The following is a 57671-nucleotide window of genomic DNA, read 5'->3' as shown; positions in this document are numbered from 1 at the left end:
AACGCTGATGATCCTGGAGGATTACCTGGACAGCTTCCAGGGCATCGTCATCACCGTATCCCATGACCGGTATTTCCTGGACCGGGTGGTACGGCGGATCTTTGCTTTTGAGGGAGACGGCGTTCTCCGTCAGTATGAAGGCGGGTTTACGGATTATGCAGCCCGTAAGGCCGCGGAGGCTGAAGCGGAAGAGGAGAGCCGGGCGGACGTGAAGCCTGCGGCCCCCCCAAAGGAAAAGGGGCAGAGGATCCGCGGGCCGCAGAAGCTGAAATTTACCTATAAAGAGCAGAAAGATTACGAGACCATCGAGGCAGATATGGCGGCTCTGGAGGAGAGGATCGCAGGGCTCGAAGAAGAGATCCAGGCATCGGCCCGGGATTTTGTAAAGCTGAACCAGCTTATGGAGGAAAAGGAAAAGGCAGAGAAAGAGCTGGAAGAAAAGATGGACCGGTGGATGTATCTGGAAGAGCTGGCGGCGAAGATCGCAGAGCAGCAGGGGTAGGCTTACAGACGTAGAATAGAACGGAGGACGGGATATGACGGGACGAAAGAACAGACATGAGCTCCTCTATCCATTGGGAGTAACGCCGACAGAAGAAGGGGCAGAGATCCTCGTACAGGCTGAGGGGAAAAAGGTAAGTCTCCTTTTATTCCGGAGAGGAGAAAAAAAGGCGGCGGAAGTCATCGATTTCCAGGAAAGGGACCGGGTCGGAGACGTCTGGTCCATGACCTTAAAGGGATATGATTTTGAAAATATGGAATACGGCTTCCAGTGCGACGGCCAGTGGATGCCGGACCCCTGTGCCAGGATGGTCACAGGCCGGGAAAAATGGGGAGACCTCTCCCGGGCCGGGAAGCCGGTGCGGGCCAGGCTTCTGACCGGGGAATTTGACTGGGAGGATGATGTGAGGCCGGAGATCCCATATTCTGACAGCATCATCTACCGGCTCCATGTGCGGGGATTCACAAAGCATAGATCCTCCGGCGTGAAAGACCGGGGAACCTTCGGCGGGATCCGGGAAAAGATCCCGTATTTAAAGGAACTGGGCGTAACGGCAGTGGAGCTTCTTCCAGTGACGGAGTTTGACGAGGTCATGGTCACAGAGCCTGCGGCCGGGCTCCCGGGACAGAAGCCGGAGGCCACGGGGCGGATCAACTACTGGGGATACGGCCCATCGTTCCTTTATGCACTGAAGGCCTCCTATGGCTCCGGGGAGACCGAGCCGGAGAGAGAATTCAAGGAGCTTGTGAAGGCGCTCCACCGGGAAAATATGGAGTGCATCCTGGAGTTTTACTTTACAGGGAAGGAGTCTCCCGGCGACGTGCTCCACGTTCTCCGTTACTGGCTCCAGGAGTACCATGTGGATGGCTTCCGGCTGACGGGCTTTGCCCCCAGGGAGGCCATTGCCGGGGATCCGTTCTTACGGTGCACCAAGCTGTTTGCTGACAGCTGGGAGGAGGCCCTGGAAAGGCGGCCTAAAGCAGGCTATCCCATGCCGGGAGATGGGAAGGTGACGCTGCGGGACAAGCACCTGGCGGAATACAACGGCCGGTTTGAGGAGGACATGCGGCGGCTCCTGAAGGGCGACGAGGGGATGTTAAACAGCCTGGCATTCCACTCCAGAAGGAACCCGGCAGAATACGGCGTCATCAATTATATGGCCAATACCAACGGCATGACCATGATGGACATGGTCTCCTATGACCGGAAGCACAACGAGGACAACCATGAGGACAACCGGGACGGAACGGATCACAATTATTCCTGGAACTGCGGCGAGGAGGGCCCCACCAGGAAAAGAAGGATCCGGGATCTGAGAAGGCAGCAGCTCTGCAATGGGTTCCTCCTGCTGTTTTTAAGCCAGGGAACGCCGCTTCTGCTGGCGGGCGACGAATTTGGGAATTCCCAGGAGGGAAATAATAACGCGTACTGCCAGGATAACCGGATCTCCTGGCTGGACTGGAGGCTTCTGGAGACCAACCGGGACATCTTTGAATTTGTGAAGGGGCTCATTGCCTTCCGGAAAAAACATGGTGTATTCCATATGGAGAGGGAGCCCCGGATCATGGATTACAGATCCTGCGGACGCCCGGATGTTTCCTACCACGGCGAATACGTATGGCGGCCGGAGTTTGAGAATTTCCGCCGCCAGTTCGGGATCCTTTACTGGGGGGAATATGGAACGAAGGAGGACGGAAGCCAGGACGATACCATGTATGTACTTTATAACATGCACTGGGAGCCCCATGTATTCGGCCTTCCCCACCTTCCCAAGGGCCAGACCTGGCATGTGCTTTACGATACGTCAAAGGGCCCGGAAAAGGGCGTGTACGGAGAGACTGCGGCTTTAGAACTGAAGGATCAGTCCCAGATCGCCATGATGCCGCGGAGCATCGTGGTCTTATGCGGACAGCCAGGAAACGGAGCGCCGGAGGCGGAAGGCAGCAGGGAGCTGCCCGCACCGGCGGCCCCTTCCGGTCCGTCTGCCATTTAGCCTGAAAAAGCCCGGCGGTTCCGGGAGAGATCCGTTCCGGGAGCCAATGGAGCTGCCGGAAAGAAAAAACGGCCGGGGCACTGAAAAGACGGCGTTGAACAGTTCTCAGCCTGTTTTTCAGCATCCCCGGCCGGATATGGCCTATTCGGGATAGATGAGTCGGTCTTCCTGGATATCCTCCAGCACCTCGTCGCAGAACTTCCGGGCCAGATACCTGGCCATGGGAAGGTTCATATCCAGGTAGTTGCCGCAGTCCCTGGCGGCTGCGCCGGGGATCTCCCCTTCAAAGTCCCGGATATAGGAAAACATTTCCTGAAGGAGAGGAACGATATCTGCGGATTCATAGTCTCCGGCCAGCAGAAGGTAAAAGCCGGTGCGGCAGCCCATGGGGCCGAAATAAAGGACCCGGTCCTTGTAAACCTTGTGGTTCCTCAGAAACGTGGCGCCCAGGTGTTCAATGGTGTGGATCTCCGCAGTATTCATGACAGGCTCATGGTTGGGGCGGGTCATACGGATGTCGAAGGTGGTGATCCGGGCGTCTCCCGCGGTATCCCGTCTGGATACATAGACGCCGGGAAGGAGTTTCAGATGATTGACAGTGAAGCTTGCGATCTTGTCCATAGATGGTTCCTTTCCTTTCTGTAAACAGTTCTGCTTCCATTATAACGGCAAAAAGGGAAGGATACAAGCCCTGATCCACTGCAATGAAGAGTGGACAATGGACGGAAAGTGTATTATAATATAAAAGAATTGTTTGAAAATACAGGGGGCTGTTGCGAATGGGCGGGTTCTTATCTTTCCCTTTGCGGCGGCCCCTGGAGAATGAAAAGGAAATTTAAGGAGACGGAACAATGTTAGACGGAAAGAAAACTTTATTCAGCGGAATGCAGGCAACCGGTAACCTGACTCTCGGGAACTATCTGGGGGCTTTAAAGAACTGGGTGACGATTTCCGATGATTACCAGACCTTTTTCAGTGTCGTGGATATGCATTCCATCACTGTCCGTCAGGACCCGGCAGAGCTTAGAAAGCGCGCAAGAACACTTCTGACTCTTTATATTGCCGCCGGACTTGACCCGGAGAAAAACTGCATTTATTACCAGTCCCATGTATCGGGACATGCGGAGTTGGCCTGGATCTTAAACTGCTTTACCTATATGGGCGAGCTGAACCGGATGACCCAGTTTAAGGACAAGGCTGCCAAGCATGCCGACAATATCAACGCGGGCCTGTTCACGTACCCGGTGCTCATGGCCGCAGATATCCTGCTGTACCAGGCGGACGTGGTGCCGGTGGGTATCGACCAGATGCAGCACTTAGAGCTCACCAGGGATATTGCCATCCGCTTCAATAATATCTACGGAGATGTGTTCACGGTTCCGGAGGCCTATATCGGAAAGGCCGGAGCAAAGATCATGAGCTTACAGGATCCGGCGAAAAAGATGTCCAAGTCCGATGAAAACCCCAATGGCAGCATTTATCTCATGGACGATCCAGATACCATTATCCGCAAGTGCAAGAGAGCTGTGACGGATTCCGAGGGTATCATCCTGTACCGCGACGAGCAGCCGGGCGTTAAGAACCTGATCGACATCTACTGCGCATGTACCGGAAAGACACCGGCAGAGGTAGAGAAGGAATTCGATGGAAAGGGCTACGGCGATTTCAAAATGGCCGTGGGCGAGGCCGTGGGCGGTGTATTAAAGCCACTCCAGGACCGGTTTGCAGATCTCAGCAAGAACAAAGAATATCTGGATAAGGTGATCAAGGAGAATGCGGAGAAGGCATCGTATTTCTCCAATAAGACCCTTAGAAAGGTCCAGAAAAAAGTGGGCTTCCCGGAACGCATCCGCTAGGAAACCGGTGAGGAGGGCTTTATGAAGCTTTTGACCTATGCCATAAATAAAAAAGAGCTGACAGGGGTACTGAACCGGGAAGGGACCTTTGTGTATCCCCTTTCTGCGGCGGGAATGGAATACCGGACCATGAAGGAGGTCATACGGGAGATCGGGCCGTCGGAGCTGGAGCTCCTGGATCATATTTCCGGTCTTCCTCCCTATGAGGTATCCAACGCCGCGCCTCTGGAGGACATAAAGATCATGGCCCCGATCCCGGTGCCGGATCAGGACATCATCTGCCTGGGGATCAACTATCTGGCCCATGCCGAAGAGTCCGCCAGGTTTAAAAAGGAAGCGTTTTCCAAGCCGGACCAGGCGGTGTACTTTTCCAAGCGGGTCAACCGGGCTACGGATCCCGGTGATGGGATCCCATCCCACAAAGAGCTTACGAGCCAGCTGGACTATGAGGCAGAGCTGGCGGTGATCTTGAAAAAGGATGCGAAGGACGTGGCTTTGGAGGATGTGGAGGATTATATTTTCGGTTATACCATTATGAACGACGTCAGCGCCAGGGAGGTGCAGACGGCCCACAGACAGTGGTATTTCGGAAAGAGCCTGGACGGATTTACGCCCCTGGGGCCCTGGATCGTCACCGCCGACAGCGTGGAATTTCCGCCGAAGCTCAAGATCCAGTCCTGGGTCAACGGAGAACTGCGCCAGGATTCCAACACGGATCAGTTCATTCACGGGATCGCAGAAGTGGTCAGTGAGCTGAGCCGTGGCATGACCCTGAAGGCCGGTACCATCATCGCCACCGGAACGCCAGCAGGCGTGGGAATGGGCTTTGATCCGCCCAGATTCCTCAAACCGGGAGATGTGGTCGAGTGCATGATCGAGGGAATCGGAACATTGAAAAATCCGGTGGTGGAGTAGGGGGAAGAACATTTCCCTGCGCCCAGCGGCATGGCTGCCTTCGCGGATCTTCTGGACAGACAGGAGCTTTGGGATGCTGAAGGGACCGGGCCGCTCCGGAACAGAACAGAATCATATAGAAGCAGAGTTTGCCATGAAGGGAACGCACCCGCCGCAGGCGGGGCTTTCTTTTCATGGCTTTTTCAAAATAGTGGGACCAGCTGGTGAATTTAGGTTCGTACTGCCGGTTTCTGGGCTTTTGGAGCAGACTTCTGAGTCTGTGCCGCAGGTTTCTGGGCTTTTGGAGCAGATCTTTGCGCCTGCAACCGCAGGATTGGGCATAGAATGGCCTTTTTCTAGTGTATGCCCAAAAAATCGGATTTTTTTGGGATTTTCTTTAGAAAATCAAGCCTTATGCCCAACCCCTGGAAATCCGATGGTTAGAATGGGGTAAAGGAGAAGAATGTATATGGAAGATATACGGACTATGCTGGACCGGGTGGCATCCGGGGAGCTTTCTGTGGACCAGGCGGTCCTGGAGCTGAAAAAAGAGCCGTTTTCGGAGGCAGGCTTTGATGAGCTGGGGTTTGCCAAGTTAGATACCCACCGGCGGCTGCGTCAGGGGATCGCTGAGGTGATTTACGGAGCGGGAAAAACGGCGGAGCAGATCGCTGGGATCGTGGAGGCGATGAAAAAGCGCGGCCAGGAACTGGTCCTGATCACACGGATGGACCCGGAAAAGGCCCGTCATACGGAAGAGCTCCTAAAACAGAAGTTCGAGGATGGAGCCGGCTTCCGGTATTTTGACGGTACCGGGATCGGCATATGCGGGGATTTTCCGGAAAAGGACGGAGTCGGTACGATCGTGGTCGCCACTGGAGGGACCAGCGATATTCCGGTGGCTGAGGAGGCAGCCCTGACAGCCGAGGCCCTGGGAAACCAGGTAGAACGGCTTTACGATGTGGGGGTTGCAGGCCTGCACCGCCTGGTGGCGCATATGGATACCATCATGAGCGCCCGGGTGATCATTGCCATCGCTGGAATGGAGGGAGCCCTGGCCAGCGTCATTGGCGGCCTGGCGGACTGCCCGGTCATTGCAGTTCCCACCAGCATTGGCTACGGCGCCTCATTTCACGGCGTCTCAGCCCTGCTTTCCATGCTGAATTCCTGTGCCAGCGGGGTCAGTGTGGTAAATATAGACAATGGATTCGGGGCCGGATATCTGGCCAGCATGATCAATCATATGAAGGGATAGAGGAGGAAACGAAATGAGAACGATTTACCTGGACTGCGGCATGGGGGCCGCGGGAGATATGCTCATGGCGGCGCTTTTAGAGCTGTGTCCGGAAAAGCAGGAAGAATTTCTTGGAAAAATGAACGGACTGGGTCTGCCTGGCGTGAAGGTGGAAGCGGAACCGGCCGTAAAATGCGGGATCACGGGAACACATATGAATGTGACTGTTTTCGGGGAGGAAGAGGAGAGCGAAGACGTTCATGATCATGGACACGCCCACACCCATTCCCATGAAGCCTGCGAACCCATTGCCGCTGACGGGCTTCACAGCCATGCCCACAGCCACGATGGTCATGATCACCACCATGAGGACCACGATGCCCACAGCCATGCCCATCACCACGGTGACCACGTCCACAGCCACGACGGACATGATCACTCCCACCATCACCATCATCACTCCACCATGGCAGGCATCGCCTCCATCATTGACGGTCTGGATATTCCGGCCCCGGTGAAGGAAGACATGAAGGCAGTTTATGCCCTGATCGCCGAGGCCGAGTCCCATGCCCACGGAATGCCGGTGGACCAGATCCATTTCCATGAGGTAGGTACAATGGATGCGGTGGCAGATATTGCGGGCGTATGCCTTCTGTTCCATGAACTGGGAGCGGATCAGATCATCGCCTCTCCGGTCCATGTGGGAAGCGGATATGTTCACTGTGCCCATGGGATCCTTCCGGTCCCGGCTCCGGCCACGGCCCATATTTTACAGGGGATCCCCGTATACAGCACCCAGGTACAGGGAGAGCTCTGCACCCCCACCGGTGCGGCCCTCTTAAAGCATTTTGTCAAAGAATTCCGGGAAATGCCGGTGATGACCACGTCAAAGATCGGATACGGAATGGGTAAAAAGGATTTCGAGCGGGCCAACTGTGTCCGGGCCTTTCTGGGGGATACCGCTGAGACTGGAGACGAGATCGCAGAGCTGTCCTGCAACCTGGACGACATGACTGCTGAGGCCGTTGGCTTTGCGGAGGAGGCGCTGTTCGAAGCCGGAGCCCTGGAGGTCTATACGGTCCCTGTGGGGATGAAAAAGAGCCGTCCCGGTGTCCTTCTGACTTGTATGTGCAGACGAGAGGACGAAGAAAAGATGGTGGAGCTGCTGTTCCGGCACACCACGACGCTGGGCGTCCGGGAGCATATCAGCCGGAGGTTCACTCTGAAGCGCCGGGAGGAAACTGTGGAAACGGCTTATGGACCCGTGCGGAAAAAGATCTCCCAGGGCCATGGCGTTGCCAGAACCAAGCTGGAATATGAAGATCTGGCCGCCATTGCGAAAAAAACAGGCCGGCCTCTGGAGGAGATCCGGAAAGAGATAGAGAAATAGAGAAAAAAGGAAAAATAGAAAAATCCGCCGGAAGATGTGATCAGATACATCCTCCAGCGGATTTTTTTACCGCTTATTTCGGCCCGCCAGTCTGGAACTCCTTTAGTCCATCCGAATCAGAAGAGCCGGAGCTTCCGGAACCGCAGGATGGGGAATCACAGCTTGTTCCGCCAGGAACCGTGATACTGGAACTGCCCGACGATCCGCCGGGGCCGGAGCTGGCTCCCGGATTGGCGGAGGGGACATTGCTGCCGCCTGGGGACGGTATGCTGGAATTTCCGGCAGACATGCCGTTGCTGCCGCCCGGACCGGCCGTACTGCCAGAGTTTCCGGAACTTCCGCCTGGGCCGGAGGTACTTCCGGGATTCACGGTCGTGATCCCATTTCCGCCGGGAGCAGAATTCGTACCCGGAGCGCTGCCTCCGGGAGCCCCTGTACCCGTATTTCCGGCAGACATCCCTCCCGGAGAGGAGGTGCCGTTGGTCACCTGGTTTCCGGTAATTCCAGAATTTCCAGAATTTCCGGACGGCGGTGAATATACGCTGCCAGCTGAGCCTCCGTCAATGGCAGAGGCCTCATTGAGGCATACGCCTGAGTTGTCAAAGGTATAGTTGATATTATTGATCGCGTAGGAGCCATTGGAGATCATCTTTCCATCCGACGGATTCATGTAATAATACTTACCATTATCCTTGACCCATCCGGTGACCATATGGCCCGAGGGGTTGAAATAATACCAGGCTCCGTCGATCTGCTTCCATCCCACAGCCATTTTGCCGGATGTCTTATCCATATAATATTTGTGGGTGCCGTCACTCTGCCATCCGGTGACCATGCGTCCGTCTGTATGGAGATAATAGTACCGGCCGTCCAGCTGGAGCCATCCAGTCATCATCTGGCCATTCCCGTTAAAGTAGTACCAGTAATTGTCGATGACTGTCCAGCCCGAGGCCATATCACCGTCGGGATTGAAGAAATACGTCACATTGTCGATGGTCTGCCATCCGGTGACCATGGTGCCGTCTGCCTTCATATAATAATATTTTCCGTCCAGGTTCAGCCATCCGCGTACCAGCCGTCCGTCGCTGGCAAAGTAATAAAACGCACCGTCCATTTTCCGCCATCCGGTGACCATGGATCCGTCGCCCTTCAGATAATAGTAGTCGGTGCCGATCCGGAGCCATCCGGTGACCATAGCCCCGTCCAGAAGATAATACCATTTTCCATTATCCTGGAGCCATTCGCTGGCCATCCTTCCGTCTGTCTTCAGATAGTACCATTTCCCGTCGATGGTCTGCCATCCGGTCATCATCTGCCCAGTTTTAGGAAGCAGATAATAATAAGAATTATCCAGAAGCAGCCATCCCTTATACTGGGTGCCGTCAGAATTCATATAGTACCAGCTCTGTCCGTCGTTGATCCAGCCGGTCTGCTTTACATAATTCTTATAATAATACCATTTCCCGTCGATTAGCCGCCACCGGTCAGCAGGCAGCTTGGCTGACAGATCCTTAAAGACAAAGTTGATATCCACATTTCCGTTGACACCGTCGATCTGCCCCTCGTTGGTGGCCTGCCACATGGCCGCGCCTGCATAGGCCGGCTTGGCGTTATACCGGGCCACCCATACGTCGTAGGGAACCTTGGTCATATCGATCTTCTGGGAAAGCCAGTAATCATTGGTGTAGACCATGGGATAATATCCGGCGGCCTCCACCTTCTTGCAGAATGCATTGATCACATCCGCCAGCTGGGCAGGGGTCAGCGCGCTCATTTCCGTGGACTCCACATCGAGCACCACCGGATAAGAAATGGGATAGTCCTTGATCAGATTCAGTACAAAATCCGCCTCCGCCTCCGCTGCGGCCGTTGTGGTGGCATAAGAATAAATATAAGCGCCCACCTTCAGTCCTGCATTGAAGGCGTTTACTGCATTGACGCTGAAATATGGATCCACCTCGTTGTTATATTTGGTTCCCAGCATAACGAACTGCACATCGTCCGCCGCCACGGCGTTCCAGTTGATGGACTGCTTCCAGTGGGAAACATCAATGCCCCTGGCTGTGATCCCTGTGAGTGCAGAGCCGTCTGCCGCCACATAGGAGCCGTTGGCATTCCGTTCCCAGGCCGCCGCAAAAGACGGGACGGCGGGATATACGGCTGCAAACGCCATGGTCAGGCTTAACAGAGCTGCAGCCAGCCGCTTCCTTTGTATCATAGAAATCCCCCTCATGGTAAAATAGTTCCGAAAAACTTCTATGTTGATTATACCATATAATCCCAATGGAGTCTTGAATAATTTATTACAAAAGTGGGCCAAAATCCCGGAGTTCTGCCACATTTTCCGGAATTCCGGGACAAATTTAAAAATCAGACCCGATCAGGAGAAAGGCCGGATCGGTAACGATCTTTTTATAGTACTCCTTGGCGTACCGGTACATGATCAGCGTGTATTCTCCAAATTCTTCGCCGATACTGCTTTTGTATACGGCCCACAGGCACCATAAAAAGCCGCCCAGGGCAATATAGGAATAATAAACGAACCGGTCCTCGGCAGAGATATTTCCGCTGCAATATATGGCAAGGAGCTTTTCAGCCTCTTCCTCATTATAATAAGAATAAATCGCAGCCATGCTGACATCGATCATGGGGTCGCACATTCCGGCGTACTCCCAGTCGATGAGCCGGATCCCGCCATCCGGCAGGAAAAGGAAGTTATCACAGACGCTGTCAATGTGGCAGAGGGTCTTTTTGCGGTCCAGACGGCCCAGACGCTTTAAAAGCGTGTTCATGTGGCCGCGCACATGATCGTAATCCTCAAAAAGATTTTTTTCATATCCCTTACAGATGGACTCATAAAAGTCGATCCGCTCTCTCATATCGAAGGAATGATCCACCTGGATCCCGGAATTATGGAGGCGATGGACCAGCTCCATACACCGGGCCACGTCCTGCCAGCTCCTGGGATCTCCATTCCGCGCGCCTTCATAAAACTCAGAGATCTTATAACCCGTGTCGCCGCTCATGTAGATCACATGCTCAGAGATCCCCAGGGACTTGATGGCGTCATAAACGGCTTTTTCCTGGGCCCGGTTGATGAGAAGATCGGTTCCAGGCCCCGGGATCCGGCAGATATACGACCGCTCCCTGGCTTTAAAAAGGAATGATTTATTGGTCATGCCTGTCTTCAGGCATTTCAGATCGGTCACCTCGGATTCCGGGATATGGAGGACTTCTGCCACCAGCTCCATGGCCGCATTGTTGGAATTGTTCCGGTACTTTTCATCGAATACCCGCAGCTCCTCCAGGTTCTCGAACTCATACACCTGGTTTTCCGGCTGACGGTTGATGTACATTTTGGGAGCCGGGTACTTTGCCATGGACGGAACGTGTTCTCCTGCCGTTCTATTCAGCAGGTCTGCCAGAACCTGTTCCCAGTACATCTGCTCGGTTCCGGGGGTCTCATAATATTTTTCCAGCACGGGGAAAAACTCCTCGGAAAATTCCCGGGAAAAGTAAACCGGCCCGTACATGACCCAGGAATCAGAGCCGCCTACGGCCACTCCGGTGAGCAGCCCCTTTTTGCTGGCCTCCAGGCACCATTCAGAGGTGGCACCTTCCATATATACAGAAGAATACCATGCGCCGCACTCGTATGTATGGTACATGTTTTCGCGGATCCAGTTATCTGAGGATAAAAGATACGTGTTTTTTCCCTTGAAGCAGTCCCGGGCCCGGTAAACGGTGGTCAGTGTGTTCTTATTGTGGTATTCCGGGTTGTAAAGCAGCTTTACGCCGAATTTATCAATGAGGTACTCAAATTTCTCCTTCAGATACCCCACCACGATGGTGATATCCATGATCCCGGCCTCGTGGAGCTGGCTGATCTGACGCTCGATCATGCGTTCTCCGAACACCTCCAGAAGCCCTTTCGGCGTTTCAAAGGTTAATGGAACAAAACGGGAGCCAAAGCCCGCCGCCAGGATGACGGCGCTGTTGACCCGGTATTTCTGGAGCAGCTCCACACCCTTCTTTAATAAGGAATATTCTCCCGTCTGGGGATCCAGGGCGATCAGTCCATCGGCCAGGGCATCCCGGATCAGGTGGTTGCAAGTCCCCAGGGAAAGGTCCATGGCTGCCGCCAGTTCCCTCTGAGTGACCCTTTTCTTCTCATAAATATTTCTGCACAGCAGTCCAAAACGATCCATAATCGTATTCCTCCATAGAAATTGAACGAAAGCAGATGAAAATTACATGTTCAAAAAAAACAATAAAATTAAATATATGAACATTATACCATACCAAATTGAAATTGCAAGAGGGTAAAAATGAAGGATTGTACCAATATAAGTACAATATAGCCATAAAAATGAAGTTTCGTAAAGAATCCGTAAGAAAATAAACAGATAAAAGTTATGGAAATTCTTAAGAAACTATACTATAATGTGGATGTATCGGAGGTACGGAATACTTCCCAGAGGAGTCAAAAGCTTACATCCTTTGCAAAACTTGCGAAAAATGTAAAAAAACTATTGATAATTTCTCTTATAAGAAGTATAATGTTCCTCGTAATGCAATTAGGAATTTCAAAAAAGTTTCAAAAAGAAAAAAAGGAGAGTGCATTAATTATGAGAAAGCAGACTAAAATTGCTGCCGTAGTATCCGCAGCAGCTCTGTTAGCATTAGGCGCTTCCATCACATCCTTCGCAGCTGCAAAGGGCACCTGGATGATGGTAGATGGCGAGTGGTACTGCTACGACAAGAATGGCGATGTATATGAGAATACCTTCTGCTCCAGCAATGGTAAGGAGTACTATGTAGGCGACGACGGAATGCTCGTTCGTTCCAGCTGGGTAGAGTATGACGGAGATTACTACTTCGTAAACTCCAGCGGTGCAAAGATCGTAAACGACTGGAGATTAACAACCCCGTACGAGGACGAGGATGCAGATGAGGAGTGGTTCTACTTCCAGTCCACAGGTAAGAGAGCAGACAACAAGAAGATCCTTTACAAGGGAAGCACTTTCTTCTTCGATGCTGACGGTAAGATGCTGACTGGCTGGGTAACAGCTGACGGCAACGACGTTGTAAACGAAGAAAACGCAATCGATAAAAACTACACCTTCTACTGTGACGAGACTGGTGCCCGTGTAGAGTCTGGCTGGGTATACACCACAGAGCCTTCCACAGCAGATGACGATGCAGATGCAGACGAGTACTGGTACTACTTAAAATCCAGCGGTAAGGTTGCAAATGGCAAGCAGTCCAACGTTAAGGGCCAGGGCTTTGTATTTGGTAACAAGGATGACAACTTTGGTCAGATGCTTACAAACTGGGTAGGCGGAACCAAAGATGGTGATTCCTATAAATACGAAGAGATTGGCGGCGAGGACAGCGTTGCTCATTTAAGCGATTATGCTTCTAATGGTGTTGTATATTACTGCATGTATGACGAAGATAAGGCCGATGGTCATATCCAGAAGAATAAATGGAGAAAGACCTGGAGACCGGAAGACGCATATGAAGAAGACGAGGATGAGGATAAGTACTGGTACTGGCTTGAAAAAGACGGTAAGGCTTACATCCCGGATTCAGATGATATGAAGGCTACTGGTTATGCTTATGATCTTGGCGACGGTGCCCTCGAAGTTGATGGTAGCCAGTTTAGCTTTGCAAAAAAGAAAATCAACTCCAAAGATTACTTCTTTAATGCTGATGGCGAGATGTTATCTGACTTTGTAAATGTCGTTCATACAGAAGATGCCAATGTAATTGACTTAGGTATGTACTACTTCGGCGGTTCCAGCGATGGTTCTATGAAGACTGGTTCTCAGACTGTTAAGGATGATAACGGTGATTCCTTCAAGTTCTACTTTGGCACCAAAGACAATAACACTACTGGCGAAGCAAAGGGTAAAGGCGTTACCGGTAATAAGAACAACAAGCTGTACTATATGGGACATCTTGTAGCAGCTGAGGATTACAAATATCAGCCGGTATGGTACGATATGGACAATAATGGTGAAGACGATACATTATTCATCGTAAATCAGAATGGTTCCATCCAGCACTCTGCTCTTGAGTACAAAGAAGATGGAGATATCCTGATTGATGCTAAAACAAACAAAGTTGCATTCAAAACAAAGAACACCAAGGATAATGTTTGGGATAAGTACTCTGTACTTGATGAGGAAAATGCAGATAAGTTAATCATCAATGTTGAAGTTCTTGATGAGAAAGTTGTAATGCCGATTAACGAGGTATATGACCCGGCTACACCGGATGACGCTTCTCCGGCTAACGCTCAGTAATTTATCTGGTTCAAAAAAGAAATTCTAATTGCAACACACGGACGGGAAACAATTCCCGTCCGTTTTGCTATTTCAAAAATTCTGATGAATTCCGGATAATCTTCAAACAAACTTCCAATCTGTTAAATATAGGATATTTTTATTTTATGTATTATATATGCTTGCAGTATCAACAAAATGATAGTATAATGTCGAATTGTAATGTCGTATCGTGTTGATAGAAAGAGTACTATATAAAAGTGGGAACACCGGTGAAAATAGTTAGCGGTGTATTTTTCTTTGCTATTTTATTCTGCTGATGAGAGTAAATTTTATATTAGGATCAATGACCACATTACTATTAAAAAGGAAGTTTAAGCAAATGAAAAATTATAGACAATTAATTCATGAAGATATTAGAAACTTAGGAATTGCAGATAACTTTTTAGGGGAGGAATGCCTGTACCTGGCTTTGGATATCTTAAAGGATAATCCGATGCGTTTATGCTGTATATCAAAATCTATGTATTTCGACATGGCCGACGCCATGGATACAACAACCATATGTATTGAAAGGAATTTAAGGACCTTTATCGCTAAATTATGGAAAACGGATAACCATAGATATCTGGATAAAATCGCGGGCCGTCATTTAGTTTCAAAACCGACCAATAAAGCATTCCTTGATATGATGCGGTTATATTGGTGTGAGGGCGACGAGGACGAAGAATAAAACAGAATCTTATTAAGACTATAGAGGCGCTCTGAGAGGGGCGTCTCTGTTTTTATAGGAATTGTTTGCTGCGGGAGGCTGTTTCTGTCCCATTTACTTAGAATGTACGGTCTAGTTGAATAAAGGGCAACCAAGAAAATCATCCTGGATGTGTGATAGCAAAACGGACGGGAAATAACTCCCGTCCGTGTGTTGCAATTAGAAATTTTTCTGAATTTAGGAAACTTGCTTACTACTGAGGTTTGCTACCGCTAGCAACACTGCCAGAAGCAATTACGTCTGTGCTGATCGGCATTACGTCCTTCTCATCAATATCTTCAACATTGATAATTAAGCTTCCCTTTTCAACAGAGTATTTATCCCATACCTTACTGCTAGAGTTCTTTGTTTTAAACTCAACCTTATTTGTTTTAGCATCAATCAGGATATCCCCATCTTCTTTGTACTCAAGAGCAGAGTGCTGGATAGAACCGTTCTGATTTACAATAAATGTAGCTTCTTCGCCGTTTCCAGCAACATCCATAAATACCGGCTGATACTTATAGTCCTGAGCTGCTACAAGATGACCCATGTAGTACAGTTTGTTGTTCTTATTACCGGTAACACCTTTACCTTTTACTTCGCCAGTGGTACCATTATCCTTGGTTCCAAAGTAGAACTTGAAGGAGTCACCGTTGTCATCTTTAACAGTCTGGGAACCGGTCTTCATGGAGCCGTCATCAGAACCACCGAAATAATACATTCCCTCGCTGATTACAGACGGATCAAGGGACTTAACAACGCTTACAAAGTCAGAAACCATTGCACCTTCTTCGTTGAAGAAGTAGTCTTTGGAATTAATTTTCTTCTTGGCGAAATTAAACTGATCACCCTGGTCCATTGTTCCATCGCCTAACTCATATTCAATACCAGTAGCTTTGACATCGTTACCGTTCGGAATGTAGACTTTTCCATCTTTCTCAATCCAGTACCAGAACTTGTCAGCATCCTCATCCTCTTCGTATGCGTCTTTTGGAGCCCATGTCTTTCTCCATTTGTTTTTCTGGATGTGACCATCTGCTTTGTCTTCATCGTACATACAATAGTATACAACTGCATCGTTACCCTCTTCAGCATCTGCACTTGTATCCTTAACATAAGTACTTAATACTTCATCACTATCCTCACCGCCGATTTCCTTGTAAAGCATATCAGCGTCCTTGTCTACTTTGGTTCCGGCAACCCAGCCAGTCAGCATCTGACCACGGTTCTCATCCATGTTACCAAATACGAATCCCTGGCCCTTAACGTTGGACTGCTTACCAGTTGCGACTTTACCGCTGGACTTTAAGTAGTACCAGTACTCATCTGCATCTGCATCATCATCCGGTGTGGACGGAGCTGTGGTGTATACCCAGCCGGATTCTACACGGGCACCGGTCTCATCGCAGTAATAGGTCGGGCTTGTTGTGCTTGTGTTAATGCTGTTCTCTTCGTTTACAACCTGGTCGCCGTCAGCTGTTACCCAGCCAGTCAGCATCTTACCGTCAGCATCGAAGAAGAAGGTGCTTCCCTTGTAAAGGATCTTCTTGTTGTCTGCTCTCTTACCTGTGGACTGGAAGTAGAACCACTCCTCATCTGCATCCTCGTCCTCGTACGGGGTTGTTAATCTCCAGTCGTTTACGATCTTTGCACCGCTGGAGTTTACGAAGTAGTAATCTCCGTCATACTCTACCCAGCTGGAACGAACGAGCATTCCGTCGTCGCCTACATAGTACTCCTTACCATTGCTGGAGCAGAAGGTGTTCTCATATACATCGCCATTCTTGTCGTAGCAGTACCACTCACCATCAACCATCATCCAGGTGCCCTTTGCAGCTGCGAAGGATGTGATGGAAGCGCCTAATGCTAACAGAGCTGCTGCGGATACTACGGCAGCAATTTTAGTCTGCTTTCTCATAATTAATGCACTCTCCTTTTTTTCTTTTTGAAACTTTTTTGAAATTCCTAATTGCATTACGAGGAACATTATACTTCTTATAAGAGAAATTATCGGAATTTGCAGAAAATACCCAAATTAATAATTCCTTAAGAAAGTAGAGAGAAAATAGTCTATGAGCGATAGTATACTTTTAAAAATACAGAATTTAATATAATACATATACTACACTAATTCCTAAAACAATATCGTTTTATACCTGTCAGATACAGCAATTTTAATCTGGACTTCATATCTGACCTATACATAAAAATTACTATGTAGAGCAGCCCTTACAGAGCCACTTATGTTAAATTTAATTATGATCATTAAAAAACACAGATATAAATTCCTAAACCAGCTTGAAATTTATATCTGTGTCAAATACAGTCAGATAAAAATATTTTGATAAAGACGAGGAGATCTTCACAGAACATGGTATTCCTCATACAGTTTTTGGCGATATCTCGGGGCAGATATCACTTTTTCCATATCCATATAACGCTTATCTTAAAGGAGTTTCTGCATAAGTTCCGTAATACGGCCCTCCCCCTGCTCAATTCCTTGTTTCAGCCCCTCTTGCAATCCTTCTTTCCGTCCTTCTTCCAATTCCTGCTCTCGTCCTTCTTCTAGTCCTTGTTCCCGTCCTTTATCAATATTTTCCTGGTCACGCATCAGCAATGTCATATATTCCCGCCTCCATTCCTTGTTTTGCTTCGCCAAGGCCACCTCGTCGTTCAGTACCTTCACAAGCACCTAGAAATTTTTTCATCTTCGATTTTGGAACGTGAAAAAAGTTAAGCAATGCCCGTATAAACGCATATACTGATGAGAAATTCACACCAGCATTAAAGTTTGTCCATCGTAAGGAACAGATGTTTGAAAGGTAAAAGGACAGTTACAGAATACGGTATTCCTCATATAGCCTCTGGCGGTATTCTGGATCAGTCGCGCTTTTTTCCAGATCTATATAACGTTTATCTTGAAGGAGCCTCTGCGTAAGTTCAGCAAAGCGGCCTTCGCCCTTTTCCCGTCCTTCTTCCAGTCCCTGCTCCCGTCCTTCTTCCAGCCCCTGCTCCCGTCCTTCTTCCAGTCCCTGCTCCCGTCCTTCTTTCAATCCCTGCTCCCGTCCTTCTTCCAGTCCCTGCTCCCGTCCTTCTTTCAATCCTTGCTCCCGTCCTTTATCAATATTTTCCTGGTCACGCATCAGCAATGTCATATATTCCCGCCTCCATTCTTTGTTATGTTTTGCCAAAATCACCTCATCATTCAGTACCTTCACAAACGCATGATCTGATGGGCGGCCTCCCATGTAGTCCAGAAAGGCCTTCAGATCTGTGCTGACATCGTCCATGACTCCTTCCGTATTCAGAAACAGTTTGTACGTGTCATCCTCCAGCCGCAGGGAGCCGTCCTCCCGGCACTGGTTTTCAAACGTATACACATGGCGGCCCATTCTGAAAAGGTCAAAGGTACAGATGAAGATAATATAGGTCCGCTTCAGATTTTTGTACCGCTCCCCTTTGTTCAGCTGCTGCATATCCAGCACAGACTGGTAGTAGCGGCTCCGTTTGGGCAGGTCTCCAGTATTCGTGGTCTGGATCTCGATATTATAAGCGACCTCCCGGTTGTCCTGCACATAGATATCCAGGCGGATACTCCTGGCATCCCACTCCTCATCGATACTTTTCTGTGATTCCAGATACTCCAGGCGATCGATCTTAACGCCCAGGATGATCTCCAGCATACGTTTACAAAGGGCCGGTTTCCTCATAATCTTTCCGAAAAGGAAATCGTTGGACAGGCCAATGCTTTCCCAGTTTGTCTTAAGCTGTTCCATAAACACCTCCCGTTGGATTCCAGTGATTATGCACCATGGCTTTCCTTCTTTATACTATTATACTCAATCGGGAGGAGAAAAACAAGAACGTTCCGTGAGAGTCTTTGGCAGTGAAACTCGATCCTCTGCGTTCTTGACGTGAAACCAGTTTGAAGCATAGCAAAACGGACGGGAAATAATTCCCGTCCGTGTGTTGCAATTAGAATTTCTTTTGGATTTTAGATATCCGAATTACTGAGCGTTGCTTCTGGATGCATTGGGCACGGTTACAGTGATCTTATCACCACCAACCGGCATTACAACTTCCGGATTTAAGAATTCAACGTACACATAGTTAGCAAGTTTAGCCGCATCTACAACTTCGTACTTATCCCAAACATTATCTTTGGAATTCTTAGTAGTAAATGTAGCACCAGCCTTCTTAGCATCAATTAAGATGTCTCCGTCTTCCTTATACTCAAGAGCAGAATGCTGGATAGAACCGTTCTGGTTTACAATGAACATAGCATCATCGTTACCATCTCTGTCAACATCCATAACTACCGGCTGATACTTGTAATCCTCTGCCGCTACAAGATGACCCATGTAGTAAAGTTTGTTATTCTTATTACCTGTAACACCTTTACCCTTAACTTCGCCAGTTTTGCTGTTATCCTTTGTTCCAAAGTAGAATTTGAAGGAATCGTCATTGTCATCCTTTACAGTCTGAGAACCAGTTTTCATGGAACCATCATTAGAGCCGCCAAAGTAATACATACCTGTGCCAATTACAGACTCATCTTCTGTATAGGTAACATTAACGAAATCAGAAATCATTTCTCCGTCATTGTTAAAGAAGTAATCTTTGGAGTTAATCTTCTTTTTAGCGAAGTAGAATTCATCCTCACCGTCTTTTTCAAGAGCGCCATCGCCAAGCTCATAAGCAAAGCCTGCTGCCTTTAAATCAGTTGAATCCGGAATGTATACTTCACCGTCTTTTTCAATCCAGTACCAGTACTTATCATCATCCTCGTCTTCATCATATGCGTCTTCCGGTCTCCAGATCTCTCTCCACTTATTTTTCTGGATATGGCCATCAGCCTTATCCTCATCATACATGCAGTAGTAAACTACATCGTTATCTCTGTAATCGGATAACTGAACCTGGCTATCCTCACCACCAATTTCTTCATAAGTATAAGACTTATCGGTTGCATCATATTTTCCGCCAACCCAGCCAGTCAGCATCTGTCCACGGTTGTCGTCTTTGTTTCCAAATACAAATCCCTGGCCCTTAACGTTGGACTGCTTGCCAGTTGCAACCTTACCGCTGGACTTTAAGTAGTACCAGTACTCATCTGCATCTGCATCATCGTCAGCAGTAGCCGGCTCTGTGGTGTATACCCAGCCGCTTTCTACACGGGCACCTGTCTCGTCACAGAAGTAAGTGGTTCCAACCTTAATATCGTTCTCTTCGTTTACAACATCATCGCCGTCAGCTGTTACCCAGCCAGTCAGCATCTTACCGTCAGCATCGAAGAAGAAGGTGCTTCCCTTGTAAAGGATCTTCTTGTTGTCTGCTCTCTTACCTGTGGACTGGAAGTAGAACCATTCCTCATCTGCATCCTCGTCCTCGTACGGTGTTGTTAATCTCCAGTCGTTTACGATCTTTGCACCGCTGGAGTTTACGAAGTAGTAATCTCCGTCATACTCTACCCAGCTGGAACGAACGAGCATTCCGTCGTCGCCTACATAGTACTCCTTACCATTGCTGGAGCAGAAGGTATTCTCATATACATCGCCATTCTTGTCGTAGCAGTACCACTCGCCATCTACCATCATCCAGGTGCCCTTTGCAGCTGCGAAGGATGTGATGGAAGCGCCTAATGCTAACAGAGCTGCTGCGGATACTACGGCAGCAATTTTAGTCTGCTTTCTCATAATTAATGCACTCTCCTTTTTTTCTTTTTGAAACTTTTTTGAAATTCCTAATTGCATTACGAGGAACATTATACTTCTTATAAGAGAAATTATCGGAATTATAGGAGAATACAGAAATTAATAAAAAATTAAGAAATAAGTCCAAAAAATGGCGTGAGAGGCAGACTGCTGTTTAATCGATTTTGCTGTATATAATATATATACTATTTTGAAAACAACAACGACACTGTACGCGCCTTGTATTTAAACTCTGCTTTTCTCATGGGATTCACACACAGCGTTTAATACCTGCTGCAATTTTAAAATATCATCCGTGATTCCGCTGAGGTCATCGCTCTGGTCCTCGAACCGGCAGTTGATATGTGCCAGCTGCTGGCTGAGCTCATCCAGCCCCTGGCTGGAGGGCCAGCCAGAACACTCCCCCATCCCCTGGTCAGAATACGCCTCAGAGGATCCGCTGTCTGCTGCCTGTACTGGCTTGTTATATAACTCCATGGATACCAGCTCCTTTGCTTTTGAGCATGTGATTTCATATGCTGTCTTTCGGTTTCCTTCCTATTCTACTAAAACGGCTGTGAAAATACAAGGATGATTCCCGGAGGATTCTCCCACCTTCCCCTTGAATCTCCGCTGAAAATACGATATACTGTCATAAACTGGTTTTTATTTATAGAAACAGAATTGAGGAGAAAGAAAAATGGAACTGACTACTGTTAAGGAGCTTTTTAGCGACCGTGAAAAATATCTGGACAAAGAGGTCCAGGTGGGCGGCTGGATCCGCAGCATCCGTGACTCGAAAGCATTCGGCTTCATCGTATTAAATGATGGAACGTGCTTTGATACCATTCAGATCGTTTACCACGATACAATGGAAAACTTTGCGGAGGTTTCCAAATTAAACGTAGGCGCGGCTATTATCGTAAAGGGAACCCTGGTGGCGACGCCGGAGGCAAAGCAGCCCTTTGAGATCCAGGCGGATCAGGTGCTGGTGGAGGGCGTTTCCAATGCCGACTATCCACTGCAGAAAAAACGTCACAGCTTTGAGTATTTACGGACCATTTCCCATCTGCGCCCCAGGACCAATACGTTCCAGGCGGTGTTCCGTGTCCGTTCCCTGATCGCCTATGCGATCCATAAATATTTCCAGGAGCAGGGCTTTGTTTATGTCCATACGCCGCTGATCACCGGAAGTGACTGCGAGGGCGCCGGAGAGATGTTCCAGGTGACGACCATGGATCTGGCCAACGTGCCGAAGAAGGATGACGGAACCGTGGACTTCTCCCAGGATTTCTTTGGAAAGCCCACCAACCTGACCGTAAGCGGCCAGTTAAATGCAGAGACCTATGCCATGGCCTTCCGCAACGTTTATACCTTTGGACCCACCTTCCGCGCTGAGAACTCCAACACCACCCGTCATGCGGCTGAGTTCTGGATGATCGAGCCGGAGATGGCCTTTGCAGATCTCAACGACAATATGGCCGTGGCTGAAGGAATGTTAAAGTATGTGATCCGGTACGTTCTGGAGAATGCCCCGGCGGAGATGAATTTCTTCAACCAGTTTGTGGATAAGGGACTCTTAGACCGGTTAAACCATGTATTAAATTCTGAATTTGGCCATGTGACCTATACGGAGGCCATCAAGCTTCTGGAGGAGCATAACGACAAATTCGATTATAAAGTATTCTGGGGCTGCGATCTCCAGACAGAGCATGAGCGCTATCTGACAGAGGAGATCTTTAAGAAGCCGGTGTTCGTTACGGACTATCCAAAGGAGATCAAGGCGTTCTATATGAAGCTAAACGAGGACGGAAAGACGGTTGCAGCCATGGACTGCCTGGTTCCGGGAATCGGAGAGATCATCGGAGGAAGTCAGAGAGAGGACAGCTACGACAAGCTTCTGGGAAGAATGAAGGAGCTGGGCTTAAGGGAAGAGGATTATGGCTTCTATCTGGATCTGCGTAAATACGGTTCTGTACGCCATTCCGGCTTTGGCCTTGGCTTCGAGCGCTGCGTGATGTATCTGACAGGAATGGGCAATATCCGCGATGTGGTTCCGTTCCCGCGTACTGTAAATAACTGTGATCTGTAAAAAATACGAGTGACTGGGAGCGCGCAGATGACTGCTGCGCTCCTTTCGTCTCTATTCGGTAATTGGGGGATTCAGCCATGAAATTTATTCACACTGCAGACATCCACTGGGGGATGGTGCCTGACAGCGACCGGCCCTGGGGGAAAAAGAGGGAGCAGGCCATCCGCCTCACCTTCCAGGCCATCATTGAGGATGCCAGGGACAGCCGTGCGGATCTTCTTCTGATCTCGGGAGATCTGTTCCACCGCCAGCCGCTGGCCAGGGATCTGAAGGAGGTCAATTACCTGTTTTCCACGATCCCGGGGACCCGGGTGGTGATCATCGCCGGAAATCATGACCGGATCCGCAAAAGCTCTGCCCTTCTGAGCTTTTCCTGGTGCCCCAATGTGACGTTTCTGATGGACGAGACCATGACCTCCGTATATTTTGAGGATCTGAACACGGAGGTTTACGGCTTCAGCTACCATACGACGGAGATCACAGAAGACAGGACTGCGGGATTTTCTGTATCTGCTTCCCGACGGACCAGGATCCTGATGCTCCATGGAGGGGATGCGAAGCACCTGCCCTTTGATAAAAACGCTTTGGCGGCGCTGCCGTTTTCTTATATCGCCCTGGGCCATATCCATAAGCCTGCGGTGCTTCTGGAAAACCGGATGGCGTATCCAGGTTCCCCGGAGCCTCTGGACCTTACGGAGACCGGCCCTCACGGCTATCTGACAGGAGAGATCGACGACGCCACCGGCCATGTGACCTCTCTGAAATTCAAGGCAGCCGCCCAGGCCCAGTATATCCCATTGGTAGTCAGTGTGACCCCGGCCACCACCAACGCCGAGCTTTCCCAGCTCATTGCGGACGAGATCAAAAAGCGCGGCGCATCCAATATTTACCGCTTCCGGATCCGGGGCATGCGGGACCCGGACACGGAATTTGATCCGGAGCTTCTGGCAGGGCAGTGGAATATCAGCGAGATCCTGGATGAAACGGAGCCCCAGTACGATTTTCACGCGCTGTTTGCCGACCATCCCAGTGATATGATCGGATTTTATATCCAGGCGTTAATGAAGGAAAATATGAGCCCGGTGGAGAAAAAGGCCCTGTATTATGGGATCCATGCGCTTTTGATGACAAAGGATGAAAGGAGTTAGGGAACATGAAGCTGCTGGAACTGCATATCAACGGATTCGGAAAGATCCATGACCGGACCATCTCATTTTCAGACGGGATCAATGTGATCTATGGCCGCAATGAGGCGGGAAAGTCCACGCTTCATACCTTTATCCGGGGAATGCTCTTTGGAATGGAACGGGGCCGTGGGCGCGCTGCCAGAAATGATCTGTATTCTAAGTACGAGCCATGGGAGAACAGTGGGACCTACGAGGGCTGGCTGCGTCTGGAGCAGGGGGGCGTGGTCTACCGCATTGAGCGGAGATTCCGCAAGGACGACCGGTATCTGAGGATCATCAACGAGACCCAGGGACGGGAGGAGGAGCCCACCCGTGCCCTGATGGACCGGATCCTGGGAGGCCTCAATGAAACGACGTATAATAACACCATCAGCATCAGCCAGTTAAAAAGCGCTACTGAGGACGGTATGGTGGGCGAGCTGAAGAACTATATCGCCAACATGAACACCACTGGGAATATATCGCTGAACATAACGAAGGCAACGGCGTTTTTGAAAAACCAGAAGCGGAGCCTGGAGTCCAATCTGGTCCCGGATGCATCCAGGGAGTATACGGCGCTGCTGGCGGAGATCCGGGCGGTGGATGCGGAGATCTCCTCCCCCCAGTATGAAAACCAGCTGGCTGCCTACCAGAGAACACGTTCCCAGGTAAAGGGGATCATTGAAAATACCCAGGCAGAGAGGGCGGCCCTGGCTGAAAAGGTGAAAAAAAGCCGCCAGGTGCTGGCGGACGGCCAGTTTACAGACCGGTCATCGGTGGCGGCCTGTGAGGAAAAGGCCAGATCCCTGTATGACAGCTTCTGCACTGCGGAGCGCGAGTGTAAAAAACGGTCCCGGAAGCTTTTGGCGGGAGCGGGTATACTTCTGGCGGTCTGCGGCGCCCTTCTGACCGGATATCTGGGGATCACAGATCTTTCCCGTTTCCTGCTGTTTGTCATTGCCGGGGGAGGAGGGGCCATAATGGGCCTGGTCCTGGCGATGGTGCTGACGGCCCGGGGAAAGCGCTTTGACAGAAAAATGGAAGAGGCCCGGGCGCAGCTTTCGGAGCTTCTGGCCCGGCATCTGGGAGACGGAACCGTATCCTCGGAGGCCATGGATGCGTTTTATGGCCGTATGGCAGAGTTTTCAAAGCTTTGTGATATGCTGGACCAGTCTGAGCATGCGCTGGATAAATATACAGAAGATATCAGCTCTCTCCAGGAAAAACAGAATAACTGCAGCGAGATGATCGAAAAGCAGCAGAGGACCCAGTGGGAGCTGGAAAAGAAGCTGGAACATCTGAATGCCTGCCGGACCAGGGCCGCGGCCTTAAAGCGGGTGCTGGCGGAAAATGACCGGGTCCGGGAAGAGATCCTGGCCATCGAGATGGCCCAGGAGACCATGACGGAGCTGTCCTCATCCATCCGGGATTCCTTTGGCCTGTACCTGAATAAGGAGGCGTCCAGGCTGGTATCCGGGATCACCGGAGGAATCTATGACAGCATGAGCATTGATGAAAATTTAAACGTATTTCTGAATACAAAGAGCAGACTGGTGCCGCTGGAGAGCATCAGCAGCGGGGCCATGGACCAGGTGTATCTGGCTCTGCGGCTGGCGGCTGCCAGGCTTCTTCAGGGGGATGGGGAGCCCTTCCCTCTGATCTTTGACGACAGCTTTACGCTTTATGATGACGACCGGCTGCGGACTGCGCTTAAGTGGCTTTCAGCGGCCTACGACGGCCAGATGATCATTTTTACCTGCCACCGCCGGGAAGCGCAGATGTTAAGGGCGCTGCAGGCGGAATTCCAGTTGGAAGAAATTTAAAAGAACGGAAAAAGGGATTGCTGCATAATGAGAGCGATTAGGAAGTAAGACTAGAATGGTTAATTATTCAATTAAATCTGTTATTGTTTTATAGGGAGCCCTATTGACTTTCCTTTTTGCACTTGCTAGAATGCAGGTACAAAGGAAGTTTACCACTGACCGATATGTGGTATATAAATGGTCGGGTTGAAAGTATAGTCCTTCGCCGCAAGGCGAGGGACTTTTTCCATAATGAGGAAAACAGGATTTTATACTATCAAAGATAAATTTTTTGAAAATATGCCAGATCCGTATCTTAAAGGAAATAAGGTGGGAAACCTTGTGATATTCTCCATATCGTTAAGCTGGACGATAGCCGGGAAAGCGCATTTCTGATACAGGATATGTTCCCGATAACAGAAGAATACATAGAACGGGAATATACGATTGCCGGAAATCATTTGATGCTGACCAGTGAGCATACCGCCAGAGAGATTGAGCGAAAAGCGAGAAAAGTTATGGGGATGTTGAAACCGGCATTAAATTTACTCCAACGCAACCAGATGTTATAGCGATATTGAAGAAGCTGAAGGCGCGCAGATAGTGATTCCAACTGGCTCTATTTTGGCTCTGAAAACTAGGGGTGGAACAAATACAGGAAGAAATATTTAAAGTATGCCAAAAATCCGGAAGAAGTTCCAAATGAAAAGGATTTCTTCCGGATTTTTCTATGTATAGAGCGAGGGTATCGCTCAATCATCTAATTTGATGATTTTGCGACACCCCCTTAATTATCTGTAATAATTAGCCGAAATATCTCTCTAAGAGACCCTGGAAAGCCTTGCCGTGACGAGCCTCGTCTCTTGCCATCTCATGAACTGTGTCATGGATCGCATCCAGGTTAGCTGCTTTTGCTCTCTTAGCCAGGTCGAACTTACCAGCTGTTGCGCCGTTCTCAGCCTCAACTCTCATCTCCAGGTTCTTCTTGGTGCTGTCTGTAAGAACCTCACCCAGAAGCTCTGCAAACTTAGCTGCGTGCTCAGCCTCTTCGTAAGCTGCCTTCTCCCAGTAAAGGCCGATCTCCGGATAGCCCTCTCTGTGAGCAACTCTTGCCATAGCCAGGTACATACCAACCTCTTTGCACTCGCCCTCGTAGTTTGCTCTTAAGTCAGCCATGATATCTTCGCTGGAGCCCTGGGCTACGCCTACAACGTGCTCTGCTGCCCAGCTCATAGCGCCTGCCTGCTCCTGGAACTTGGAAGCCGGTGCATTACATACCGGACATTTCTCCGGAGCTGTCTCGCCTTCATGAACATAACCGCAAACTGTGCAAACCCATTTCTTCATAGTGTTTTCTCCTTTATGATTTGATTTTTTAATTTCGATAATAGTAATTGTTACTGATATCAATATAGCATATTTGATACCTTTTGTCAACAGATAATTTTTATTTTTTGTTGACATTCACTGCATTCTCCGTAAAAGAAAATGGTGTGGGAGTCTACCCGTCCGGGCGCCGGCCCTGTCATAAGCTCCTCCGTTTTGTGCACCAGGCTCTGGGGAAGATCGATGATAGCCCCGCAGGTCTTACACACAAAATGGTAGTGGGGTTCTGTCACATAATCAAAGTGTTCAGAACCGTCCCCGCAGGAAAATCTCGCTATTTCGCCCAGCTCTGACAAGAGCTTTAAGTTCCTGTAAACCGTTCCCAGGCTGATATTTGGAAATTCCTCGCGGATGGAAAGGTAAAGGGCGTCGGCAGTGGGATGGTCAGTACGGTTCATCAGACAGTTTTTTATGGATTCTCTCTGACGGCTGTACTTAAGCGTCTTCATACCTGTCTCTCCTTCCTTAAATATTCCTCCCGCATCGGGATGACAATCATTAATAATAATAATTGTTACCATTATTATATACAAATATAAGGAAATGTCAAGAGGTTTTTTCTTGAAAACAATCGTTTCTGTCATTATACTATAAGAAAGTATGAAGAAAAAGAGGTGAGGCCATGGGAACGAAACATATCCGCCATCTGGTCACCGAGCTGGCCGCGCGGCTGTCAGACCGGGATTTTTTGAGAAAGGCCGGGATCAGCCGCCGTACCATGCAGGAGATATTTGTAAGAGATAAGTGGGAGGAGGCCCTTGAGAGCCTGTTCCCCATCCGGGAGCGGCTTTCTTGTAAACAGATCCTGGAGCTGTGCCACCCAGAGCTTTGGGCCCTGTCCGGGGAGCCGGAGGAGGGCTGGATCTCCTTTACCTATAAATTTTCCACTCATATCCTGTATCCGGATCCGGAGTTTTCCGAAAAGGCGGCGTCCTATGCCAGGGGCGCGTATGTTTACCTGAACGTGCTCCAGTTCTTCTTTGATGAGGAGAGAAAGGCGGTCCCCTTCGATCCCTTCAATGATTTCGCCCTGCTGGGGGAGGAGGAGTACCAGAGCTGTGACCGGGCTGGAGAATACGGCCGGTTTGTGCGGGAATTCCGGGATCAGTATATTTATGAGATGATGCGCTTAAACCGGGAGGCTACGCCCTTTGAGACGCTGAGCCATATTGCGGGAGTCCATCATGTGGCCATGACCGTGGCCAGAGGGCTGAAAAAGGCGGGGGTCCCCATCGACCTGGCTTTATCCTCGGGAGCCGCTGCCGGCCATGATCTGGGGAAATTTGGCTGCAAGCCCAATGAACGGGTCCCTTACCTTCACTATTACTATACCAACCAGTGGTTCATGGCCTATAAGATGGAGGGCATCGGCCATATCGCGGCCAATCACTCCACCTGGGATCTGGAGCTGGACAATATTACCGTGGAGTCCCTGGTCCTGATTTATGCGGATTTCCGCGTCAAGCAGATGCGGGATGAGAACGGGAAGGAAATTACGAAAATATACAGTCTGAAGGACTCCTATGATGTGATCCTGTCGAAGCTGGATAACGTGGACGAGGCCAAGAAGAACCGTTACCGGGCCGTTTATTCCAGGCTTTATGAGTTTGAACGGTATATGCGTTCCCTGGGGGCGGATACGGAGCTTTCCGGGAATCCGCCGAAGCCGGAAAAACGTCCGGATATCGCCATCCAGAACAGCAGCCAGGTGGTTACCTCTTTTCTGTATTTTGCCATCGAGCACAACATCGACGTTATGCACCGGCTGGGTTCAGAGCGGCAGTTTGGAAATATCCTGGAGGCGGCCCGCAGCGAAAAGGACTGGAAGAATGTGCGGGCCTATCTGAATATTTTTAATGAATATTCCATCCATCTGGATCATAAACAGAAGGAACAGACCATAAGCTTTCTGTATGAGCTTCTTTTAAACCGGGAGGGAGATATCCGCAGGCAGGCGGCCGCCCTGATCGGAAAGATGTTCGCCAATTTCAACGCAGGATACAGGAAGGAGATCCCCGCCGATATGGCGGACCAGGACGACCGGCAGGCCCGTACTCTCTGGGAAACGTATATGGAAAAGCTCATCTGCCCCGATTATCGTCTGACTCTCCAGCAGAAGCGGCGGATCCAGAATTCCTTAAAATACGTGCTGCTTTCAGGGATCGAGCACAGCGATGACCGGGTGCGGGAGGAAATGCTGACCATTTTTTACCGGTGGTTCGATGGAAGCCATGAGCTGGATGAGGATGCCAGATTCGCCCTTCTGGACGCTGTATTTTCCATGCCGGCCGAGCTCTGCGCCAGAAGCGGCCGCCTGGACTGCCTGGCGGATTTTGCCGTGGATAACATGGACCATGAGGACGACCGGGTGCGGGTGGCCGCAGTCCGGGCATTAAAGGTGCTCACCAGCGTGGTCACCAGGGAAAACGCCTGCTATGGGCGGGTGGAAAAGGCAGTGACGGAAATGGATACCGGCAGCATCACCATGGTGTTTTTACAGTACCGGATCCTTACGAACCTCCGTCTGGATACAAAGGCCCAGCGGGAGATCCTGTACGGCAGCGACGTGGTCAGCGACATTTTCCTAGAGAATCTGAAGTCTGTGACGCCCTGGATCTTAAAGGCCATAAATATCAAGCTGCTGGCCGACCAGGTAGATCATGGAAGGCGGGAGCACATCCTCCATATCTGCGCCCATCTGTCCAACCTCATCAAGGTCAGCGAGCATGTAGGCGTGCGCCATGACGCAGGAAAGGCCCTGCTGCGGCTGGGGCACCTGCTGTCCACAGACCAGGCCAACGAGATCGCCGTGGAGCTTTTAAAGGGTCTGGAGGTGGGAGAGTATGAGTTCTCCAAGTATATCCCTGAGTATCTGGGCGAATTTGCCCTGTGGCTTCCGCCGGAGCAGCTGGACGATCTGATCGAACGGCTCCATCTGCTTCTGGCCAATGGAAATGAACAGATCGTATCCGTGGCCCTGGACACCCTGGGCGTGCTTTTAGAGTGCTATTCCCGTTACCCATCCAGGTTCCGGGAGCCGGAGCAGGTATCCCTGGACCGGCGGACGAGACTCCTTGGGCTGATCCTAAGCTGTCTGGCCAACTACCGGGAGCAGGTGCGCCAGGAGGCCATGCTGGTCATCGGCCAGCATGTATTCGGCTCAGAGAAGATGTCCGAGCGGGATAAAAACGACCTGTTTTCCCTTTGCTCCAAAAAGCTTCTGTTTTTATTAAATGAGAACAAGGGCGGGGAGCTGAGCCTTTATTACCGGGCAGCTGCCCTGGCCCATATCAGCCGGTTCATGTCCCGGTACCAGCTTTACACCGGGGACGTGGTCTTAAAGGGCCGCAGCAAGGTGGCGTTCTTCCCGGGCACCTTTGACCCGTTCACTCTGTCCCACAAGGAGATCGCCAGGCGGATCCGGGAGCTGGGCTATACGGTATTCCTGGCCATTGACGAATTTTCCTGGTCTAAAAAGACCCAGCCCCATCTGGTGCGCAGGCAGATCGTCAATATGTCCATGGCCGATGAGTTTTATGTCCATCTGTTCCCCGACGATATCCCCATCAATATCGCCAATCCGGCGGATCTTAAGCGGCTGCGGGAGATCTTTGCGGAGCAGGAGGTTTATATCGTGGCGGGCTCCGACGTGGTCCATAACGCCAGCTCCTATAAAAAGGAGCCGGAGGAAAACTCTATCCATGGCTTCAATCATCTGATCTTCCGCCGGGCCGGGGACGCCAGGCCGGGAGAGATCTACGAGTGCATCACTGGAAAGGTGGAGGAGCTGGAGCTGCCCAAGAGCCTGGAGGACATCAGCTCCACCAGGATCCGGGAAAATATCGACAAGCACAGGGATATCTCCAGCCTCATCGATCCAGTGGTCCAGGAGTACATCTACCACAAGGGTCTGTATCTGCGGGAGCCGGAATATAAGCCCATTGTGCGGGCCAAGGCCATTTCCTTTGAAAACCAGGGTCAGCCTGGCTGGGAGGTGCTGGACCATCTGGGCAATACGGTCCTTTACCGGAATCCGGAGGCGGAGGCGGTATTATCCAGGATCGGATACGAAAAAGACCAGCTGCTGATCCTTAAAAATGCAGCGGAGGGCGACCGTCCCGTGGGCTTTGTAAGCTTCCGGGAGCTGCGGTCTGAGGAGCTGTTCGGTGTTTTAAAGAGCATGGAGCTGGCCAACGCCGTAAGGCGGAGGACCAGCCGGGAGGTGCTTTACATCACCGGGATCCACGCCAGGGAGAGGGAGATCCATGACGGCGAGGCCATCCGGGATCCGGCCCAGCTTTTGCTGGCGGAGGTCATTACCCAGGCCCTGGAGAAAAACTGCAGCTTTGCCATTTTTGCCGCAGAACGGGGGACTGTCTCCAAGGAGGCTGCTTTTGCTCTGGAGCGCCAGGGCTTTGTGCGTCCGGAGCTGTTGGAAGAGGGGGAGAAGCGGGTCATTTACATGGTGGATATGCATGAGCCTCTGATGCTCCTCCACAATCTGGAGACCACCCTGAAAGAGCCCTTTGGCAGCAGCCCGGCCGTTTTGTCGGCCATTGAGAGAAACCATAAAAAGCTCCAGACGGCCATGACGAAGCTGTACCCAGGGAACCTGGTGCTGTCCTTATCCTCCGGTGTCATGCACCACCGGATGGTAGACCGGATCACAGCCTTAAACGGCGTGCCGGGAGAGCCGCTGACACCCAGGCGTCTGGGAGAGAACATGTGCGTGCCGTTTGGTAAGATCTTAAGGGGCAAGGTAGTGCCCAACACAGTCACCAAAACGCTCCATACGGATAAGGTCTACGAGCCGGAGCTGGATTCCTATGCCATCGAGGCATTCCCGTACTATTCGCCTCTGGAGAGCCAGATCAAGACCATCAGGTCCTTTGACCGGCCGGTGATCCTGGTGGATGATCTGGTCCATAAGGCCGACCGGCTGCAGGCCCTGGCTCCAAGCCTCAAAAAGGCCGGGATCCCCGTGAAAAAGGTGGTGGTGGGGGTGATCTCCGGCTATGGCCGGGATCTGATGGAGACCTTCCACCTGCCGGTGGAGAGCATTTATTCCATGCCCAATCTGCGCCAGTGGTTCGTGGAATCCACCTTATATCCCTTTATCGGCGGCGATACCGTGCGCCGGCGGGATATGAAGGTGGCGGGGCTCCAGCCGTCGGTGAACATGATCCTTCCCTACGCGGCCCCCAGGCTTTCCGGCTGCAGCCGGGAAGCTCTCTATGAGTTCTCCGTGTGCTGCATCGAAAACTCCCGGGATCTGCTCCAGGTACTGGAGGCGGAGTACCGGAGCCAGTTTGCCAGGAACCTGACCCTTTCCAGGCTTTCGGAGGCAGTGATCCTGCCCCTGTGTCCCGATAAGGGGAGCTGCATGGAATACGACGAAAACCTGGCGGCGTCGGTATATCTGGAGAACGACCTGGAAATGCTGGGAAGAATGAAAAAATTTATGGTATAGATTCAGGAGGAAAACGCGAATGTTGAAATATTATGAAATAAATGGAAAAACGTGTTTTACAGATCACATGGATTTTCAGTGCCCGCCGGAGGCGGACTGGAAGGAGATCCCGGAGCCCAGGACCGCAGAGGAGCTTTCCTGGCTGTTTTTCAGAGAACCGGGGAGCTGCCGCGCCTCCTTCCTGGTGAATCATGAGGGACTTTTATGGGAAAAGGAGGAGAGCGTAGACTGGCTCAACAGCCGGAAGCTGGAGGAAAACAAAGCGTTTTATGGAAAACAGGACGGCTGTACGGAGGGAAAATGCGCAGCTGCGCTTCCGGAATGGATGCGGGAGCGGATCACAGCCGGAAAGGTCCGTGCCGTCAACGCCTCCCATCCCCGCTTCCTGGAGCTGCTGTCCGGGGAGGCATTCCCGGCAGGACCGGAGAAAAAGCGGGTCCATATCCTGGCCATCGGGGATGTGGGGAGCATGCTCCTTACGGGCCTCCATCTCTTGGGCGGCGACGTGATCTCCCGGATCGGGATCTGCGATATCTCCGACCAGGTGACGGCCCGGTGGGAGTTTGAGGAAAACCAGATCGCCTATCCCTGGGAGTATGACGCCCTGCCGGAGGTGGAGGTGGTGAAGCCAGAGAATCTTTTTGACTGTGATGTTTTCGTGTTCGTGGCCTCCAAGGGGATCCCGCCGGTGGGCTCCGGTGTGAAGGACGTGCGCATGTACCAGTTTGAAAATAATGCGAAGATCATGGCCAATTATGCGAAAATGGCCAGGGAAAGCCGGTTTAAGGGGCTGTTCTGCGCCGTTTCTGATCCGGTGGATCCTCTGGCAAAGACCGCATTTTTGGAGAGCAATAAAAATGAAGCCGGGGAGCTGGACTATATGGGACTTTTACCGGAGCAGATCCAGGGCTTCGGCCTGGGCGTCATGAACGCCAGGGCCGCCTATTACGCCAAGAGGGACCAGCGGTTTTCCAGGTTCCTCACAGAAGGCCGTTCCTTCGGCCCCCACGGCCAGGATCTGGTGGTGGCTGACTCCATCGAGCATTACGATGACGCTCTTTCCAAAGAACTGACAGAGCTGACGGTGACGGCCAATCTTAAAATGCGGGAGATCGGCTATAAGCCCTTTGTGGCTCCGGCCTTTTCCTCAGGCGCCCTGTCCATCCTTCTGGCTCTCCGGGGAGAGTGGCACTGTGGTTCGGTGTTCCTGGGAGGGATCTACATGGGAGTGAAGAACCGGTTTACAGAGAACGGGCTGGAAACCGAGATCCTTCCCCTGCCGGACGCCCTTCATGACCGGATCCGGATAGCGGCGGAAAACCTGAAAAAGATCGTATAGGAGGCGGATGGATTGGAAAATGGGAAGAAGGAAAAGAAGCTTTTTGTGATCTATCCACAGAAAAGAGCGGAGGAGGGCCGTCTGGACCAGGTCCTCCGGGCGGCTCTGGAGGGGATCTCCGCCCAGGTGGTGGATTCCATGGAGGAGCTGTGGGAGAACGGGGACCATGAAAACGGCACAGAACGGTTCCAGGGGGGGCGGCTGCTTTTTGCGGTACCCCTGGGGAAAAACGGGGTAAACCGTGGATATTATGAGATCCTGGCATGGCTCCGCTGTGGAAAACCTGTGCTTGAGGGAGCTTTGGCCGGCTTCCTCATCGACGCGGACAGCGAGCTTTATACCAAGGCGGCCGCCAGGGAGCTGGCGGTGGCGGCCAACCAGGCGGGAGCGGCCCTGGTGGGCCGTCCTCTGGTGGAGGGCACGGCGTCCCTGGACAACTATATCATCCAGGCCGCCAATATGGGAACGGACCGCCTGGGCGCGTACAAAAAAAGCGCCGGGATCCTGGCGGAGCAGCTTATGGAGTTTCAATGGAGTCCTAGGAAAGAGCCCCATCTGCTGGTGCTCCATGCCTCCAGCCACAAGACCTCCAATACCCTGGAGGTCTGGAACGCGGTAAAGGAGAAGATCGAAGACCATGTGGAGATCCGGGAGGTCAGCTTAAGAAACGGGACCCTGGAGGACTGCTCCGGCTGTCCCTATCAGATGTGCCTGCATTTTGGCGAGCGGGGAAAATGCTTTTACGGCGGGCCTATTGTGGAATCGGTGTATCCAGGGATCCAGTGGGCCGACGGTCTCCTGCTTCTATGTCCCAATTATAACGATGCGCTCTCGGCCAATCTGACGGCCTTCATAAACCGCCTGACCGCATTATTCCGCACCACGAGATTTTATGATAAGGCCCTGTTTGCCATCATCGTTTCCGGCTACTCCGGCAGCGACCTCATTGCTGGCCAGCTCATCACGGCCCTGAACATGAACAAGACTTTTTATCTCCCGGGAAACTTCTGCATCATGGAAACGGGCAACAGTCCTGGCTCTGCCATGAAGCGGGACGGCATCGGAGACAGGATCCAGGCCTTTGCAGATACGATCCTGGAGACCATGAGGGACGGAGAAAGCAGAAAGGAAAGATAATTTCGATATTTCAACGCGACAAAACTAAAATATAAAAATTTTAGAACGAATTTATATATTGTTTAGACATTGAAATATTTCTTTGATTATTGTATAATAGAGCCAACATCCCCAAGGGGCTAGGAATGGGGAAAAAAGAAAAAAGGAGGTTACAATATGAAGAAGAAATTTTCAGCAGTGACAGCATTGACACTGACCCTTGCGATGGTACTGACTGCCTGCTCCGGAGGAGGCGGCGGTGAAACAACGGCAGCCGCGGGCGGCGATACAAAGGCAGCCGGCGAAACCACCCAGGCGGCGGCTCCCAGCGGCGATGCAGTGAAAATGACCATGGGAACCGGAGGAACTACCGGTACGTATTACGCCTTCGGCGGAGTCATCGCCAATGTTTTAAACGCAAAAGACATCGGCGTAAACATTAACGTCCAGTCCACCGGTGCGTCCAAGGCCAACATCTACCTGGTCAACGACGGCGAGGCAGATCTGGCCATCGTCCAGAACGATGTTATGGATTACGCCTATAACGGAACTGACCTGTTCGCGGAAGAGGGCGCGGCAACAGAATTTGCCACAGTCGCTGGTCTTTACGCAGAGGTCTGCCAGGTGGTCTCCACCGGCGATATTAAATCGATCGCGGATCTGAAGGGCAAGAGAGTTTCTGTGGGCGACGCAGGGTCCGGCGTTGAGTTCAACGCCCGCCAGATCCTTGAGGCTTACGGGATCAGCTTCGACGATATCGAAGTCAACAATCTGGGCTTCGGCGATTCCTCCGACGCCTTAAAGGATGGAAAGATCGACGCGTTCTTCTGTACCGCAGGCGCTCCCACCACAGCCATCGTAGAGCTGGCGACCACCAACAGCATCAACCTTCTGGAGATCGATGACGAGCACGCGGCGGCTCTCGCAGAGGCGCATCCGTTCTATACCACTTACCCGATCCCGGGCGGCTCCTATAAGGGCGTGGATGAGGATGTTCAGACCGTGGCCATCAAGGCGACTCTGATCTGCTCCCCGAAGCTTTCTGAGGAAACTGTTTATAATCTTACCAAGGCCCTGTTCGACAACCAGAGCGAGATCGCAGCAGCTCACGCCAAGGGCGAGGAACTGAGCCTTGAATACGCCGTCAGCGGTATCTCCGTTCCGTTCCATCCGGGCGCTGAGAAATACTTTAAAGAAGTCGGCGCGATCAAGTAGTTTTGCTGGAAGATAAGAAAAAAAGAATATTTACAATGGCTGCAATAACGGTTGTGTTTATTGCAGCCATTGCGCTCACTGCCCTTTTTTTTGCGGGGGCTTCCGGAAAAGATACGCTGGTCTTACGGGATGGGGATACAAAGGAGGAGTATGCGCGGTTCTCCGTTTCAGAGGGGGACGAATTTTCCGTCACGTTCATCCATTCCGTCAACCAGTACCCGCTGACGGACGTATATGAGATCCGGGACCACAGGATCTATGTGGTGCGGACCATCTACAATAATTTCGGAGCCGGAGTCCAGACAGAGATCGAAGAGGGGCAGAAGCTGGAATATGGGGAAAACGGAGAAATGATCGTTTCTGGCTTTGACCGGGAAATGCCATGGCTTTCTTACATCGTGGGGACGGTTTCCGACCATGTCCTTACGATCCATGGAGAAGCGGTCAGCTTAAGGGAGCTCTGCGGAAAAAACAGCAAGGTGGAGTTCTCCTGTGAGCCCGGAATGTAGAAAGGAGGGGGAAGGGATGTCAGAAAAAGAGAAAATGAACGTGAACACGGCTCCAGCCGTGGATACTTCCACAGGAACGGCGGAAGACGTGGAAGCCATCATGAAAAAATATGACAGGGAATCCAATACCCGTATCTGGGAGGGTGTTCCCAAGAAGGTCGTCCGCTATCTGCTGGCGGCGTTTGCCCTGCTAATGGTGTATATGAACCTGTTTGCCAACTGGGATGAACGGGTGCGCCGCTCCCTGTTTGTGGGGATCGTCATAATCCTCTCATTCCTGGTGTATCCGGCAAAAAAGGGCAGCACGAAGAAAAATCATATTCCCATTTATGATATCGTGCTGATGGTCCTGGGAGCCGGTGCCTATTTCTATTTTGTCATCAACTTTAAGACCATCATCGGCCACGCCACCCGGATCAGCCAGCTGGAGGTCATCGTAGGCATCATCGGCATCCTGGTGCTGGCGGAGACCTGCCGGAGAGTGGTGGGCATTCCGATCCTGTGTGTGGCGACGGTCTTTATCGGCTACGCGTTTTACAGCGGCCTGGGAGCCGGAAGAGCCTTCCCCCAGGTATTAAAATCCATCGTTTATAACCTGTTTTATACCACCAGCGGCGTCATCGGAACTCCCATCGGCGTCTGCTCCACGTATATCGCGCTGTTTATCCTGTTCGGCGCATTCCTGGAGGCCACCGGGATCTCGGAGTTCTTTATCCAGTTGGCCAACTCCCTGGCGGGCGCTTCCACCGGAGGTCCGGCCAAGGTGGCCGTCATCTCCTCGGCCCTCTGCGGAATGGTATCCGGAAGTTCTGTGGGGAATACAGTTACCACCGGCTCCGTGACGATCCCGCTGATGAAAAAGACGGGCTACAAGGGCGAATTTGCCGGAGCTGTTGAGGCAGCGGCCTCCACCGGCGGACAGATCATGCCGCCGATCATGGGTGCAGCCGCCTTCCTGATGGCGGAGATGGTGGGCGTCCAGTACAGTGAGATCGCCATGCGGGCCATCTTCCCGGCGCTTTTATATTTCACTGGTATCTTTATTACGGTACACCTGGAAGCCAAACGGCTGGGATTAAAGGGGATCGCCAAAGAGGACCTGCCGAAATTCGTTCCCCTGTTCATCCGCCAGGGATACCTGCTGATCCCGCTGGTGGCGCTGGTGGCCATGGTCATGATGGGCTACACCATGTCCCGTTCAGCCGTGATCGCCACGCTGTTGGCGATCCTGGTGAGCATCCCCAATAAAAGTACCCGTATGAATCCCACGCGGTTTGTGAACGCTCTGGAAACGGGCGGAAAGAATACTCTTTCCGTGGCCGTGGCCTGCGGCATCGCCGGGATCATCGCCGGTGTGGTTACCATGACCGGTCTGGGACAGATCCTGATCTCTGCCATCGTCAGTGTGGCCGGTGACCGTGTGATCATCGCCCTGTTCCTTACGATGCTGACGTGTATCGTCCTGGGTATGGGCGTTCCCACCACTGCCAACTACATCATCATGGCCACCACCTGTGCCCCTATTCTGGTAAACGGTATGGGGATCAATAAGATCGCGGCCAATATGTTTGTATTCTATTTCGGCATTGTGGCGGATATTACGCCTCCGGTGGCCCTGGCAGCCTATGCAGGCTCTGCCATTGCCAAATCCAATCCCATGAAGACGGCTTTAAACGCTTCCCGTCTTGCAATCGCGGCCTTCATCGTGCCGTATATCTTCGCCTTTAACCCGGCGATGCTGTTCATTGACGCAGACGTGGTCCAGGTGGTGATCATCATCGTCACCTCCCTGGTGGGCCTGACCGGCGTGGCCGGAGGCCTGGAGGGCTATATGGTGACCAATATGAATCCCATCCAGAGGATCCTGGCCGTGGTCGGCGGTCTCTGCCTGATCATTCCAGGCACGGTCACAGACCTGGCGGGGATCGCCATTGTAGGAGCCTCTGTGGTCTGGCAGCTTGCAGATAAAAAGAAGCGGGCTGCGGCGTAGGAGATAAACAGCGGAAGAGGATCCAACAGAAGATAAAAAAATAGGGAGCCCGCACCAGCCGGTGTGCGGGCTCCCTTCTTGCACAAATAGAAGGAATTTGTATGCGGATTATTTCTCTTCCTTATAATTGCTCAGATCATAAGGCGTGGAGAGGATCACAATGGCGGCCACAGTGATGATGATCCCCAGGATCATGAGGACGCCGGATCCATTATGTAAAAATTTCATGACTGCTCCAATGGGGATCAGCGCGTTTCCGATGAACAGAAGGATCAGGAAATATACGCGTCCCAGAAGCTTTCCGTGTTTGGAATCTAAAAATTTCTGAATGTTCATTATGCTGGCCACACTCCCATCTTACTCATGATAAAGGTGATAAATACAATGTTCAGGACCGAAATGCAGGCAAGGATGCCGGCGTTGAAGAATCTGGACTGGATGACCTTTTTACCCAGGTATCTGGGATCATTGCCCAGGAGATACCAGGAGTTGCCGGAGATCCAGTTAAATAAGGACTGCATGGCGGCGATGAATACGACCACCATCACAGGCTTTCCAAAGAATGCGCCTAAGAAGCCGATCTGGGGAGCCAGGACGATGAACGGATGGTACCATGCCTTGGTGTCCTTCTTTACGTTGGTGGACTGATAGAAGGAGGTGGCGCAGGTAACGCTTAATCCGATCATGGAAGAGCACACAAGGGCGATGATGCCGATGTAGAAGCCCAGCTGGATCCAGATGGACGGAATTACGGCTACCAGGGCGTTGCAGAGTGCAGTGGAGTCGGTGGGGATCCCCTCCTGACCGGCAAATGCCTCAGCAAATGCGATGGAAACGAAGGAAAGCACCAGGGTCACCGGGACCAGTCCGCCGAATACGGCGTCAAAGTGGCCCAGAGTCTCGTGATTTTCGGAATATCCGCGGGATTCCATGCCGTTGTTGAACAGTACCCAGTCCATAACGCCGATGGTGGCGGTCAGGGAGGCGATCAGCATGACGATGCCGTCGATCCCGCTGGGAAGAGTTGGGATCAGGAGTCCCTTGATCATGGCTTTGAAGTCCACGCCGGTGACACAGAGGACAGCGCCGAACACGACTAACATGATGCCGATGAGGATCTTCATGGCGTTCTCTACGATCTTAACGCCCTTGGGGTTGTCGCCGGAGCCGTACATTAAGGAAAGAGGTACGGAAACAGCCACCAGTAAGATCCAGCTGATGTTCTTAGGAACATTGATGTTCACCACCGAGAACAGGGCGGTAACGGCGTCTGCTCCCAGGGCGTACTGGCCGAAGTTATAAACAATGGAAGCCACAAAGCAGGCCACGAGTCCGGTGGCAAAGCTTCCAAAGAATTTTCCGTGGAATTTATCCTGGGCCTTGATGACGGAGAGCTCCGATGCGGTCACGAACCGGGTGGCAAGGGCCAGCATGAAAAGTCCCAGGGCGAATGAGTACAGCGGGATCCAGAGCATGTCGTAACCGTAGGCGGCGCCTAAGGTAACGGAGCTGGCAAAGGAGCCTGCACCCAGGGTAAAGGCTGCGTTCATAAAGCCCGGTCCAGAAAGCTTGCAGTAGCCAAAGAATTTCTGGAGGGGCGGTTTTTTATTGAGTTCCTGTAAAAACGCCTTTTCTTTCAGGGCGCTTTCTGAGTAACGCGGATTTACTTCCGTTCCGTTCATTTTTTACATCCTCCTGCCTGATTATTTGGTCTGGTCTTCCAGACGGGTCACGATCATTTCGCACGGAGCGCAGGGACCGTCGGTAAAGAGCGCAGGGCGCTTAAAGTCGATCTTTCCGAAAAAGGCCTCATTGAGAGCAATGTCGATCTCCTCACAGTAGAGCTTCCCGGCATTTTCAAGGCCGATCTCACGGAAGGCCGTGGAAAACGGACAGACGCGGTTGATCTCTTTCAGTGTATTCCCCTCCACGAAAGAGTCGCAGTCCCACGCCTCATTGGCCGGATAATCGGAATATTCCTCCACTGTATGGAAGGTGACTTCCTTTCCGTCCTTTTTGATGTTTTCGATGATCTTCTGGGCCCTCATGTTGGCAAAACGGCGCACTGCCCGCTTTACAACAGCTTCTCCCTTTTCCTGCCCCATTTCCCGGATCACTTCATCGGCCATGACCGCAAACAGCTTTGCCATGGTCTCCGTGACCTTTCCCACGGGATCCTCTGGGTTGTACATCCTTTCCCCCTCCTTTTCATGTTTATGAAAATTTTATGGATTACAGAAAAAGTTTAGCATTCTAAAAGCCAGAAGTGGGCATAAATGATGCAAAAGGCAGGAAAAATGTAGTGAAAATCCGTCAGACTGCACAATAGGATGGAGCCACGCCGAACAGGACAAAGGAAACCTCAAAGCGGCCGTCCTGTGCCTTGAGATTTAAGGTCCCGCCGTAACTGGCCACGGCTTCCCGGACGTTGGGGAGCCCCAGGCCATGGCTTTCGGCTTCCGGCTTGGTGGTGGCAAAGCCAGAGCGGACAGAGGTGTCCGGATCCATGGAGTTGCAGATGCCGCAGACCAGCATTCCCTTTTTATACAGGAGCTTTACGAGGATCCTACGGTCAGCCTCCCCGCTTTGCTTTAAACAGGCTTCGATGGCGTTTTCCAGGATATTTCCGAAGATGATCCCGCAGTCCACCATATCGATCTTCATGTTTTTTACCACCATGATCTCGGTGTCCACCTGGATCCCACTGGCCGCGGCCTGCCCCAGCTTGGAGGTGAGGACCGCGTCTAAAAACGGATTTCCTGTGCTGATGATCTGGTGGGAGCGGGTATGGAATTCCAGCTGGTCCTGGATCCTGGATGTGTAGTCCAGGGCTTCGGAAAGCCTTCCGGAGGCGAGGAGGGTCTGGACCATCTGCCAGTGGTTTTTCATGTCATGGCGCAGTTCCCGGTACTGGCTTTCCCGGCCCTCCAGGACCTTGTAATGGAGGACCTGCTCGTTGAGCTGGCGTTCCAGATTTTTTCGCTCCAGGCTCTGCCGGTAGATCCGGGCCGTTTCCGGCACCAGCAGGGCCAGGTTATAAAGGATCAGCAGGATGGCTCCGGTGACCAGGCTGCGGATGGCGATCATGGGCTGGAAGTTGTAGAACAGCAGGTAGATAAAAAAGGTAAAGAAGCTGATGATGATCCCGATATAAACGGTATGCATTTTCCTGTTTTCCGAGACCTCAGCGCTGAGATAGCAGATGCAGACCATAAGGGTGCAGATGAACAGGAACCAGAGGGACTGCTCCAGCCGGTAAAAGGGGATGTACCCGGCCATGATCACTGCAACGGAGAGGATCAGGACCGCAAAGTGGAACAGGCAGAGGAAGGTAAAGATCCCAGGGTACGTCCGGGGAAATTCCAGAGAGATATACCGGTATAAAAGCACCGGGATGATAAAGATGGCGATGCATTTGATGGTATCGATGGCATATCCGCTGAGGGCAGAGCTGGCCAGGGAGGATTCACAGAGGATCCAGACAGCGAAGCCCAGAAAGCAGAAGCCGATAGCAGAAATATAAGTTTGTATTTTGTATATATAACGGAATACGGAGCCTGCCAGAAGGATCACCAGGGCCACAAAAAACAAAACCGCAGAGGTAATGAGATGGAGTGTCCCGGACATGGCCAGGTTATTTAACAGGGCGTTGCGGGAGCCGAAGCAGATCCGGGGCGTCGTGCGGATCTCATATTCGGCAGAGGGGGCTGGAGCGTCCTTTAAAAAGCCGGGGTCAAACTGGACATCCAGGCGGGAAAGGGCCGGATCGCCGGCCGGGTCCAGGGGGATCAGAAACCAGGTATCGGGGCTGATCTCAAGAGTTTCGCAGTCTTCCGGAACCGGTATCTCCCGGCCGTCAGCCAGGACTCTGGACGGCTTCTGGCCGCTGACCGCCAGAAACGGCAGCTCCACCCGGTCTCCGGGAAGGCTGCACGAAAAAGACAGGACGCCCTTCCGGGCCTCCTGGTGATCAAAATGAACGATGCTTCCAGGGCTGGTGAGCTCCAGAAACGTATGGTAGGAATCCGTCGGCCGCTCGGTCCGGACAGAGAGCAGGAACAGCCAGACGATATACAAAAACAGCAGCCAGAAGGCATGATAGATACGGTTTGCCACAGCTCCTCCTCTCTGCTCAGACCATGGAAAGGCCGTTGAGCAGGTAATTCTGGTAATGCTCCCGGGAATCGGCGTACTTCTGGCCGATGGGGATCACAGTCCGGTCGATGCAGACAAATTCTTTTCCACTGAGATAATCCACATTTTCAAAGTTTACGATATAGGAGCGGTGGACCCGGTGAAAGGATTCTGGCGGGAGCTGCTGCTCCAGGTCAGAGATATTTCCATAAAATTCAATGGGCGGCCCGTTTTTTGTATGGATCTCGATGATCCTGTTTTTGACCTCGAAGTAGATGATATCACTTAGAAGGAGGGAACCGATGGTCTTTCCGAATTTATAGGTGAATTTCTCTTTCCGTCCTTTTTCTGCCAGGGAAACGGCCTTTAAAAAGACCTTTTCGATCTTCTCCGTCTGCATGTCCTGCTTTAACAGGTAGTGGAGGGGCATCACGTCCAGGGCCTCGAAAACATGCTCCTTGCTGACTGTGAGAAATATGATCTGGGCGGTGGGATTTATGGCACGGAGTTTGGCGGCAGTTTCAATGCCGTTGAGCTTTTTCATCAGGATGTCCAGAAAAAAGATGTCAGTGGTCCGGTTTTTATCGTCTGGATCGAAGAGCAGCTCCTCGCCGGAGGAGCAGCAGGATACGGAGGCGGCGATGCTGTGCTTTTGGCAGAGCTCCTGGATCAGACCACAGAGCTCGTCCCGCATGGCGTCGCTGTCGTCGCAGATGCAGATATGGATCATAGGATGATTTCCCCCTTTTCCTTTTTAATACTGATTATATCATTCTATGATGTTTGGGTCAAAAGGCTTTTTGGCCTTTTGACCCTGGCATCATTACACAGGAGAACGGGGAAGATCATCAGAACACCAGATTCACCAGTATACAGAGGAGTACGCCGATCCCGGTGGGCAGAAGGATGGATACGGCGGTCCATTTTAAGCTTCCCGTCTCCTTCTTTATGGTGAGGCAGGTGGTGGAGCAGGGCCAGTGGAACAGGGAGAAAACAGCCATGCAGACGGCGGTCTTAACGGTCCACCCGTTGGCGGACAGCAGGCTTAAGATGGCCGTTTTATCGTCCATGGGGGCCAGGACGCCGCTCTGTAAATAGGCCATGAGGATAATGGGCAGGACGATCTCATTGGCGGGAAAGCCAAGGATAAAGGCCATGAGGATGATGCCGTCCAGTCCCATAAGGGCCCCAAGAGGATCCAGAAAGCCTGCAATGTGCATAAGGAGGCTTTCTCCGCCCACGGTCAGATTGGCCAGAAGCCAGATCACCAGACCGGCCGGGGCGGCCACAGCCACGGCCCGGCCCAGGACGAACAGGGTCCGGTCAAAGATGGAGCGGACGATGACCTTTCCCGGCTGGGGGCGGCGGTAGGGCGGAAGCTCCAGGGTAAAGGACGAGGGAACGCCCTTTAAAAGCGTCCTGGATAACAGGAATGAGGCCCCAAGGGTGGCCAGGATGGCTGCCAGGATAAAAAGCGTCAGCACCAGGGCGGTCAGCAGGGAGGAGAGCACGGGGTTTTCCATCGGAAGCCCTGCCCAGACGCCGCCTCCGGCTCCCAGAAGGGCGATCATGGTCAGCAGCAGGGGGAATCGGCCGTTGCAGGGCATGAGGCTGTTGGTGAGGATGGCGATGAGCCGTTCCCTGGGGGAGTCGATGATCCTGCATCCCACCACCCCGGCGGCGTTGCAGCCCAGGCCCATGGCCATGGTCAGGCACTGCTTTCCGCAGGCGCTGCATTTGTGGAAGGCGCCGTCCATATTAAAGGCCGCCCGGGGCAGATACCCCAGATCCTCCAGCAGAGTGAACAGAGGAAAAAAGATGGCCATGGGAGGCAGCATGACGGACACGATCCAGGCCACCACCCGGTATACGCCGAAAACAGCCATGTCGATGAACCACTGGGGGAGGCCTATGGAAAGGGCGGCCTCAGCCAGCCGCGGCTCCAGGGAGAAAAACAGGTCCCACAGCATGGAGGACGGGTAATTGGCCCCGGTGATGGTGAGCCAGAAGATCCCCAGAAGCAGCAGTACCATGACCGCCGTACCGGTGAAGGGGCCGGTGAGGATCCGGTCCAGACGCTCTTCCCTTTTTCTGTAATGTTCCTTTGTATAGGTGACCGCCTGGGCCGCCAGGTCTTTGGGGGAGAAGGCGGAGGGGAGCCTCCGGTACGGAGAGCCCAGGGAGCAGGAGGCGCAGGCACAGGGGCATGAGGCGGCCAGGGAGGCCAGCAGCTTCTTTAAGGTTAACAGGCCTTTGGCCGTCCGGCCGCAGCAGGGAGTCACAGGGATCCCCAGGGAACGCTCCAGGGCCTTAAAATCGATCCGGATCCCCTTTTTTTCAGCCTCATCGCAGAGATTGACGCAGAGGACCGCCTGGGGCATGGGACCAGCCTCCTCTCTGTGCTCCAGCAGCCCTGCGGCCTGGGACAGCAGATACAGCCCCCGCTCCAGGCAGGTGGCGTCGCAGACCACAAGCAGAAAGTCGTAGTCCTCGTTTAAAATAAAATCCTTTGTCAGCTCCTCCTCAGCGGAACGGGTATCAAAGGAGTAGATGCCGGGAAGGTCCACGGCGGAAAAATCCTGGCCGCCATAGGAAAACTGTCCCATGGCGCAGGAGACGGTGACTCCGGCCCAGTTGCCGGTGTGCTGGCGGAGCCGGGTCAGACCGTTGAAAATGGTGCTTTTTCCCACGTTTGGGTTGCCCATCAGGGCCACGCGCCGCGTCATGAGAGGGCCTCCACCAGGATCATGCGGCTGTCCTCCTCCCGGAGGGCGATGACGGCCCCGCGGACCAGATAGGCGGCAATGTTCCCTTTCCGTTTCCGGAGCACGCAGGTGACGGCCTCCTCCGGCTCAAAGCCCAGGTCAGAAAGCCGCCCGGCCATTAACGGCGGATTGGCCAGCGCCAGGATCTTTGCGGATCCTCCTGTATTTATACTGCTCAATGGTAGTACCATGAAATCACTCACTCGCACGTTGCTTATGAGTGAGATATGAAAAAGCGGGCGGCTTTGTGCCTGTACAGGGCGGGGGAGCCGGGGAACACCGGAATCAGGGCAGGGGACCGGGGATCAGAGGATCACGGGAACCGGCGCGTCAAGCTTCATGGAGCGGTCTGTGACGGCGCAGTCATAGGCCCAGATATGGACGCCGTTTTCCTTCGCCTTTTTTAGTGCATCGGCAAATTCCGGGTGGCGTTCCCGGTGGGGGGAAAAAGCATGAACGCCCTTCATCTGGATCACAAAAAGAGCGGCCGCTCCGTATCCATCCTTTACGGCCTGCGCAAGGCCCTCCAGGTGACGGATCCCCCGCTCCGTGGGCGCGTCCGGGAACATGGCCGTACCGTCCATATCCAGGGTCACGCCCTTTACCTCCATGAACCAGGGAGAGCCGCCGCAGGAAAAGGCCAGATCGAACCGGGAGTCCCCATAGCGGACCTCCCGCTTTACATGGTCCGGCCTGGGACAGAAGGGAAGCCCCTCTCCGGCGGTGAGCCATTCCCACGCCGTCTGGTTGGGGGCCTGGGAGTCAATATTGACCCACTGCGGCCCCTGGGCGGTCTCTTTTTTTACGGCGATCAGCGAGTATTCTGTTTTCCTTCCCTGGGCCATGGCGTCTGGATGGAACTGCACCGCCGCCGGGACGCCTGGGATCAGGAGCTCTCCCAGTCTTCCGGTATTTTTTACATGGCAGACCGCCTCGTTTCCGTTCAGAAGGACCCGGGCCAGGAACCGGTTGGGACGGGAAAGGAAAACGGCCTGCATTACATTTTCATAGATCATAGGAAAATACCTCCGTCCCTGGATTATAGCATAAATGGAGCAGATTTAATATTAATAAAGGAAACTGTGAAATCAATCTTTTCAAACCTGGAGAAATAAGGTATAATCACCTTGAGTATACAGCGCCGGCTTATGATGCGGCCTGAAACAATATGACGCAAATGGAGGTCCAAGATTATGTTAGTAACAGCGAAAGAAATGCTTGCAAAGGCAAGAGACGGAAAATATGCAGTAGGCCATTTCAACATCAACAACCTGGAGTGGACAAAGGCGATCCTTCAGACAGCGGAAGAATTAAGATCTCCGGTGATCCTTGGGGTTTCCGAGGGCGCTGGAAAGTATATGGGCGGATATAAGACCGTTGTGGGAATGGTCAATGGTATGCTGGAGGAATTAAACATCACAGTTCCCGTTGCCCTTCACCTGGACCATGGCAGCTATGAGGGCTGCTTAAAGTGCATCGAAGCCGGATTTTCTTCCATTATGTTCGACGGCTCCCACTATCCCATCGAGGAGAACGTGGAGAAGACCAAGGAGCTGATCCGCATCTGCCGTGAAAAGGGCATGTCCCTGGAGGCTGAGGTCGGCGCCATCGGCGGTGAGGAAGACGGTGTAGTTGGTATGGGCGAGTGCGCAGATCCCAACGAATGTAAGATGATCGCAGACCTGGGTGTTGATATGCTGGCTGCGGGAATCGGAAATATCCATGGAAAATACCCGGCCAACTGGCAGGGCTTAAGCTTCGAGACCCTTGCGGCAGTGAAGGAGAAGGTGGGCGATATGCCTCTGGTGCTTCACGGCGGTACAGGGATCCCGGAGGATATGATCAAGAAGGCCATTTCCCTGGGCGTTGCAAAGATCAATGTAAATACCGAGTGCCAGCTGGCATTTGCCGATGCTACGAGAAAGTACATCGAAGCAGGAAAGGATCTGGAAGGAAAGGGCTTTGACCCGAGAAAGCTTCTGGCTCCCGGCGCAGCGGCCATCAAAAAGACTGTGAAGACCAAAATGGAGCTGTTCGGTTCCATTGGCAAGGCAGAATAAAAGACGCGTGCGGCAATCAGACGTTCTCCCCTTTCCGGGAGAACGTTTTTGCAAATCTGGCTGGGCCAGTATACATGAGGAGGAAAAATCTATGAGCGAGGCCATCCATGTGGCAGAAATTTTTGGAGAAAATGTATTTGACGACGCGGTAATGAGAGAGCGTCTGCCCAAAAGCGTCTATAAGAAGCTGAAGCAGACCATTGAGGACGGAAGCGAGCTGGACCCGTCCATCGCAGACGTGGTAGCCCATGCCATGAAGGACTGGGCGGTGGACAATGGAGCGACCCATTATACCCACTGGTTCCAGCCCCTGACCGGCGTGACGGCGGAAAAACACGATTCCTTTATCACCAGTCCCGACGCAGCCGGAAGAGTCCTGATGGATCTTTCGGGGAAAGAGCTGATCAAGGGAGAGGCCGATGGCTCCTCCTTCCCCTCCGGCGGTCTCCGGGCTACCTTTGAGGCCAGAGGCTATACCACCTGGGACTGTACCTCCCCGGCGTTCTTAAAAAAGGACGCCTTAGGCGTGACCCTCTGCATCCCCACAGCCTTCTGCTCCTACGGGGGAGAGGCCCTGGATAAGAAAACGCCGCTCTTACGCTCCATGGAGGCCATCGATAAGCAGGCGGTCCGCATTTTCCATCTGTTCGGCAACACTGCCGTGAAGCGGGTGATCCCGTCGGTGGGACCGGAGCAGGAATATTTCCTGGTGGACCGGGAAAAATATTTACAGAGAAAAGACCTGATCTATACGGGCCGCACCCTGTTCGGAGCCATGCCGCCCAAGGGCCAGGAGATGGACGACCACTACTACGGCGTGATCCGGGAGCGGGTGGGCGCGTTCATGAAGGAGCTCAACGAGGAGCTCTGGAAGCTGGGGGTGGCGGCCAAGACCCAGCATAACGAGGTGGCTCCGGCCCAGCACGAGCTGGCCTCCATCTACACCAAGGCCAACCTGGCAGTGGACCACAACCAGATCGTCATGGAGACCATGAAAAAGGTAGCCAGCCGCCGCGGCCTTGCCTGCCTGCTCCATGAAAAGCCGTTCCAGGGCGTCAACGGCTCCGGAAAGCACAACAACTGGTCCCTGACCTCCGACACCGGCATCAATATGCTGGAGCCGGGAGTGACGCCACATGAGAACATCCAGTTCCTTTTGGTGCTGGCCTGCATCATGAAGGCCGTGGACGTCCATGCAGACCTGCTCCGCCAGTCGGCGGCCGTTCCTGGAAACGATTACCGTCTGGGAGCCCAGGAGGCGCCGCCGGCCATTATCTCCATCTTTGTGGGCGAGCAGATCGAGGACGTGATCGACCAGCTCTGCAGCACCGGCTCCGCCACCCACTCCAAGATGGGCGGTACCTTAAGGACCGGCGTGACCACACTTCCGGATTTTGATAAGGATGCCACAGACCGGAACCGGACCTCGCCCTTTGCATTTACCAACAATAAATTTGAATTCCGTATGGTGGGCTCCTCCGACTCCATTTCCTCCGCCAATGTGGTGTTGAATACCATTGTGGCAGAGGCCTTTAAGGAAGCGGCGGATATCCTGGAGGCCTCCGATGACTTCCCCACAGCGGTCCATGACCTGATCAAAAAGCTGCTTTCCGAGCACAGACGGATCATCTTCAACGGCAACGGCTACACCGAGGAGTGGGTACAGGAGGCAGAACGGAGAGGTCTTCCCAACTTAAAGTGCATGGTGGATTCCATCCCGTCCCTGGTGACAGAAAAGGCCGTGAAGCTGTTCGGAGACTTCGGCGTGTACACAAGATCCGAGCTGTACGCCCGGGCAGAGATCGAGTACGAGACTTATGCCAAGAGCGTTCTGGTGGAGGCCCGGACCATGTCAGACATGGCTGGAAAGCAGATCATTCCGGCAGTGATCCGGTATTCGGGAGATCTGGCCAGGTCCCTCAATGAAGTAAGGACCGCCTGCCCGGAGGCTGACATGAGTGTGCAGACGGAGCTGGTGCTGGAGGTCTCCAGCCTGCTGGCTGCCATGAAAAACGCCATGGAGGAGATCCGGAAGGATCTGGAGAAGGCAGGGACCATGTCTAATATGAAGGAGCGGGCCCACTTCTGCTACGATGAGATGGTACCGGCCATGAACCGGCTCAGAGAGCCTGCGGACCGTCTGGAGATGATCGTGGACAAGGAATACTGGCCCTTCCCCAGCTACGGCGATATGATCTTTGAAGTATAAATTTTACGCCATAAGGCGCAGGACCGGACGGTCCGGCGGAGACGATCTGCCGGGGCGGCCGGTCTTTTCCTTGCCCCGCGCCGGAAGCCTGGGAGATTTCCCTCTGCATACCGTTGCGGAAAATGGCGGAGAATGGTATACTATACCTGGTTTTTTCTCTAAAAACAAGGAAAACAGGAAAGGAAAATGCGGCGCAGGCCGCAGCAGAGTAAGAGATATGTCAAATAAAGTATCTGGAAAGAGGCAGAAAGGGGCGGACAGCCCCGAACTGCGGGAGAAAGACGCCAGGAGCATGGCCGGGATCATGGGCGTGTTCGCCGTGGCGGTGCTGGGTATCTTTCCCCTGGCATACGATAACTATTATTACAACATTCTGGAGACCAAGTACCATTTTTACTGTGTCGCCTCCATTGCGGCCATGGCGCTGATGCTCTTTTACGGGATCTTCAGCGGCCGGATCGCGGGATTTTTCAGAGGGGACGGCAGTGAAAAGGGAGGAAGCGGATTTTTTAAGCGGATCCTTGGAGGGCTGAATTTTGTGGACTGGGCCATGCTGGCGTTCTGGGGAGCCAATGTCATTTCCTGGATCCTCTGCGTGGACTGGCGCTGGGATGCCTTCTGGGGGACCTTCGGCCGGTATAACGGCGTATTTCTGATCACCCTCTATACGGTGGTCTACTTCCTGGTGACCCGGTTTTTCCGGTTCCGTCAGTGGTATCTGGATCTGTTCCTGGTGACGGGAATGCTGGTCTGCGGCTTCGGCATCACCGACTATTTCCGGATGGATCTGCTCCACTTTAAGGCAGAGCTTTCGGCGGACCAGCATGCCACCTTTGTATCCACCTTTGGAAACATTAATACGTACACCGTTTATGTGGGCGCGGTACTGGCAGTGTCCATGACCTTATTTACCCTGGATAAGGACTGGAGGAAGAGGCTCTGGTATTTTGCCGCCATGATGGTGTCCAGCGTGGCCATCATCATGGGAACCAGCGACAACGCCTATCTGACCCTGGGAGCGCTTCTGGGCTTCCTGCCCCTTTATCTGTTCCGGACCTGGAGCGGGATACGGAGATACCTTATGGCGGCGGCGGGGTTCTTCACGGCGGCCTGGATCGTGGAATGGGCCAATGTGAAATACGCGGACAAGGTCCTGGGCATCGACAGCCTCTTTACCATGTTCGTCCAGTACGAGCGTTTTAAGGAGATCGTCCTGGCCCTGTGGATCGCGGCGGCGGTGCTGACGGTGCTGACCATCCGGAGAAAGGGAGAAAAGGACCGGATCGGCAAATGGCCTTGCTTTGTCTGGCTTGGCTTTCTGGCCGTCATTGCGGCTGGAGTCATCTATGTGCTTTACGACGCCAATGCGGCGGGGAATGCGGAAAAGTATGCGGCCATCAGCAAATATGTGGTGTTCAATGACGCCTGGGGGACCAACCGGGGCTATGCCTGGATCCGGTCCATGGAGGTTTTCAAGGAGTTTTTCACCACCAAGGACAAGATCTTTGGCTATGGGCCGGAGACCTTCCGGGTGCTCATGGAAAATTATTATCTGGGAGAGCTGGGCAATGTGATCTTTGACAACGCCCATAACGAATACCTCCATTATCTGATCACCATCGGCCTGTTCGGCATGCTGTCCTATATGGCATGGCTGGGCACCTCCATTGTCTGGATGGCAAGGAACCTCAAAGACCGGCCGGAGGTGGCGGCCTGCCTGTTTGCCCTGGCGGCTTATGCGGTCCAGGCCACGGTGAACTTAAACCTTCCGGTGGCTATGCCTGTGACGGTGCAGCTTCTGGCCATGGGCGTCAGCAGACAGTTAAAGAAAAAGGAAAATGAATCCATATAGAACGGAGAGTGTGCATATGCAGGCAGTGATCATGGCCGGAGGAAAGGGAACGCGCCTGGCGGCCCTTACGAAAGACGAGATACCGAAGCCCATGGTGGAGGTGGCGGGAAAACCGCTGTTATTATGGCAGGTGGAGAGGCTGAAGGCCCACGGGATCACCGATATCCTCATGGTCATCGGCCATCTGGGCGAAAAGATCCAGGAATATTTTGGAGATGGGGAGCGTTTTGGGGTACGGATCCGGTATTTTGTGGAGGAAACGCCCCTGGGCACCGCCGGTTCCTTCTATTATTTAAAGGATATGGTGGAGGAGACCTTCTTCATGATGTCCGGGGACCTGTTTTTTGACATTGATTTTGGCCGGATGCTGGCCTTTCATGAGAAGAAAAAGGCAGCGGCCACGCTGTTCGTCCATCCCAACGGCCATCCTTATGACTCGGATCTCCTGGTGTTAGATGAGGACGACCGGGTGCGGAAATTCGACTCCAAGCACAATACCAGGGACTACTGGTATGAAAATTGTGTGAATGCTGGAATTTTCGTGTTTAACAGAAAAATATGTGACCGGGTTCCGGAGCCGGTGAAGCGGAACCTGGAAAACGATGTGATCCAGGGCATGATCCAGGACGGAGAGCCGGTGTACGGCTACCGCTCCCCGGAGTATGTCAAGGATGTGGGGACCGTGGACCGGATCCAGCAGACCTTAAAGGATATTGAACGGGGCTTTATTGCGGAGAAATCCCTCAGCAGAAAGCAGAAATGCATCTTCCTGGACCGGGATGGCACCATTAACCAGTACCGGGGCCTGGTATATAAGGAGGAGGATTTTGAGCTGGAGCCCTGTGCGGTCCAGGCGGTGAAACGGATCAACCAGTCGGGCCGTCTGGGGATCGTCATCACCAACCAGCCGGTGGTGGCCCGGGGCCTCTGCAGGATCGAAGATGTGGAAAATATCCACCGGAAGCTTTCCTCCCTTCTGGGGAAGGAGGGCGTGTTCCTGGACGATATCCTGTTCTGTCCCCACCACCCGGACAAGGGATACCCGGAGGAAAATCCGGCCTACAAGATCCCCTGTGAGTGCCGGAAGCCAAAGACTGGCCTGATCGAACAGGCGGCAGAAAAATATAACATTGACCTTTCCGCCTCCTGGATGGTGGGAGACACCACCATAGATATCCAGACAGGAATCAACGCCGGAATGCGCACCGCCCTGGTGCTGACCGGAGAGGCCGGAAAGGATAAAAAATACGATGTGACGCCGGATCTTGTCTGCAAGGACCTTTTGGAGGCCGTGGAGAAGATCCTGGAGATGGATTAGGAGGGAGCTCATGATCATTACACAGACGCCGTTCCGCATGTCCTTTTTTGGCGGCGGGACCGATTTCCCGGGATTTTATAAGGAGCATGGCGGAGCCGTGATCTCCACCACCTTTGATAAATACTGCTACGTGAACGTGCGCCATCTGCCGCGGTTCTTCGATTATTCCACAGAGCTGTCCTACTCGAGGATCGAGCGGGTGACCGACGTGGAGGCCATCGAGCATCCGGCTATCCGGGAGGCCATGAAGTATCTGGACATGCAGGAGATCCGCCTGACCTATGAGGCAGACCTGCCGGCCCGGTCCGGCCTGGGCACCAGCAGCTCCTTTGCCGTGGGCATGCTGAACGCGTTTTACGCCTTAAAGGGCAAATACGCCGATAAGCGGAAGCTGGCCGACGACGCCATCTATCTGGAGCGGGTGCTCTGCAAGGAAAGCGGAGGAGTCCAGGACCAGATCGCCGCATCCTTTGGCGGCCTGAACCGGATCAACTTTAACGCCGACGGCTACGAGGTGAATCCAGTGATCATCTCCCCGGAACGGAAGGCCCAGTTAAACCGGAATCTGATGCTGTTTTTCACCGGCTTTTCCCGGTTCTCCTCAGATATCCAGAAGACCACCCAGAAGGACATGGCCGATAAGGAACGGCAGCTTCTGGAAATGCTGTCCCTGGTGGACGAGGCGGAGAAGGTGCTGACCACAAAGACGGATCTCAATGAGTTCGGCCGGCTTCTGGACTACACCTGGAAGTTAAAGCGCGGGATCTCCAGCGGGATCTCCACGGACTCCATCGATGGTCTTTATGCCAAGGGGATCGAGGCCGGGGCTCTTGGAGGAAAGCTTCTGGGCGCCGGAGGAGGCGGCTTCCTGCTGTTTTATGTGGAGGAGGATAAGAGAGAGGCTGTGGCAAAGGCCATGGAGGACCTTTTATATGTGCCGTTCCAGTTTGAGAACAGCGGGACCAGAGTGATCCATTATACGGCGGAGATGTACGAGAAGAGATAGGAGCAGCCGGGGCGCTGCGGGACAGGAGGCTTTTAGGCCGGTGTTCTGCGGCGGCCCGGTTTTTTGCGGAATGGAGCTGGCTGACGAGTTCGGAAGAATAAAAAGCAGAGAGATAGACATACTGATTATAGGTTTTATTTGTTCAATCTGCGGATTTTGTGCAGATTACATTGACAGAACATGGATATGAGGGGTATTATGGTGGTAAATAAAACGACAGGGGTAATCGGTATGCTATTGGAATTCAGGTGCTCCAATCATAAATCCATTAAAAATGAAATTACATTTTCCATGCTCGCCGGAAGCGATGATACTCATGAGAAATCTTTAAAGCTCCATAATGGGATGCGGATCCTCAGGACGGCGGTGATCTACGGCCCTAATGGCTCCGGAAAGAGCAATTTTATTGACGCGCTGAATTTCTGTGCACTTATGGTGGATAAGAGCATGCGCTTTCAGCCGGGGGAAAAGGTACCGCAATCGGAACATAAGACCAGCGAAGAGGGAGACGCCAGCAGCTATGCGATTCAGTTTTTAAAAGAAGGGATTCGCTATGCATATGGATTTACTGTTCAGGACCAGGAGATCGCGGAGGAATATCTGTACTACTTCCCAAAGGGCCGCCAGGTGAAGATCTTTGAGCGCAGCGGTCAGGCCGTTACGCCGGGAGACCGGTATAAGAGTTCCTTTCAGCAAAGCCTCAACGTCCTAAAGGAAAACCGCCTGTTTCTGGCCTGCGGGGCAAACTTTTCCAACGTAAAAGAAGTGGAGGCTGCCTTTTTGTTTTTTACCAGAGATCTGGTGATCTATGATTCAAAGAAGAATAACTGGATGGATTATTCGCTGAATCTGATGAGGCGGGATCCAGACATCAAGAAAATTTTTCTGATCCTGATGCGGCTTCTGGGGAACCAGATCAGGGATGTAAGGATTCCGGAGAACCAGACAAAACGGATCGAAGCCCAGGTGGTCTACGATCAGTTTGAAACGGATCTGATGACAGAGGAGTCGGATGGCGTGAAAAAGCTGTTTGAAATTTTATGTCCATTGATCGATATCTTAAGCAAGGGCCGGGTTTTGATCTGTGACGAGCTGGAAACCTGCCTCCATGAAGCCTTGATCTACCAGATCGCAGAATTGTTCCAGAGAACGTCAGACAGATTTTCGGCCCAGCTGATCTTCTCTACCCATGATACCAGTCTCCTGGACTCGAACCTGTTCCGGAGGGATCAGATCTGGTTCACAGAGCTGAACGAAGAGAGGGCCACAAACCTGTACTCTCTGATGGAGATACGGAATGTGAGAAAAACAGAAAACCTGAAAAACGGGTATATCCTTGGAAAATATGGGGCGATTCCCATGAGAAATAAGAACTTCTGGGAAGAGTTTGAAAAACAGATCGAAAAATAGCAGGGGGAAGCTTTGATGGCAGGACGGAATCTGGAACTGAGACCTCGCGAGGAGGGTACAAGAGATAAGGCGAAGATACCGGTAGTCCGGTTTCCTCTGGATAAGATCACGGAGCATTTTCAGGAAAACATAAGCGCAGTCCGGGGGCAGTTTGCCGTGGCGGAGGAGCTGGTCCAGGGCGGGAGGACAGAAGAGGGAGAAAATATCTGGCGTTCCCAGATCGTTTTCCTGGAAAGCGCCCTGGACTTCTTTATGCACGAGCTGACGAAATATGGTCTGTGTGAAATACACGCGGGAAGCTGGAACAGCACTGTGAAATATGAGAACATCATGGTACATATGGGAGTGGTTGAGGCGGCCATGAGGGACAGGGACAGTGACGCATGGTTCCTGGATTTTATCAATGATACATACGGAACTGTCACTATGGCATCCTGGGATACGGTAAAGGACCAGATCAGTCTTCTGGGGATGGATGTTATGCAGATCGCCAAAGACGCTTTCTGGGAGCAGGGCTCTTCGGAAAAGCCCAGAGATAAGATGAAGCGCCGGTTAAACAGCCTGTTTCAGCGCCGCAATATGATCGCCCATCAGTCAGACCGCCGCCATGCGGATGCGCAAAAGGAGCCCATTTCCCGGGAGACTGTTGAGGAGTTTATTGCAGATGTGGAGAAGATCGTGGCGGCGGTGGTGAAGGAAGCGGAGAGGAAGCAGGAGGCATAGGAATGGCGTAAAATGCGGAAAATCCGGATTCTGTAAGACGGTGCAGCACAGCTTTCGGGCAGACAGACAAATTCTGGTATTTATGTCATAATCGCAGATGCTTTGCAGAAATTGGAACGCACAGCCAGAGAAAGATGTGATATACTAGGCCCTGGTATCGAAAAGAAGGGTTGAAAAAGCTGTACTGCGATGCTATAATGATATGAGCTAAAACCGGACAAAAGCTTGAGAGTTTGAAGGCTGCGGGCTTTTGGAAGGGGTTATACTGGTCGCACATAACGTGCCTGAATGAATCTGGGACGCCGAAGGGCGGATCGCGGAGTGGCGGAGCCTACCCTAAAAGGAGAATCATCATGTGGTATGTATTGCAGACAATGACTGGAAGAGAAGAGGAGCTGGTCCATTATATTGAAGAGATCGTTCCAAAAGAACTGTACACAGATTGTTTTGTGGCATATTACGAAAGGGTATGGAGAAAGCAGCAGGAAAGCGTCGTCCATGTGGAGCGGCTGTTTCCGGGATATGTGTTCATTGTTTCGGATACGCCGAAGGAGCTGTACCTGTGTCTGAAGAAGGTTCCTGCCATGTCCAAGATGATCGCCGATGGAAATTTTGACTTTCTTTCCATTGAAGAGGAAGAAGAAGCGTTTTTCGCGAATATGCTGAAAAACCAGCATATTGTCCGGCTTTCCTACGTGGAGCTGGATGGAAGAGGGCGGATCCTCCGCGTATGCGGACCTTTGAAAGAATATGCAGATTCCATCGTAAAGGCCCAGTATAAGAAGCGTTATGTGATCATCCGGCTGAAGATGATGGGGAGCTATAAGACCGTGGCCCTGGGGGTTATCTTAAAGGAAGATATCCAACAGGAGATCCGTTATGGAAAGGTTGAGACCCCGTTGGAGATGCCGGAGTTTTACCATGCCGCACAGCCGGAGAAAGACCACGGTTATGCCGCAGGCGACCATGTCAGCGTGATTTCCGGATCCTTTGAAAATATGTCGGGAGTGATCTGGAAAGTCAAAAAAGATACGGTAGAGATCGGAGTACATCTCTTCGGACAGGACATGTCCATGGAGGTGCCGGTCAATGATATACGCAAAAACTTCCCATAAGGACGATTATGGGAAGTAAAACGGGTGTATCCCGTGAAAAAACGAATCCGAGGAAGATCTGATGTACGAATTTCTGGAAAAATACCTGCCCAGGGACAAGCGCGTCCGCATGGGCATCTTAATGGCCGCAGACGTCCTTGCGCTCTGCCTGGCCTCTTTTTTAGGCCTTTTTGTCCGGTTTGATTTAAATATTTCCAAGATCCCGCCGGAATACGCCCGGGCGGCCCTGGAGTTCCTTCCCTATTATATCCTGGCCTCCCTGGTGATCTTCTTCCTGGCCCGGATGTACTCCACCATGTGGAGCGTGGCCGGGGTCCGGGAAGCCCTCCATGTGGTGGCGGCCTGCGGCCTGGCTTCCCTGGTACAGATCGCCGGGATGATGCTCTTA

44 protein-coding genes and 1 pseudogene (1 of these 45 cut by a window edge) are annotated in these 57671 nt (G+C 52.2%); 27 read left to right on the top strand and 18 right to left on the bottom strand.

What is annotated here, in order from left to right:
- Positions 1-502: the end of an ABC-F family ATP-binding cassette domain-containing protein gene (locus tag OCV69_RS07910; protein WP_158358604.1), read on the top strand. Its footprint begins 1316 nt before the window's first position; the window shows 502 of its 1818 coding nt (coding positions 1317-1818); its start codon lies beyond the left edge, outside the window; its stop codon occupies positions 500-502.
- 34 nt (positions 503-536) lie between these two features.
- On the top strand, positions 537-2495 hold the full coding sequence (locus tag OCV69_RS07905) for an alpha-amylase family glycosyl hydrolase (RefSeq protein ID WP_158358605.1): 1959 nt from the start codon (positions 537-539) through the stop codon (positions 2493-2495).
- Between the two features lie 141 nt (positions 2496-2636).
- On the opposite strand, the gene OCV69_RS07900 is transcribed toward OCV69_RS07905, so the two are convergent.
- Positions 2637-3116, bottom strand: coding sequence for an S-ribosylhomocysteine lyase (locus OCV69_RS07900; RefSeq protein ID WP_022273493.1), 480 nt, complete (start codon positions 3114-3116; stop codon positions 2637-2639).
- Between the two features lie 230 nt (positions 3117-3346).
- Between OCV69_RS07900 and trpS the strand changes: the two genes are divergently transcribed.
- The 5 genes from trpS to larC all read left to right on the top strand — a co-directional run bounded on the left by trpS (position 3347) and on the right by larC (position 7869).
- A complete protein-coding gene (trpS, locus tag OCV69_RS07895) occupies positions 3347-4351 on the top strand; it encodes a tryptophan--tRNA ligase (protein WP_158358606.1) in 1005 nt (334 codons plus the stop codon).
- A gap of 21 nt (positions 4352-4372) precedes the next feature.
- Positions 4373-5266, top strand: a complete 894-nt coding sequence (locus tag OCV69_RS07890; RefSeq protein WP_158358607.1) for a fumarylacetoacetate hydrolase family protein — start codon at positions 4373-4375, stop codon at positions 5264-5266.
- 73 nt (positions 5267-5339) lie between these two features.
- A complete protein-coding gene (locus tag OCV69_RS07885) occupies positions 5340-5699 on the top strand; it encodes a hypothetical protein (RefSeq protein WP_158358608.1) in 360 nt (119 codons plus the stop codon).
- 9 nt (positions 5700-5708) lie between these two features.
- Positions 5709-6500, top strand: a complete 792-nt coding sequence (gene larB / locus OCV69_RS07880) for a nickel pincer cofactor biosynthesis protein LarB (protein WP_262563051.1) — start codon at positions 5709-5711, stop codon at positions 6498-6500.
- Positions 6501-6513: 13 nt separating this feature from the next.
- Positions 6514-7869, top strand: coding sequence for a nickel pincer cofactor biosynthesis protein LarC (larC, locus tag OCV69_RS07875; RefSeq protein ID WP_158358610.1), 1356 nt, complete (start codon positions 6514-6516; stop codon positions 7867-7869).
- A gap of 73 nt (positions 7870-7942) precedes the next feature.
- Here larC and OCV69_RS07870 read toward each other — a convergent pair whose 3' ends face one another.
- Positions 7943-10087 carry a GH25 family lysozyme gene (locus tag OCV69_RS07870; RefSeq protein WP_158358611.1) on the bottom strand — a complete coding sequence of 715 codons (2145 nt, stop codon included), beginning with the start codon at positions 10085-10087 and terminating at the stop codon, positions 7943-7945.
- A 145-nt stretch (positions 10088-10232) separates the two neighbouring features.
- A complete protein-coding gene (locus OCV69_RS07865; protein ID WP_158358612.1) occupies positions 10233-12077 on the bottom strand; it encodes a sugar phosphate nucleotidyltransferase in 1845 nt (614 codons plus the stop codon).
- A 207-nt stretch (positions 12078-12284) separates the two neighbouring features.
- Here OCV69_RS07865 and OCV69_RS07860 point away from each other — a divergent pair, with 207 nt between their 5' ends.
- The gene (locus tag OCV69_RS07860; protein ID WP_158358613.1) at positions 12285-14180 is read left to right on the top strand and encodes a PspC-like choline-binding domain-containing protein; all 1896 of its coding nucleotides are present in this window, start codon (positions 12285-12287) and stop codon (positions 14178-14180) included.
- Between the two features lie 361 nt (positions 14181-14541).
- Complete coding sequence (locus OCV69_RS07855; protein WP_215653426.1) at positions 14542-14892, top strand: sporulation initiation factor Spo0A C-terminal domain-containing protein; 351 nt, start codon at positions 14542-14544, stop codon at positions 14890-14892.
- A gap of 232 nt (positions 14893-15124) precedes the next feature.
- On the opposite strand, the gene OCV69_RS07850 is transcribed toward OCV69_RS07855, so the two are convergent.
- The 5 genes from OCV69_RS07850 to OCV69_RS07830 all read right to left on the bottom strand — a co-directional run bounded on the left by OCV69_RS07850 (position 15125) and on the right by OCV69_RS07830 (position 21104).
- Positions 15125-16831 (bottom strand): PspC-like choline-binding domain-containing protein, encoded by a 1707-nt coding sequence (locus OCV69_RS07850; RefSeq protein ID WP_158358615.1) that lies wholly within the window; start codon positions 16829-16831, stop codon positions 15125-15127.
- 528 nt (positions 16832-17359) lie between these two features.
- The gene (locus OCV69_RS07845) at positions 17360-17536 is read right to left on the bottom strand and encodes a hypothetical protein (protein ID WP_262563050.1); all 177 of its coding nucleotides are present in this window, start codon (positions 17534-17536) and stop codon (positions 17360-17362) included.
- 211 nt (positions 17537-17747) lie between these two features.
- The gene (locus tag OCV69_RS07840) at positions 17748-18689 is read right to left on the bottom strand and encodes an Rpn family recombination-promoting nuclease/putative transposase (RefSeq protein WP_158358616.1); all 942 of its coding nucleotides are present in this window, start codon (positions 18687-18689) and stop codon (positions 17748-17750) included.
- 231 nt (positions 18690-18920) lie between these two features.
- Positions 18921-20609, bottom strand: coding sequence for a hypothetical protein (locus OCV69_RS07835; RefSeq protein WP_158358617.1), 1689 nt, complete (start codon positions 20607-20609; stop codon positions 18921-18923).
- 243 nt (positions 20610-20852) lie between these two features.
- Positions 20853-21104, bottom strand: a complete 252-nt coding sequence (locus OCV69_RS07830) for a hypothetical protein (RefSeq protein WP_158358618.1) — start codon at positions 21102-21104, stop codon at positions 20853-20855.
- Positions 21105-21306: 202 nt separating this feature from the next.
- On the opposite strand from OCV69_RS07830, the gene asnS reads away from it, so the two are divergent.
- The 3 genes from asnS (at position 21307) to OCV69_RS07815 (ending at position 25687) form a co-directional block, all read left to right on the top strand.
- The gene (asnS, locus tag OCV69_RS07825; RefSeq protein ID WP_158358619.1) at positions 21307-22698 is read left to right on the top strand and encodes an asparagine--tRNA ligase; all 1392 of its coding nucleotides are present in this window, start codon (positions 21307-21309) and stop codon (positions 22696-22698) included.
- Positions 22699-22775: 77 nt separating this feature from the next.
- A complete protein-coding gene (locus OCV69_RS07820) occupies positions 22776-23846 on the top strand; it encodes a metallophosphoesterase family protein (RefSeq protein WP_158358620.1) in 1071 nt (356 codons plus the stop codon).
- 5 nt (positions 23847-23851) lie between these two features.
- Positions 23852-25687, top strand: coding sequence for an ATP-binding protein (locus tag OCV69_RS07815; protein ID WP_158358621.1), 1836 nt, complete (start codon positions 23852-23854; stop codon positions 25685-25687).
- 783 nt (positions 25688-26470) lie between these two features.
- On the opposite strand, the gene OCV69_RS07810 is transcribed toward OCV69_RS07815, so the two are convergent.
- Both OCV69_RS07810 and OCV69_RS07805 read right to left on the bottom strand, forming a co-directional pair.
- Positions 26471-27013, bottom strand: a complete 543-nt coding sequence (locus OCV69_RS07810) for an NADH peroxidase (protein ID WP_022273138.1) — start codon at positions 27011-27013, stop codon at positions 26471-26473.
- An 86-nt stretch (positions 27014-27099) separates the two neighbouring features.
- Positions 27100-27501, bottom strand: a complete 402-nt coding sequence (locus OCV69_RS07805) for a Fur family transcriptional regulator (RefSeq protein WP_022273137.1) — start codon at positions 27499-27501, stop codon at positions 27100-27102.
- A 173-nt stretch (positions 27502-27674) separates the two neighbouring features.
- Between OCV69_RS07805 and OCV69_RS07800 the strand changes: the two genes are divergently transcribed.
- The 6 genes from OCV69_RS07800 (at position 27675) to OCV69_RS07775 (ending at position 38691) form a co-directional block, all read left to right on the top strand.
- Positions 27675-32522, top strand: a complete 4848-nt coding sequence (locus OCV69_RS07800) for a nicotinate-nicotinamide nucleotide adenylyltransferase (protein ID WP_158358622.1) — start codon at positions 27675-27677, stop codon at positions 32520-32522.
- A 19-nt stretch (positions 32523-32541) separates the two neighbouring features.
- The gene (locus OCV69_RS07795) at positions 32542-33861 is read left to right on the top strand and encodes a Rossmann-fold NAD(P)-binding domain-containing protein (RefSeq protein ID WP_331485670.1); all 1320 of its coding nucleotides are present in this window, start codon (positions 32542-32544) and stop codon (positions 33859-33861) included.
- Between the two features lie 12 nt (positions 33862-33873).
- A complete protein-coding gene (locus OCV69_RS07790) occupies positions 33874-34998 on the top strand; it encodes a flavodoxin family protein (protein WP_262563049.1) in 1125 nt (374 codons plus the stop codon).
- 156 nt (positions 34999-35154) lie between these two features.
- Positions 35155-36192 (top strand): TAXI family TRAP transporter solute-binding subunit, encoded by a 1038-nt coding sequence (locus OCV69_RS07785; protein WP_022273132.1) that lies wholly within the window; start codon positions 35155-35157, stop codon positions 36190-36192.
- Between the two features lie 35 nt (positions 36193-36227).
- A complete protein-coding gene (locus OCV69_RS07780; RefSeq protein ID WP_158358623.1) occupies positions 36228-36701 on the top strand; it encodes a DUF1850 domain-containing protein in 474 nt (157 codons plus the stop codon).
- 16 nt (positions 36702-36717) lie between these two features.
- Complete coding sequence (locus tag OCV69_RS07775) at positions 36718-38691, top strand: TRAP transporter permease (protein WP_158358624.1); 1974 nt, start codon at positions 36718-36720, stop codon at positions 38689-38691.
- Between the two features lie 108 nt (positions 38692-38799).
- Here OCV69_RS07775 and OCV69_RS07770 read toward each other — a convergent pair whose 3' ends face one another.
- The 8 genes from OCV69_RS07770 to sfsA form a co-directional block, all read right to left on the bottom strand.
- A complete protein-coding gene (locus OCV69_RS07770; RefSeq protein WP_022273129.1) occupies positions 38800-39027 on the bottom strand; it encodes a hypothetical protein in 228 nt (75 codons plus the stop codon).
- A complete protein-coding gene (locus OCV69_RS07765; protein WP_158358625.1) occupies positions 39027-40373 on the bottom strand; it encodes a divalent metal cation transporter in 1347 nt (448 codons plus the stop codon). Before OCV69_RS07765 ends, OCV69_RS07770 begins: the two co-directional genes overlap by 1 nt.
- A 21-nt stretch (positions 40374-40394) precedes the next feature.
- Positions 40395-40883, bottom strand: coding sequence for an L-2-amino-thiazoline-4-carboxylic acid hydrolase (locus OCV69_RS07760; RefSeq protein WP_158358626.1), 489 nt, complete (start codon positions 40881-40883; stop codon positions 40395-40397).
- Positions 40884-41004: 121 nt separating this feature from the next.
- On the bottom strand, positions 41005-42807 hold the full coding sequence (locus tag OCV69_RS07755) for a sensor histidine kinase (protein WP_158358627.1): 1803 nt from the start codon (positions 42805-42807) through the stop codon (positions 41005-41007).
- Between the two features lie 16 nt (positions 42808-42823).
- A complete protein-coding gene (locus OCV69_RS07750) occupies positions 42824-43555 on the bottom strand; it encodes a LytR/AlgR family response regulator transcription factor (RefSeq protein ID WP_158358628.1) in 732 nt (243 codons plus the stop codon).
- Between the two features lie 118 nt (positions 43556-43673).
- The gene (gene feoB, locus OCV69_RS07745; protein WP_158358629.1) at positions 43674-45551 is read right to left on the bottom strand and encodes a ferrous iron transporter B; all 1878 of its coding nucleotides are present in this window, start codon (positions 45549-45551) and stop codon (positions 43674-43676) included.
- Positions 45548-45781: a FeoA family protein gene (locus tag OCV69_RS07740; RefSeq protein ID WP_022273123.1), complete on the bottom strand. Its 234-nt coding sequence runs from the start codon at positions 45779-45781 to the stop codon at positions 45548-45550. The genes feoB and OCV69_RS07740 overlap by 4 nt, the downstream gene beginning before the upstream one ends.
- 114 nt (positions 45782-45895) lie before the next feature.
- Positions 45896-46606 carry a DNA/RNA nuclease SfsA gene (gene sfsA, locus OCV69_RS07735; protein ID WP_022273122.1) on the bottom strand — a complete coding sequence of 237 codons (711 nt, stop codon included), beginning with the start codon at positions 46604-46606 and terminating at the stop codon, positions 45896-45898.
- 177 nt (positions 46607-46783) lie between these two features.
- Between sfsA and fba the strand changes: the two genes are divergently transcribed.
- The 9 genes and pseudogenes from fba to OCV69_RS07690 form a co-directional block, all read left to right on the top strand.
- Complete coding sequence (fba, locus tag OCV69_RS07730) at positions 46784-47650, top strand: class II fructose-1,6-bisphosphate aldolase (RefSeq protein WP_158358630.1); 867 nt, start codon at positions 46784-46786, stop codon at positions 47648-47650.
- A 91-nt stretch (positions 47651-47741) separates the two neighbouring features.
- Positions 47742-49859 carry a glutamine synthetase III family protein gene (locus OCV69_RS07725; protein WP_158358631.1) on the top strand — a complete coding sequence of 706 codons (2118 nt, stop codon included), beginning with the start codon at positions 47742-47744 and terminating at the stop codon, positions 49857-49859.
- A 217-nt stretch (positions 49860-50076) separates the two neighbouring features.
- Complete coding sequence (locus OCV69_RS07720; protein WP_158358632.1) at positions 50077-51711, top strand: O-antigen ligase family protein; 1635 nt, start codon at positions 50077-50079, stop codon at positions 51709-51711.
- A gap of 16 nt (positions 51712-51727) precedes the next feature.
- Entirely contained in the window at positions 51728-53029 is a 1302-nt protein-coding gene (locus OCV69_RS07715; RefSeq protein ID WP_158358633.1) for an HAD-IIIA family hydrolase, read from the top strand.
- A gap of 10 nt (positions 53030-53039) precedes the next feature.
- Positions 53040-54035 (top strand): GHMP family kinase ATP-binding protein, encoded by a 996-nt coding sequence (locus OCV69_RS07710; RefSeq protein WP_158358634.1) that lies wholly within the window; start codon positions 53040-53042, stop codon positions 54033-54035.
- Between the two features lie 198 nt (positions 54036-54233).
- Complete coding sequence (locus tag OCV69_RS07705; RefSeq protein WP_252207809.1) at positions 54234-55445, top strand: AAA family ATPase; 1212 nt, start codon at positions 54234-54236, stop codon at positions 55443-55445.
- Positions 55446-55460: 15 nt separating this feature from the next.
- The gene (locus OCV69_RS07700; RefSeq protein WP_158358635.1) at positions 55461-56168 is read left to right on the top strand and encodes a HEPN domain-containing protein; all 708 of its coding nucleotides are present in this window, start codon (positions 55461-55463) and stop codon (positions 56166-56168) included.
- A gap of 353 nt (positions 56169-56521) precedes the next feature.
- On the top strand, positions 56522-57283 hold the full coding sequence (locus OCV69_RS07695; RefSeq protein ID WP_158358636.1) for a transcription termination/antitermination NusG family protein: 762 nt from the start codon (positions 56522-56524) through the stop codon (positions 57281-57283).
- Positions 57284-57344: 61 nt separating this feature from the next.
- Positions 57345-57671: pseudogene (locus tag OCV69_RS07690) on the top strand (polysaccharide biosynthesis protein); the annotation flags it as partial.

Source organism: Alitiscatomonas aceti, from assembly GCF_025567195.1.
GTDB classification, from domain to species: Bacteria; Bacillota; Clostridia; order Lachnospirales; family Lachnospiraceae; genus Alitiscatomonas; species Alitiscatomonas aceti.
Note: the sequence above shows the minus strand (reverse complement) of the source record. Positions and strands in the feature narration are given on the sequence as shown.

Excerpts from the sequence above, each read along its gene's own strand:
- feoB (WP_158358629.1), bottom strand. The coding sequence starts at position 45,551 with ATGACGCGGCGCGTGGCCCTGATGGGCAACCCAAACGTGGGAAAAAGC.
- trpS (WP_158358606.1), top strand. The coding sequence starts at position 3,347 with ATGTTAGACGGAAAGAAAACTTTATTCAGCGGAATGCAGGCAACCGGT.
- OCV69_RS07710 (WP_158358634.1), top strand. The coding sequence starts at position 53,040 with ATGATCATTACACAGACGCCGTTCCGCATGTCCTTTTTTGGCGGCGGG.
- OCV69_RS07780 (WP_158358623.1), top strand. The coding sequence starts at position 36,228 with ATGGCTGCAATAACGGTTGTGTTTATTGCAGCCATTGCGCTCACTGCC.
- OCV69_RS07905 (WP_158358605.1), top strand. The coding sequence starts at position 537 with ATGACGGGACGAAAGAACAGACATGAGCTCCTCTATCCATTGGGAGTA.
- OCV69_RS07775 (WP_158358624.1), top strand. The coding sequence starts at position 36,718 with ATGTCAGAAAAAGAGAAAATGAACGTGAACACGGCTCCAGCCGTGGAT.
- OCV69_RS07810 (WP_022273138.1), bottom strand. The coding sequence starts at position 27,013 with ATGAAGAAATGGGTTTGCACAGTTTGCGGTTATGTTCATGAAGGCGAG.
- OCV69_RS07800 (WP_158358622.1), top strand. The coding sequence starts at position 27,675 with ATGGGAACGAAACATATCCGCCATCTGGTCACCGAGCTGGCCGCGCGG.
- sfsA (WP_022273122.1), bottom strand. The coding sequence starts at position 46,606 with ATGATCTATGAAAATGTAATGCAGGCCGTTTTCCTTTCCCGTCCCAAC.
- OCV69_RS07855 (WP_215653426.1), top strand. The coding sequence starts at position 14,542 with ATGAAAAATTATAGACAATTAATTCATGAAGATATTAGAAACTTAGGA.
- OCV69_RS07705 (WP_252207809.1), top strand. The coding sequence starts at position 54,234 with ATGGTGGTAAATAAAACGACAGGGGTAATCGGTATGCTATTGGAATTC.
- larB (WP_262563051.1), top strand. The coding sequence starts at position 5,709 with ATGTATATGGAAGATATACGGACTATGCTGGACCGGGTGGCATCCGGG.
- OCV69_RS07765 (WP_158358625.1), bottom strand. The coding sequence starts at position 40,373 with ATGAACGGAACGGAAGTAAATCCGCGTTACTCAGAAAGCGCCCTGAAA.
- OCV69_RS07865 (WP_158358612.1), bottom strand. The coding sequence starts at position 12,077 with ATGGATCGTTTTGGACTGCTGTGCAGAAATATTTATGAGAAGAAAAGG.
- OCV69_RS07845 (WP_262563050.1), bottom strand. The coding sequence starts at position 17,536 with ATGACATTGCTGATGCGTGACCAGGAAAATATTGATAAAGGACGGGAA.
- OCV69_RS07840 (WP_158358616.1), bottom strand. The coding sequence starts at position 18,689 with ATGGAACAGCTTAAGACAAACTGGGAAAGCATTGGCCTGTCCAACGAT.
- OCV69_RS07715 (WP_158358633.1), top strand. The coding sequence starts at position 51,728 with ATGCAGGCAGTGATCATGGCCGGAGGAAAGGGAACGCGCCTGGCGGCC.
- OCV69_RS07870 (WP_158358611.1), bottom strand. The coding sequence starts at position 10,087 with ATGATACAAAGGAAGCGGCTGGCTGCAGCTCTGTTAAGCCTGACCATG.
- OCV69_RS07850 (WP_158358615.1), bottom strand. The coding sequence starts at position 16,831 with ATGAGAAAGCAGACTAAAATTGCTGCCGTAGTATCCGCAGCAGCTCTG.
- OCV69_RS07890 (WP_158358607.1), top strand. The coding sequence starts at position 4,373 with ATGAAGCTTTTGACCTATGCCATAAATAAAAAAGAGCTGACAGGGGTA.
- OCV69_RS07860 (WP_158358613.1), top strand. The coding sequence starts at position 12,285 with ATGGAAATTCTTAAGAAACTATACTATAATGTGGATGTATCGGAGGTA.
- OCV69_RS07795 (WP_331485670.1), top strand. The coding sequence starts at position 32,542 with ATGTTGAAATATTATGAAATAAATGGAAAAACGTGTTTTACAGATCAC.
- larC (WP_158358610.1), top strand. The coding sequence starts at position 6,514 with ATGAGAACGATTTACCTGGACTGCGGCATGGGGGCCGCGGGAGATATG.
- OCV69_RS07725 (WP_158358631.1), top strand. The coding sequence starts at position 47,742 with ATGAGCGAGGCCATCCATGTGGCAGAAATTTTTGGAGAAAATGTATTT.
- OCV69_RS07900 (WP_022273493.1), bottom strand. The coding sequence starts at position 3,116 with ATGGACAAGATCGCAAGCTTCACTGTCAATCATCTGAAACTCCTTCCC.
- OCV69_RS07740 (WP_022273123.1), bottom strand. The coding sequence starts at position 45,781 with ATGGTACTACCATTGAGCAGTATAAATACAGGAGGATCCGCAAAGATC.
- OCV69_RS07835 (WP_158358617.1), bottom strand. The coding sequence starts at position 20,609 with ATGAGAAAGCAGACTAAAATTGCTGCCGTAGTATCCGCAGCAGCTCTG.
- OCV69_RS07805 (WP_022273137.1), bottom strand. The coding sequence starts at position 27,501 with ATGAAGACGCTTAAGTACAGCCGTCAGAGAGAATCCATAAAAAACTGT.
- OCV69_RS07830 (WP_158358618.1), bottom strand. The coding sequence starts at position 21,104 with ATGGAGTTATATAACAAGCCAGTACAGGCAGCAGACAGCGGATCCTCT.
- OCV69_RS07720 (WP_158358632.1), top strand. The coding sequence starts at position 50,077 with ATGTCAAATAAAGTATCTGGAAAGAGGCAGAAAGGGGCGGACAGCCCC.
- OCV69_RS07820 (WP_158358620.1), top strand. The coding sequence starts at position 22,776 with ATGAAATTTATTCACACTGCAGACATCCACTGGGGGATGGTGCCTGAC.
- OCV69_RS07815 (WP_158358621.1), top strand. The coding sequence starts at position 23,852 with ATGAAGCTGCTGGAACTGCATATCAACGGATTCGGAAAGATCCATGAC.
- OCV69_RS07785 (WP_022273132.1), top strand. The coding sequence starts at position 35,155 with ATGAAGAAGAAATTTTCAGCAGTGACAGCATTGACACTGACCCTTGCG.
- OCV69_RS07885 (WP_158358608.1), top strand. The coding sequence starts at position 5,340 with ATGCTGAAGGGACCGGGCCGCTCCGGAACAGAACAGAATCATATAGAA.
- OCV69_RS07695 (WP_158358636.1), top strand. The coding sequence starts at position 56,522 with ATGTGGTATGTATTGCAGACAATGACTGGAAGAGAAGAGGAGCTGGTC.
- OCV69_RS07770 (WP_022273129.1), bottom strand. The coding sequence starts at position 39,027 with ATGAACATTCAGAAATTTTTAGATTCCAAACACGGAAAGCTTCTGGGA.
- OCV69_RS07750 (WP_158358628.1), bottom strand. The coding sequence starts at position 43,555 with ATGATCCATATCTGCATCTGCGACGACAGCGACGCCATGCGGGACGAG.
- asnS (WP_158358619.1), top strand. The coding sequence starts at position 21,307 with ATGGAACTGACTACTGTTAAGGAGCTTTTTAGCGACCGTGAAAAATAT.
- OCV69_RS07760 (WP_158358626.1), bottom strand. The coding sequence starts at position 40,883 with ATGTACAACCCAGAGGATCCCGTGGGAAAGGTCACGGAGACCATGGCA.
- OCV69_RS07700 (WP_158358635.1), top strand. The coding sequence starts at position 55,461 with ATGGCAGGACGGAATCTGGAACTGAGACCTCGCGAGGAGGGTACAAGA.
- fba (WP_158358630.1), top strand. The coding sequence starts at position 46,784 with ATGTTAGTAACAGCGAAAGAAATGCTTGCAAAGGCAAGAGACGGAAAA.